General features: G+C 67.2%; 37 protein-coding genes. 21 read left to right on the top strand and 16 right to left on the bottom strand.

The window, feature by feature from the left end; translation table 11 throughout:
• Positions 1 to 19: 19 nt before the first annotated feature.
• The 4 genes from FFS27_RS00815 to FFS27_RS00830 are packed head-to-tail and all read right to left on the bottom strand — an operon-like array spanning position 20 to position 2,442.
• Positions 20 to 316, bottom strand: coding sequence for a DUF167 domain-containing protein (locus FFS27_RS00815; RefSeq protein ID WP_031628111.1), 297 nt, complete (start codon positions 314 to 316; stop codon positions 20 to 22).
• Positions 313 to 906 carry a YggT family protein gene (locus FFS27_RS00820; RefSeq protein WP_003084544.1) on the bottom strand — a complete coding sequence of 198 codons (594 nt, stop codon included), beginning with the start codon at positions 904 to 906 and terminating at the stop codon, positions 313 to 315. Before FFS27_RS00820 ends, FFS27_RS00815 begins: the two co-directional genes overlap by 4 nt.
• A 10-nt stretch (positions 907 to 916) precedes the next feature.
• Positions 917 to 1,738 (bottom strand): pyrroline-5-carboxylate reductase, encoded by an 822-nt coding sequence (gene proC / locus FFS27_RS00825; RefSeq protein WP_003084546.1) that lies wholly within the window; start codon positions 1,736 to 1,738, stop codon positions 917 to 919.
• 11 nt (positions 1,739 to 1,749) lie between these two features.
• The gene (locus tag FFS27_RS00830; RefSeq protein ID WP_003084549.1) at positions 1,750 to 2,442 is read right to left on the bottom strand and encodes a YggS family pyridoxal phosphate-dependent enzyme; all 693 of its coding nucleotides are present in this window, start codon (positions 2,440 to 2,442) and stop codon (positions 1,750 to 1,752) included.
• Between the two features lie 214 nt (positions 2,443 to 2,656).
• Here FFS27_RS00830 and pilT point away from each other — a divergent pair, with 214 nt between their 5' ends.
• The gene (gene pilT, locus FFS27_RS00835) at positions 2,657 to 3,691 is read left to right on the top strand and encodes a type IV pilus twitching motility protein PilT (RefSeq protein WP_003084552.1); all 1,035 of its coding nucleotides are present in this window, start codon (positions 2,657 to 2,659) and stop codon (positions 3,689 to 3,691) included.
• Between the two features lie 177 nt (positions 3,692 to 3,868).
• Positions 3,869 to 5,017, top strand: a complete 1,149-nt coding sequence (gene pilU / locus FFS27_RS00840) for a type IV pilus ATPase PilU (protein ID WP_003110016.1) — start codon at positions 3,869 to 3,871, stop codon at positions 5,015 to 5,017.
• Between the two features lie 7 nt (positions 5,018 to 5,024).
• On the opposite strand, the gene czcD is transcribed toward pilU, so the two are convergent.
• Positions 5,025 to 5,924: a CDF family zinc transporter CzcD gene (gene czcD, locus FFS27_RS00845; RefSeq protein ID WP_003100957.1), complete on the bottom strand. Its 900-nt coding sequence runs from the start codon at positions 5,922 to 5,924 to the stop codon at positions 5,025 to 5,027.
• A gap of 154 nt (positions 5,925 to 6,078) precedes the next feature.
• On the opposite strand from czcD, the gene FFS27_RS00850 reads away from it, so the two are divergent.
• The 3 genes from FFS27_RS00850 (at position 6,079) to FFS27_RS00860 (ending at position 9,280) form a co-directional block, all read left to right on the top strand.
• On the top strand, positions 6,079 to 6,483 hold the full coding sequence (locus FFS27_RS00850) for an NINE protein (protein ID WP_003084560.1): 405 nt from the start codon (positions 6,079 to 6,081) through the stop codon (positions 6,481 to 6,483).
• 242 nt (positions 6,484 to 6,725) lie between these two features.
• Positions 6,726 to 8,099 (top strand): pyridoxal-phosphate dependent enzyme, encoded by a 1,374-nt coding sequence (locus tag FFS27_RS00855; RefSeq protein ID WP_004365040.1) that lies wholly within the window; start codon positions 6,726 to 6,728, stop codon positions 8,097 to 8,099.
• Positions 8,096 to 9,280 carry a cystathionine gamma-synthase gene (locus FFS27_RS00860; protein ID WP_003100953.1) on the top strand — a complete coding sequence of 395 codons (1,185 nt, stop codon included), beginning with the start codon at positions 8,096 to 8,098 and terminating at the stop codon, positions 9,278 to 9,280. The genes FFS27_RS00855 and FFS27_RS00860 overlap by 4 nt, the downstream gene beginning before the upstream one ends.
• 226 nt (positions 9,281 to 9,506) lie before the next feature.
• Here FFS27_RS00860 and FFS27_RS00865 read toward each other — a convergent pair whose 3' ends face one another.
• From FFS27_RS00865 to gshB, 7 genes are all read right to left on the bottom strand, one after another.
• Positions 9,507 to 10,778 carry a dihydroorotase gene (locus tag FFS27_RS00865; protein ID WP_003128956.1) on the bottom strand — a complete coding sequence of 424 codons (1,272 nt, stop codon included), beginning with the start codon at positions 10,776 to 10,778 and terminating at the stop codon, positions 9,507 to 9,509.
• Positions 10,775 to 11,779, bottom strand: coding sequence for an aspartate carbamoyltransferase catalytic subunit (locus FFS27_RS00870; protein ID WP_003084569.1), 1,005 nt, complete (start codon positions 11,777 to 11,779; stop codon positions 10,775 to 10,777). Before FFS27_RS00870 ends, FFS27_RS00865 begins: the two co-directional genes overlap by 4 nt.
• A gap of 23 nt (positions 11,780 to 11,802) precedes the next feature.
• Positions 11,803 to 12,315, bottom strand: coding sequence for a bifunctional pyr operon transcriptional regulator/uracil phosphoribosyltransferase PyrR (gene pyrR / locus FFS27_RS00875; RefSeq protein ID WP_003084574.1), 513 nt, complete (start codon positions 12,313 to 12,315; stop codon positions 11,803 to 11,805).
• Between the two features lie 111 nt (positions 12,316 to 12,426).
• Positions 12,427 to 12,861, bottom strand: a complete 435-nt coding sequence (gene ruvX / locus FFS27_RS00880) for a Holliday junction resolvase RuvX (RefSeq protein WP_003084575.1) — start codon at positions 12,859 to 12,861, stop codon at positions 12,427 to 12,429.
• Positions 12,861 to 13,430: a YqgE/AlgH family protein gene (locus FFS27_RS00885; RefSeq protein ID WP_003084577.1), complete on the bottom strand. Its 570-nt coding sequence runs from the start codon at positions 13,428 to 13,430 to the stop codon at positions 12,861 to 12,863. The genes ruvX and FFS27_RS00885 overlap by 1 nt, the downstream gene beginning before the upstream one ends.
• A 48-nt stretch (positions 13,431 to 13,478) precedes the next feature.
• Complete coding sequence (locus tag FFS27_RS00890; protein WP_009315060.1) at positions 13,479 to 14,372, bottom strand: energy transducer TonB; 894 nt, start codon at positions 14,370 to 14,372, stop codon at positions 13,479 to 13,481.
• Positions 14,373 to 14,518: 146 nt separating this feature from the next.
• Positions 14,519 to 15,472, bottom strand: coding sequence for a glutathione synthase (gshB, locus tag FFS27_RS00895; RefSeq protein ID WP_003100943.1), 954 nt, complete (start codon positions 15,470 to 15,472; stop codon positions 14,519 to 14,521).
• Positions 15,473 to 15,726: 254 nt separating this feature from the next.
• Here gshB and pilG point away from each other — a divergent pair, with 254 nt between their 5' ends.
• The 10 genes from pilG (at position 15,727) to FFS27_RS00945 (ending at position 30,661) form a co-directional block, all read left to right on the top strand.
• Entirely contained in the window at positions 15,727 to 16,134 is a 408-nt protein-coding gene (gene pilG, locus FFS27_RS00900; RefSeq protein ID WP_003084583.1) for a twitching motility response regulator PilG, read from the top strand.
• A 46-nt stretch (positions 16,135 to 16,180) separates the two neighbouring features.
• Positions 16,181 to 16,546, top strand: a complete 366-nt coding sequence (pilH, locus tag FFS27_RS00905) for a twitching motility response regulator PilH (protein WP_003084587.1) — start codon at positions 16,181 to 16,183, stop codon at positions 16,544 to 16,546.
• Between the two features lie 50 nt (positions 16,547 to 16,596).
• Positions 16,597 to 17,133 (top strand): chemotaxis protein CheW, encoded by a 537-nt coding sequence (locus tag FFS27_RS00910; protein WP_003084590.1) that lies wholly within the window; start codon positions 16,597 to 16,599, stop codon positions 17,131 to 17,133.
• An 84-nt stretch (positions 17,134 to 17,217) separates the two neighbouring features.
• Entirely contained in the window at positions 17,218 to 19,266 is a 2,049-nt protein-coding gene (pilJ, locus tag FFS27_RS00915; RefSeq protein ID WP_003084592.1) for a chemotaxis chemoreceptor PilJ, read from the top strand.
• 60 nt (positions 19,267 to 19,326) lie between these two features.
• Positions 19,327 to 20,202: a type 4 fimbrial methyltransferase PilK gene (pilK, locus tag FFS27_RS00920; protein ID WP_003084594.1), complete on the top strand. Its 876-nt coding sequence runs from the start codon at positions 19,327 to 19,329 to the stop codon at positions 20,200 to 20,202.
• Between the two features lie 11 nt (positions 20,203 to 20,213).
• A complete protein-coding gene (gene chpA / locus FFS27_RS00925) occupies positions 20,214 to 27,644 on the top strand; it encodes a chemotaxis signal transduction system protein ChpA (RefSeq protein WP_023100750.1) in 7,431 nt (2,476 codons plus the stop codon).
• Complete coding sequence (locus tag FFS27_RS00930) at positions 27,637 to 28,668, top strand: chemotaxis protein CheB (RefSeq protein ID WP_003084598.1); 1,032 nt, start codon at positions 27,637 to 27,639, stop codon at positions 28,666 to 28,668. Before chpA ends, FFS27_RS00930 begins: the two co-directional genes overlap by 8 nt.
• Positions 28,665 to 29,171 carry a chemotaxis protein CheW gene (locus tag FFS27_RS00935; protein ID WP_003084602.1) on the top strand — a complete coding sequence of 169 codons (507 nt, stop codon included), beginning with the start codon at positions 28,665 to 28,667 and terminating at the stop codon, positions 29,169 to 29,171. Before FFS27_RS00930 ends, FFS27_RS00935 begins: the two co-directional genes overlap by 4 nt.
• A gap of 7 nt (positions 29,172 to 29,178) precedes the next feature.
• The gene (locus FFS27_RS00940) at positions 29,179 to 29,973 is read left to right on the top strand and encodes an AraC family transcriptional regulator (RefSeq protein WP_003111539.1); all 795 of its coding nucleotides are present in this window, start codon (positions 29,179 to 29,181) and stop codon (positions 29,971 to 29,973) included.
• 76 nt (positions 29,974 to 30,049) lie between these two features.
• Complete coding sequence (locus FFS27_RS00945) at positions 30,050 to 30,661, top strand: LysE family translocator (protein WP_003111540.1); 612 nt, start codon at positions 30,050 to 30,052, stop codon at positions 30,659 to 30,661.
• 7 nt (positions 30,662 to 30,668) lie between these two features.
• On the opposite strand, the gene FFS27_RS00950 is transcribed toward FFS27_RS00945, so the two are convergent.
• The 3 genes from FFS27_RS00950 to FFS27_RS00960 all read right to left on the bottom strand — a co-directional run bounded on the left by FFS27_RS00950 (position 30,669) and on the right by FFS27_RS00960 (position 34,337).
• The gene (locus FFS27_RS00950) at positions 30,669 to 32,084 is read right to left on the bottom strand and encodes a hypothetical protein (RefSeq protein ID WP_137951910.1); all 1,416 of its coding nucleotides are present in this window, start codon (positions 32,082 to 32,084) and stop codon (positions 30,669 to 30,671) included.
• A 34-nt stretch (positions 32,085 to 32,118) separates the two neighbouring features.
• Positions 32,119 to 32,841 (bottom strand): 16S rRNA (uracil(1498)-N(3))-methyltransferase, encoded by a 723-nt coding sequence (locus FFS27_RS00955; protein WP_019484394.1) that lies wholly within the window; start codon positions 32,839 to 32,841, stop codon positions 32,119 to 32,121.
• Between the two features lie 92 nt (positions 32,842 to 32,933).
• The gene (locus tag FFS27_RS00960; protein WP_023100752.1) at positions 32,934 to 34,337 is read right to left on the bottom strand and encodes an adenosylmethionine--8-amino-7-oxononanoate transaminase; all 1,404 of its coding nucleotides are present in this window, start codon (positions 34,335 to 34,337) and stop codon (positions 32,934 to 32,936) included.
• A gap of 173 nt (positions 34,338 to 34,510) precedes the next feature.
• Between FFS27_RS00960 and FFS27_RS00970 the strand changes: the two genes are divergently transcribed.
• The 3 genes from FFS27_RS00970 (at position 34,511) to FFS27_RS00980 (ending at position 37,338) form a co-directional block, all read left to right on the top strand.
• On the top strand, positions 34,511 to 36,001 hold the full coding sequence (locus FFS27_RS00970) for a flavin monoamine oxidase family protein (protein ID WP_021263112.1): 1,491 nt from the start codon (positions 34,511 to 34,513) through the stop codon (positions 35,999 to 36,001).
• A gap of 180 nt (positions 36,002 to 36,181) precedes the next feature.
• Positions 36,182 to 36,751, top strand: a complete 570-nt coding sequence (locus FFS27_RS00975; RefSeq protein WP_021263111.1) for a cytochrome b — start codon at positions 36,182 to 36,184, stop codon at positions 36,749 to 36,751.
• An 11-nt stretch (positions 36,752 to 36,762) separates the two neighbouring features.
• Complete coding sequence (locus FFS27_RS00980) at positions 36,763 to 37,338, top strand: YceI family protein (protein WP_003084626.1); 576 nt, start codon at positions 36,763 to 36,765, stop codon at positions 37,336 to 37,338.
• 68 nt (positions 37,339 to 37,406) lie between these two features.
• Here the strand turns inward: FFS27_RS00980 and mexR are convergent, their stop codons facing one another.
• Positions 37,407 to 37,850, bottom strand: coding sequence for a MarR family transcriptional repressor MexR (gene mexR, locus FFS27_RS00985; RefSeq protein WP_004365054.1), 444 nt, complete (start codon positions 37,848 to 37,850; stop codon positions 37,407 to 37,409).
• Between the two features lie 274 nt (positions 37,851 to 38,124).
• Here mexR and mexA point away from each other — a divergent pair, with 274 nt between their 5' ends.
• Genes mexA through oprM form a run of 3 tightly spaced genes read left to right on the top strand, consistent with a single transcriptional unit; the run spans position 38,125 to position 43,891 of the window.
• Positions 38,125 to 39,276: a multidrug efflux RND transporter periplasmic adaptor subunit MexA gene (gene mexA / locus FFS27_RS00990; RefSeq protein ID WP_003118819.1), complete on the top strand. Its 1,152-nt coding sequence runs from the start codon at positions 38,125 to 38,127 to the stop codon at positions 39,274 to 39,276.
• A 15-nt stretch (positions 39,277 to 39,291) separates the two neighbouring features.
• Positions 39,292 to 42,432 carry a multidrug efflux RND transporter permease subunit MexB gene (mexB, locus tag FFS27_RS00995; protein WP_003109724.1) on the top strand — a complete coding sequence of 1,047 codons (3,141 nt, stop codon included), beginning with the start codon at positions 39,292 to 39,294 and terminating at the stop codon, positions 42,430 to 42,432.
• Position 42,433: 1 nt separating this feature from the next.
• Positions 42,434 to 43,891 (top strand): multidrug efflux RND transporter outer membrane channel subunit OprM, encoded by a 1,458-nt coding sequence (gene oprM / locus FFS27_RS01000; RefSeq protein WP_003084633.1) that lies wholly within the window; start codon positions 42,434 to 42,436, stop codon positions 43,889 to 43,891.
• Positions 43,892 to 44,016: the final 125 nt, after the last annotated feature.

Below are 44,016 nucleotides of genomic sequence, written 5' to 3' on the forward strand. Positions count from 1 at the left end.
TTCCTGCACGTAAGGTCGGTCAAGCGGGTCGAGCGGCGATCCCCAGTTCCTCCGGCAATCGGGTCGGACGGCGGATGCGCACCCGTTTCTGCCGGTTCAGCTCGCCGCTTTCGAGACTCACCAGGCTCTTGGCCACGCCGAAGGCCTTGCCGAGGAAGGCCAGCAGATGGGCGTTGGCCTTGCCCTCCACCGGCGGTGCGGTGAGGCGGATCTTCAGGCGTTCGCCGTGCAGCCCGGCGAACTCGTCGCGGCTCGCCTTGGGCTGCAGGTGGCAATCGAGGAGCAGGTCCTCGCCGTCCCAGCGGTAGAAGCTCAGAGGAAGATGCTCAACTGCTGGGGCATGCCGGTCATGGCCGCCAGGTTGTTGATCACCAGCATGTCGATCAGCTTCAGCGCGAGGAACGCGAAGATCGGCGAGAGATCCAGTCCGCCGAGGTTCGGCAGGAGCTTGCGGAACGGCATCAGCAGCGGTTCGCAGATCTGGTTCACCAGTTGCGCGCCGGGGTTGTAGCTGCCCGGGGCGACCCAGGAAAGGATCACGCTGATGATCAGGGCGAAGAAGAACACCTTCAGGAACAGCGAGGTGACGGCGATGATCGACCAGATCAGCAGTTGCATGATGAAGCCGCCGACGCCGTAGCCCATCAGCATCAGGATCAGGATCATCAGCACCAGCTGGATCAGGATCGCCAGCACCAGCGAGGCCAGGTCGATCCCGCCGAAGCCGGGGATGATCCGCCGCAGCGGGTTCAGCAGCGGCTTGGTGGCGCGCACGATGAACTGGCTGAGGGGGTTGTAGAAGTCCGCGCGGACCAGTTGCAGGATGAAGCGCAGCAGCACGATCAGCAGGTAGAGGCTGCCGAGGGTCTGGAGGATATAGATAGCAGCGGTGTTGAGGCCGATCATCGACTACTCCTTATTGGCCAAGCTGTTCGGCCAGCTCGGCGGAGCGCTGGCTGGCGGCGTTCAGGGCCTGCTCCACCAGTGCTTCGAAGCCGTTGGCCTGGAAGGATTTGATCGCCGCCTCGGTGGTGCCGTTGGGCGAAGTCACCCGGCGCCGCAGTTCGGCCGGCTCGACCTCGCTGGACAGCGCCATCTGCGCCGCGCCGAGGGCGGTCTGCAGGGTCAGGCGCGAGGCTGTCTCGCGGGACAGGCCGAGCTTCTCGCCGGCGTCGGTCATGGCCTGCATCAGCAGGAAGAAATACGCCGGGCCGCTGCCCGACACCGCGGTCACCGCGTCGATCTGCGCTTCGTCGTCCAGCCACAGGGCGATGCCTACCGCAGACAGCAGCTGCCCGGCCTGCTCGCGTTGCGCGGCGCTGACCTGCGCGTTGGCGTACAGCCCGCTGGCGCCCTGGCGCAGCAGCGCCGGGGTGTTGGGCATGCAGCGGACCACCGGGCGCGGCTGGCCGAGCCAGGCTTCGAGGCTGGCGCAGGGGATGCCGGCGGCGATGGAGACGATCAGTTGCTCCGGCTTCAGCGCCGGCGCCAAGGCCTGGCACACGGCTTTCATGGCCTGCGGCTTGACCGACAGGACCACGACGTCGGCGTCGGCCACGGCCTCGGCGTTGGACTCGACCACGTCGATGGCGAACTCGCCGGCGATCTTCGCGCGTTGCTCGGCGCCCGGGTCGCTGGCGCGGATCTGCGCCGCCGGCACGCCTTGGGCGCGCAGGCCGCCGATCAGGCTGGCGGCCATGTTGCCGGCGCCGATGAACGCTATGCGGGGTGTGCTCATAGGGGATTCCTTCAAGAAGCCGGCGCGCCGTAGTCGCGGGCGCCGAACAGGGCGGTACCGATGCGGACCCAGGTCGCACCTTCGCCGATGGCTGCCTCGAGGTCGTCGCTCATGCCCATGGACAGGGTGTCCAGGCCAAGGTTCAGGTCTAGCAGCAGTTCGCGCAGGCGGGCGAACGCGGCGTGTTGCGCGGCGCGTTCGGCGGTGGGTTCGGGGATGGCCATCAGGCCACGCAATCGGAGGTTGGGCAGTTGCTTCACGGCCTCGGCCAGGGCCGGCAGGTCCTCGGGGGCGCAGCCGGACTTGCTGGCTTCGCCGCTGACGTTGACCTGCAGGCAGACATTCAGGGGCGGCAGCCCGGCCGGGCGTTGCTCCGACAGGCGCTGCGCGATCTTCAACCGGTCCACCGAGTGCACCCACTGGAAATGCTCGGCGATGGGCCGCGTCTTGTTCGACTGGATGGGGCCGATGAAGTGCCAGTTCAAGGGTAGGTCGGCCAGTTCGGCCTGCTTGCCGAGGGCCTCCTGCAGGTAGTTTTCGCCGAAGTCGCGAAGGCCGGCGGCGTGCGCCTCGCGCACCGCGGCGGCGGGCTTGGTCTTGCTCACGGCGAGCAGGCCGACCGTGGCCGGATCGCGCCCCGCAGCTTGCGCTGCCTCACGGATGCGTGCGGCAACCTTTGCAATATTCTCTGCTATCGTGGACATTACCTGCGCCCTATGGAAGTGCGGTCGGCGTCGGCTAGACGCCCTCGAAACCGCCGGCCTCGATGGCCATCTTCCTGTTCCAGTGTCGAGGTTCCGCGTCTGGCGCAGGACACCACGCGTGTCCTGGAAGCACCCTGGTTCATCCGGTGTTTTCCTTGTCCGAGACGGCGGCTTTGGCGGCATTCTACCTGCTTGCTTGTAATTGGGGAGTCCCATGGATATTACCGAGCTGCTCGCCTTCAGTGCCAAACAGGGCGCTTCGGACCTGCACCTCTCCGCCGGCCTGCCGCCCATGATCCGGGTGGATGGCGATGTACGCCGGATCAACCTGCCACCGCTGGAACACAAGCAGGTGCATGCGCTGATCTACGACATCATGAACGACAAGCAGCGCAAGGACTTCGAGGAATTCCTCGAGACCGACTTCTCCTTCGAGGTGCCGGGCGTCGCGCGTTTCCGGGTCAACGCCTTCAACCAGAACCGTGGCGCCGGCGCGGTATTCCGGACCATTCCCTCCAAGGTACTGACCATGGAGGAGCTTGGCATGGGAGAAGTGTTCAAACGTGTTTCAGACGTCCCGCGCGGGCTGGTACTGGTCACCGGGCCGACCGGTTCGGGCAAGTCCACCACCCTGGCGGCGATGCTCGACTACCTGAACAACACCAAGTACCACCACATCCTCACCATCGAGGACCCGATCGAATTCGTCCACGAATCGAAGAAGTGCCTGGTCAACCAGCGCGAGGTGCATCGCGACACCCTCGGCTTCAGCGAAGCGTTGCGCTCGGCGCTGCGGGAGGACCCGGACATCATCCTGGTCGGCGAGATGCGCGACCTGGAGACCATCCGCCTGGCCCTGACCGCGGCGGAGACCGGCCACCTGGTATTCGGCACCCTGCACACCACCTCGGCGGCCAAGACCATCGACCGGGTGGTCGACGTGTTCCCGGCCGAGGAAAAGGCCATGGTTCGCTCGATGCTCTCCGAGTCGCTGCAATCGGTGATCTCGCAGACCCTGATCAAGAAGATCGGCGGCGGCCGGGTGGCGGCCCACGAGATCATGATCGGCACCCCGGCGATCCGCAACCTGATCCGCGAGGACAAGGTCGCGCAGATGTATTCGGCGATCCAGACCGGCGGCTCGCTGGGCATGCAGACCCTCGACATGTGCCTCAAGGGCCTGGTCGCCAAGGGCCTGATCAGCCGCGAGAACGCCCGCGAGAAGGCGAAGATCCCGGAAAACTTCTGATCCTGGCGCCGATCCGCCGCGCTTCGCCCGAATCCCGGAACTGCGTCTAGGATTCAAGAGCGGGAGAGCGGTACCGTAGGCGCATTCCTACCTATCCTTGCCGGCGAGCGCGTCCAGCGCCCGCTCGCCCGCATCCGGCTCGCCGTCGCGGCGCGCCCCTGAGTGAGCGAGAACATCATGGAATTCGAAAAGCTGCTGCGCCTGATGGTGGAAAAGGGCGGCTCCGACCTGTTCATCACCGCCGGCGTACCGCCGTCGATGAAGGTCAACGGCCGGGTGATGCCGGTGACCAAGACGCCGCTGTCGCCGGAGCAGACCCGCGAGACCGTGCTAGGCGTGATGAACGAGCAGCAGCGCCGCGATTTCGCCGAGAACCATGAGTGCAACTTCGCCATCAGCGCCCGCGGCATCGGCCGCTTCCGGGTCAGTGCCTTCTACCAGCGCAACCTGGTGGGCATGGTATTGCGCCGGATCGAGACCAACATCCCGACCCTGGAAGAGCTGAAGCTCCCGGAAATCCTCAAGAAGCTGGCGCTGACCAAGCGCGGCCTGGTGATCTTCGTCGGCGCCACCGGCACCGGCAAGTCCACCTCGCTGGCGGCGATGATCGGCTACCGCAACAAGAACTCCACCGGGCACATCATCTCCATCGAGGACCCGATCGAGTACATCCACCAGCACCAGGGCTGCATCGTCACCCAGCGCGAGGTGGGGCTGGACACCGACTCCTTCGAGGTGGCGCTGAAGAACACCCTGCGCCAGGCGCCGGACGTGATCATGATCGGCGAGGTGCGCTCGCGGGAGACCATGGACCACGCCGTGGCCTTCGCCGAGACCGGCCACCTGTGCCTGGCGACCCTGCACGCGAACAACGCCAACCAGGCGCTGGAGCGGATCATCCACTTCTTCCCGGCTGATCGTCATGGCCAGGTGTGGATGGACCTGTCGCTGAACCTCAAGGCCATCGTCGCCCAGCAACTGGTGCCGACCCCCGACGGCAAGGGGCGGCGGGCGGTGATCGAGGTGCTGCTGAACACCCCGCTGGCCGCCGACCTGATCCGCAAGGGCGAGGTGCACGAGCTGAAGCCGCTGATGAAGCGCTCCACCGAGCAGGGCATGCAGACCTTCGACCAGGCGCTGTACCAGCTCTACACCCAGGGCGAGATCACCTACGAGGACGCCCTGGCCCACGCCGACTCGGCCAACGACCTGCGCCTGATGATCAAGCTCGGTTCGGAAAGCGACGCCGACCACCTGTCGAACCTGACCCAGGGCCTGAGCCTGGAAATCACCGACGACGACCCTGCCGGCCGGCGCTTCCGCTGAACCGCCTTCAGTAGGCCAGCGGCTCCTCGGCCTGGGCGCAGGCCGAGGTTTCCAGTTGCAGGGTGCTGTGTTCGATCTCGTAGCGGTCGTGCAGCAGCGCCTTCACCGTGCCCAGCAGCGCCTCGGCGTCGACCAGGGCCGGGTCGTAGACCAGATGGCTGGTCAGGCTGATCTTGCCGCTGGTGATCGACCACACATGCAGGTCGTGCAGCCCGGTCACGCCGGGAATCCCCAGCAGCGCTTCGCGCAGCTCGGCCAACTGGATTTCCTTCGGCACCCCTTCGAGCAACACATGCAGGCTCTCGCGCAGCAGGATCCAGGTGCGCGGCAGGACCCAGAAACCGATCAGCACCGCCACCAGCGAGTCGACCCAGGCCCAGCCGGTGAAACGGATCACGATAGCGGCGACGATCACCCCCAGCGAGCCGAGCATGTCGCTCCAGACCTCCAGGTAGGCGCCCTTGACGTTCAGGCTGTTGCCCTGGGCCGGCGCCAGCAGGCGCATGCTGGCCAGGTTCACCAGCAGACCGAGCACGGCGATCACCAGCATGCCCACGGACTGGATCTCCGCCGGCTGGTTGAGCCGCTCGTAGGCCGCGTAGAGGATATAGAAGGCCACGCCGAACAGCAGGAAGGCGTTGAACGCCGCGGCGAGGATCTCGAAGCGGTGGTAGCCGTAGGTCAGGCGATCGTTGGTCGGGCGCCTGGCGATGTTGATCGCGGCCAGGGCGATGGCCAGGGCCACGGCGTCGGTGAGCATGTGCGCGGCATCGGAGATCAGCGCCAGGCTGCCGGTGAGGATGCCGCCGACGACCTCCGCGACGAGGAAGCTTCCGGTCAGCAGCAACGCCCATTTCAGGCGGGTCGAGTTGGTCTGGGCGAAGCTGTGCTCGTGTCCGGCGCTCATGGCGGCTCCTGTGGGGCGGTGGCGGCAGCACCAGCCTACAGGATAGGCAATTGCAAAACTGTCATGCGCCGGGCCGCTCTGGCGCGGCGTCCGCCGCTCCGCTAACCTGCGGCTCAGGCGCGGCCGCAGCCGCGCACGGAACGAGGGGGGACGCATGACTCAACAGCACGACACCCATAGCAAGGCCATCGGCTACCTGCTGTGGATCTTCGGTTTCACCGGTTCGCACCGCTTCTATTACGGCAAGCCGATCACCGGGACGATCTGGTTCTTCACCTTCGGCCTGTTCTTCATCGGCTGGATCATCGACCTGTTCCTCATCCCGTCGATGGACCGCGAGGCCGACCGGCGCTTCCAGGGCGGCAATCTGGACTACAACGTGGCCTGGATCCTGCTGACCTTCCTCGGCGTGCTCGGCGTGCACAGGATGTACATGGGCAAGTGGATCACCGGGATCATCTACCTGTTCACCGGCGGCCTGTTCTTCCTCGGCGTGCTCTACGACTTCTGGACCCTCAACGGACAGGTGTCCGAGCGCAACGGGCCGCAGCGCATCTGAGGCTCGTCGCCAGACGCGAGAAGCCCGCCATCCGGCGGGCTTTTTCATGGGTGTCGCCGCGGTCGGCAGGGAATTCCTCCGGCGGGACTTAAGGAACCAAAGGTTCTAACGTTCTACCTGTAGGTTATTGGCGCCCGCGCGCGCCAGCCCCTATGGTCTGCAAGCCCCAGAACGGATAGGTGCAATGGCTCACGAGGCCGCGCACCGTATCGCTCCGTGCGGAAACACCGAAAGGAGAAAAGATGACTTCCGACTCACGCCCCGCCGTGCTCGACCTGATCGGCAACACCCCGCTGGTTCGCGTGACGCGCTTCGATACCGGCCCCTGCACCCTGTTCCTCAAGCTCGAATCGCAGAACCCCGGCGGCTCCATCAAGGATCGCATCGGTGTCGCCATGATCGAGGCCGCCGAGCGTGACGGCCGCCTGCGGCCCGGTGGCACCATCGTCGAGGCCACCGCCGGCAACACCGGTCTCGGCCTGGCCCTGGTCGGCCGCGCCAAGGGCTACCGGGTGGTGCTGGTGGTGCCGGACAAGATGTCCACCGAGAAGGTCCTGCACCTGCGCGCCATGGGCGCCGAGGTGCACATCACCCGCTCGGACGTCGGCAAGGGCCATCCGGAGTACTACCAGGACGTTGCCGCGCGCCTGGCGCAGGACATTCCCGGCGCCTTCTTCGCCGACCAGTTCAACAACCCGGCCAACCCGCTGGCCCACGAGTGCGGCACCGGCCCGGAGCTCTGGGCGCAGACCGGCCACGATCTCGACGCCATCGTCGTCGGCGTCGGCTCCTCCGGTACCCTGACCGGCCTTACCCGGTTCTTCCAGAAGGTCCAGCCGGAGCTGGAGATGGTTCTTGCCGACCCCGAGGGCTCGATCATGGCCGAATACTCCCGCTCCGGCACCCTGGGTACGCCGGGGTCCTGGGCGGTGGAGGGCATCGGCGAGGATTTCGTGCCCGCCATCGCCGACCTCTCCAGCGTGCGCCATGCCTATTCCATCAGCGACGAGGAAAGCTTCGCCATGGCCCGCGAGCTGTTGCGCGTCGAGGGCATTCCCGGCGGCTCCTCCACCGGCACCCTGCTGGCCGCGGCGCTGCGCTTCTGCCGCGAGCAGAAGGAGCCGAAGCGGGTGGTCAGCTTCGTCTGCGACACCGGCACCCGCTACCTGTCGAAGATCTACAACGACCAGTGGATGACCGACCAGGGCCTGCTGCAACGCAAGCACTACGGCGACCTGCGCGACATCATCGCGCGGCGCTTCGAGGAGGGCCGGGTGATCAGCGTCGGTCCGGACGACACCCTGCTCACCGCCTTCCAGCGCATGCGCCTGGCCGACGTTTCGCAATTGCCGGTGCTGGACGATGGAAAACTGGTCGGTGTGATCGACGAGTCGGATATCCTGCTCGGCGTCCACGCAGACGCGCCACGCTTCCGCGATGCGGTAAGCAGCGCGATGAACGCCGCGCCGGAGACCCTCGCGCCCGGCGCCAGCCTGGCCCAGTTGCAGGCGGTCCTGGACCGCGGCCTGGTGGCGATCGTTGCCGATGCCAGCGGCTTCCACGGCCTGATCACCCGTTTCGACCTGTTGAACCATTTGCGGAGAAAGCTCACATGAGCCAGCACGACCAGCATCCCGACGCCCCGGCCCAGGCCTTCGCGACCCGGGTCATCCACGCCGGGCAGGCCCCCGATCCCTCGACCGGCGCGATCATGCCGCCGATCTATGCCAACTCCACCTACATCCAGGAAAGCCCCGGGGTACACAAGGGGCTCGACTACGGCCGCTCGCACAACCCGACCCGCTGGGCCCTGGAGCGCTGCGTGGCCGACCTCGAGGGCGGCACCCAGGCCTTCGCCTTCGCCTCCGGCCTGGCGGCGATCTCTTCGGTGCTGGAATTGCTCGACGCCGGTTCCCACATCGTTTCCGGCAATGACCTCTACGGCGGTACCTTCCGCCTGTTCGAACGGGTCCGCCGGCGCAGCGCCGGGCATCGCTTCAGCTTCGTCGACCCGACCGACCTGCAGGCCTTCGAGGCCGCGCTGACCCCGGAAACCCGCATGGTCTGGGTGGAAACCCCGAGCAACCCGCTGCTGCGCCTCACCGACCTGCGCGCCATCGCCCAGCTCTGCCGCGCCCGCGGCATCATCAGCGTGGCCGACAACACCTTCGCCAGCCCCTACATCCAGCGCCCCCTGGAACTGGGCTTCGACGTGGTGGTGCACTCCACCACCAAGTACCTGAACGGCCATTCCGACGTGATCGGCGGCATCGCCATCGTCGGCGACAACCCGGACCTGCGCGAGCGCCTGGGCTTCCTGCAGAACTCGGTGGGCGCCATCTCCGGGCCGTTCGACGCCTTCCTCACCCTGCGCGGGGTGAAGACCCTGGCGCTGCGCATGGAGCGCCATTGCAGCAACGCCCTGGCCCTGGCCCAGTGGCTGGAGCGCCAGCCGCAGGTGGCGCGGGTCTACTACCCCGGCCTGGCTTCGCACCCGCAGCATGAGCTGGCGAAACGGCAGATGCGTGGCTTCGGCGGGATGATCTCCCTCGACCTGCGCTGCGACCTGGCCGGCGCCCGGCGCTTCCTGGAGAACGTGCGGATCTTCTCCCTGGCGGAGAGCCTGGGCGGGGTGGAAAGCCTGATCGAGCATCCGGCGATCATGACCCACGCCAGCATCCCGGCGGAAACCCGCGCCGATCTGGGCATCGGTGACTCGCTGATCCGCCTGTCGGTGGGCGTCGAGGCGCTGGAGGATCTGCAGGCCGACCTGGCGCAGGCGCTGGCGAAGATCTGAGGCTCCGCAGGGAGCGGCGCCGACCGGCGCGGCTGCTGGCCATCGGGTGTTCCCGGCGAGCATGCCTCGGCGGATAACGCTCCGCGTTATTCGCCCTGCCGTTGAGGCGGGTTGGTGGCAGAGGCTGGGATAGGGCGCCCGCCCCGGCAACGGATACGCCCCCGGAATCGCGAACGCGAAGATGAAAAAGCCCGCCGGATGGCGGGCTCTTTCATGGTGGCAGGGATCAACCCTCGTGGGTCAGGTGTCCGTCCACCAGGGTGTAGCGCACTCGTCCCGGCAGGCAGTGACCGACGAACGGGCTGTTCTGCCCCTTCGAGTACCAGCTCTCACCGGCCAGGGTCGAACCCTGCGGGTCGAACAGCACCAGGTCGGCGGCCTGGCCCACCGCCAGGCGCCCGGCAGGCAGGCGCAGGGCCTGGGCCGGGCCGTGGGAGAGGCGGGCGAGCAGGGTCGGCAGGTCGAGCAGGCCGTCCTGCACCAGCGTCATCGCCAGCGGCAGCAGCAGCTCGGCGCCGCTGATGCCCGGCTCGGTGGCGGCGAACGGCGCGTTCTTGGCGTCCGCCTCGTGGGGTTGGTGGTGGCTGGCGATGGCTTGTACCACGCCGTTCTTCACCGCCTCGCGCAGGGCTTCGCGGTCGGCCCTGGTGCGCAGCGGCGGTTGCACGTGGTAGAGGCTGGAGAAGCCCACCAGCGCTTCGTCGGTGAGGATCAACTGGTACAGCGCCACGTCGCAGGTCACCGGCAGGCCACGGGCCTGGGCCTGGGCGACAAGTTCGATGCCGCGGGCGCTGGTCAACTGGCTGAAGTGCGCGCGCACGCCGCTCTGTTCCACCAGCAGCAGGTTGCGGGCCAGGGCCACGGTCTCGGCGGTTTCCGGGATCCCCGCGAGGCCGAGGAAGCTGGCGGTCGGGCCTTCGTGGGCGAGGCCGCCTTCGGCGAGATCGGTGTCCTGCGAGGTGAAGATCACCGTCAGGTCGAAGGTCGCCGCGTACTCCAGGGCGCGCCGCAGGATGCGGTTGCTGGCGAAGCCATGCAGGCCATTGGTGAAGGCCACGCAACCGGTGTCGCGCAGGGCCACCAGTTCCGACAGTTGCTCGCCGCCGAAGCCGCGGGTCAGCGCGCCGATGGGGTAGACCTTGGCGTTGCCGGCCTCACGGGCGCGGTCGAGGATCAGCTCGGCCACCGCCGGGGTGTCCAGCACCGGCCGGGTGTAGGGCGGGCAGCACAGGCTGGTGGTGCCGCCGGCCGCGGCGGCGCGGGTCTCGCTTTCGACGTTGCCCTTGCGTCCGTAGCCCGGCTCGCGCAGGGCGACGCTGAGGTCGACCAGTCCCGGCGCGGCCACCAGGCCGGCGCCGTCGAGGGTCTTCTGGGCGCTGAAGCCGGCCGGCGCGGCGCCGATGGCGACGATCTTGCCGGCCTCGATGTGGAGGTCGCCGACCTGGTCCAGGCCGCTGGCCGGGTCGATGACGCGGGCGCCTCGGATACTGATGGTCATTCGGCGTCCTCCTGTTCCAGCTGGCGTTGGGTGTTCTGGCCGCTCATGGCCATGGACAGCACCGCCATGCGGATGGCGATGCCGTAGGTGACCTGGTTGAGGATCACCGACTGGGCACCGTCGGCCACCGCCGACTCGATCTCCACGCCACGGTTGATCGGGCCAGGGTGCATGACGATGGCATCCGGCTTGGCCAGCTTCAGGCGCTTCTCGGTCAGGCCGTAGAGCTTGAAGAACTCGCCCTCGCTGGGTAGCAGGCCACCCTGCATGCGCTCGCGTTGCAGGCGCAGCATGATCACCACGTCGACGTCCTTCAGGCCTTCGTCGGCGTTGGTGAACACGCGCACGCCGTACTGCTCTTCCAGTCCGATCGGCAACAGGGTGCGCGGGGCGATCACGCGGATGTCCGGGCAACCCAGGGTCTTGAGCGCCAGCATGTTCGAACGGGCTACTCGCGAATGCAGGATATCGCCGACGATCGCCACCGATAGCTGCTCGAAGTTCCCTTTGTGCCGGCGGATGGTCAGCATGTCGAGCATCCCCTGGGTGGGGTGCGCGTGGCGGCCGTCGCCGCCGTTGATCACCGCCACGTTGGGGCTGACGTGCTCGGCGATGAAGTGCGCCGCGCCCGAGTCGCTGTGGCGCACCACGAACATGTCGGCGGCCATCGCCTCCAGGTTGCGCAGGGTGTCGGTGAGCGTCTCGCCCTTGCTGGTGGAAGAGGTGGATACGTTCAGGCTGATCACGTCGGCCGACAGCCGCTGGGCGGCCAGCTCGAAGGTGGTGCGGGTGCGCGTGGAGTTCTCGAAGAACACGTTGCAGACGGTCTTGCCGCGCAGCAGCGGGACCTTTTTCACCGCGCGGGCGCCGACTTCCAGGAAGGAGTCGGCGGTATCGAGGATTTCGGTGAGCAGCTCGCGGGGCAATCCGTCGAGCGAGATGAAGTGGCGCAGCTGGCCCTGGTCGTTGAGCTGCAGCGGGCGCTTGGCGTCTGTCGGCATGGGGCAGGCCCTAGTGAAGAGGATCAGGAAGCGGAGGAAAGGACCTTGCGCTCGAGGGCGAGCGGTGCGGGACCGACCAATTTTACCCGTTCATCGCGACCCAGGGACAGGGTCTGGCCGACCACGTCGGGGCGGATAGGCAACTCCCGGGCGTTCAGGTCGAGCAGGCAGACCAGGGTCACGCTGGCCGGACGGCCGTAGTCGAACAGTTCGTTGAGCGCGGCGCGGATGGTGCGGCCGCTCATCAGCACGTCGTCCACCAGCACCAGGTGCTGGCCGTCGATCTCGAACGGCAGCGCCGACGGGCGGACCTGCGGATGCAGGCCGTTCTGGGTGAAGTCGTCGCGGTAGAAGGAGACGTCGAGGGTGCCCAGCGGCTCTTGGTTGCCCAGTTCCCTCAGCAGCGCCTCGGCGACCCAGATGCCGCCAGTGTGGATGCCGACGAAGCGCGGCCGCTCGATGCCTCGCTCGGCGAGATGGGCGCGCAGGTCGCTGGCCATGCGCGGCAGGAGTTCGGCGGGATTGGGTAGGCTCATGGTGGCTCCTCGCTGACATCGATGGGATGGCCGCCGGGAGAGCCCGCTGTAGGGAGGCGCCCGCGGTGGCGAAAGCATAATGGCAACCGGCGGCGTGCCGGCTGCCATGGGTCAATCCGGGTGTTCGGCCAGCCAGCCTTCCAGCAGCAGGGCGGCGGCCAGGGCGTCCACCGGTCGCTCGCGGTAGCCGTCGCGCTGGCCCTGGGCCAGGCGCTCGCCCTTGGCGGCATAGGTCGTGAGGCGTTCGTCGTGGGTAAAGACCGGCAGGTTGAAACGGCCGTTGAGGCGGCGGCCGAACTTTTCCGCGCGCTCGCTCATCTCGCTTGGGCTGCCGTCCATGTTCAGCGGCAGGCCGACGACGATGGCGTCCGGCTGCCATTCCTTGATCAGCGCTTCCACCCGGTTCCAGTCCGGCACGCCGTTCTGCGCCTTCAATACGCACAGCTCGCGGGCCTGGCCGGTCACCGCCTGGCCGACGGCGACGCCGATCTGCCGGGTGCCGTAGTCGAAGCCCAGCAGCAGGCGCAGCGGCTTGTCGCTGGCCATCAGGCGTGACCGGCCTGGGCGGTGAGCAGGCTGAGGTTGACGCCCAGGCGTGCGGCGGCGGCGCTGAGGCGCTCCTCGGCCGGCAGGTCGAAGAGGATCGCCGGGTCCGCCGGGCAGGTCAGCCAGGCGTTGTCGCTCAGCTCGGCCTCCAGCTGGCCGGCTTCCCAGCCGGCATAGCCGAGGCTGATCAGGCTCTTTTCCGGGCCGGTGCCGGCGGCGATGGCGAACAGCACGTCCTGCGAGGTGGACATCGCCAGCTCGCCCAGTTCCAGGGTCGACTGGTAGCTCAGGCCGCTGGGATGGAGGACGAAGCCGCGGTCGGTCTGCACCGGGCCGCCGTTGTAGATGTCGATGTGCTGGCAGCGCGCCGGCGGCAGGGCGTCCGGCTTGAGCTGTTCGAGGACTTCCGCCAGGTTGAGGCCGCTGGGACGGTTGATCACCAGGCCCATGGCGCCCTGCTCGTTGTGTTCGACCAGGTAGGTCACGGTCTGGGCGAAATTGGGGTCGGCCATGTGCGGCATGGCGATCAGGAAATGATGCTTGAGGTAGGTTGGGCTGCTCTGTTTCATGGCCGCTAGTGTCCTGCTTCGGACGCGAGAAAGCCAGCCTTGCCGGCGTTACTTGCTGGACAGCCGGTCGCCGCGTTCGAAGCGCCAGGTACGGATGATCTCCAGCCGGTCGATGTCGGCCAGGTCGCCGCTGAACGGCGCATAGGGCGCGGCCAGGCGGACGATGCGCTGGGCGGCCTGGTCGAGGATCGGCTCGCCGGAAGACTCCAGCACCTGCACCTCGTAGATGGTGCCGTCGCGGTTGATCGACACCAGCAGCCGCAGGCTGCCGTAGAGCTTCTGCCGGCGGGCCTCGTCGGGGTAGTTGAGGTTGCCGATGCGTTCGATCTTCTTGCGCCAGTCTTCCTTGTACCAGGCGCCCTTGTCGCGCATGGTCGAGGCGGCGCTCAGGCGGTGGATGCGCGGGCGCTTGGCGTAGGCCTGCTGCTCCTTGGCCAGGTCGGCCTCGAGGCTGGCGATTTCCGCCGACAGCTGGGTTGAGTCGAAATGCGGCGCCGGCTTGGCGACCTGCTCGGCCTTCTGTGCCTGGGTCTTGCTCGGTGCCTTCTGCTGGCGCTGGCGGGTGGTGGTCACCGCGGCCTTGGGCGCCTCTTCGCTCCTGGCCTGCTTCGGCGTAGCCGGCGGCGCGACTTTCTTCACCTGGTTGTCCTGGAACGGCGCGACCTCGGTGGTCTTCGGCGCGGCCTTGTGCTCCAGGGTACCGCTGCCCTGCTGGTTCATCTGCGCGAGGTAGTCGGCCTTCTCCGGCGTCTTGTCGCTCTTGAAGGTGGCCAGGGTGATTTCCAGGGTCTTGCTGATCTGGCTCGGCGCGGGCATGGAGAAGCCCACCCCGAGGATGAAGGCGACGTGCAGGATGGCTGCGATGAACAGGGTGAAGCCCAAACGGTCCGCCGGGCGGACGCCGGCAGCGGCGGAGGGGGACTTGAGGACGGCGGCGTTCATTGCGGATCGTGGTGGCTGGCGTGGGGCGAAGTCTGCCGATGGGGGGCGGAAAAGTCTATGACGCACTCCGCGCCTTGGACACGCGGTCGCTCGCCGTGGCGCATCGGCCGGGCCGAGACGGGCGGACCGAGGCCCGCCCGCGCGATTCAGCGGGCAGCCAGCTGGGCGGCGATGGCGTCCATCAGCTTGTCGCCGATTCGGGTGTCGAAGGCCTGGTCGATCTCGCGGATGCAGGTCGGGCTGGTGACGTTGATTTCCGTCAGATAATCGCCGATCACGTCGAGGCCGACGAACAGCAGGCCGCGCTCGCGCAGGTGCGGGCCGACCTCGGCGGCGATCCAGCGGTCGCGCTCGCTCAGCGGCTGGGCCACGCCGCGGCCGCCGGCGGCGAGGTTACCGCGGGTCTCGCCCTGGGCGGGGATGCGCGCCAGGCAGTAGGGCACCGGTTCGCCGTCGATCATCAGGATGCGCTTGTCGCCGTCCTTGATTTCCGGCAGATAGCGCTGCGCCATGATCTGCTGGCTGCCATGCTGGGTGAGGGTCTCGAGGATCACCGAGAGGTTCGGGTCGCCTTCGCGGTGACGAAATATCGACGAACCGCCCATTCCGTCCAGGGGTTTGAGAATGATGTCACGATGCTCGGCGGCAAACTCGCGCAGAATATCGGATCGCCGGCTGACCATCGTCGGCGGAGTGCACTGGGTGAACTGCGTGGCGAAGAACTTCTCGTTGCAGTCGCGCAGGCTCTGCGGCCGGTTCACCACCAGGGCGCCGGCACGCTCGGCCTGTTCCAGCAGGTAGGTCGAATAGACGAATTCGTTATCGAAGGGCGGGTCCTTGCGCATCAGGATCACGTCCAGTTCGTGCAGCGGTTGGTCGCTTTCCGCTTCCAGTTCGAACCAGCGGGAGGCATCGTTGAAGACCTTCAGCGGGCGCATGCGTCCACGCGCGACGCCGGCCTTCTGGTAGAGGTCCTGCTGTTCCATGTAGAACAGCGACCAGCCGCGGGCCTGGGCAGCCAGCAGCATGGCGAGCGAGCTGTCCTTCTTGAAGTTGATGCGCGCGATGGGGTCCATGACGATCCCGAGGCGTACGCTCATGGGAATTCCTCCGAAAGGGGGTGGGTTGTCCGGTCGCGGCGGGGAGGCCGCGTGGCAAGCGGGTTTGACGCTCAGGTTGGCGCCCCGTTTGCGCTTGGTCAAGGAAAAAGCCGGCCTGTTCCGGGCATTATGGATAGAGTTGCGTCGAGTGTGCTAAAAAGGCCCGCGATTGGGTCGCAGCCCGTCGGTGACAGGGCGTTAGCGCACTGAAGAAAACACAGAAGAATGATTCACCGAGTCGATATAGGGCGAACATGGAACAGCAATCCGACGGTTTGAAAGTGATGGTGATCGACGATTCGAAAACGATTCGTCGCACCGCCGAAACACTGCTGAAAAAGGTCGGTTGCGACGTGATCACGGCAATCGACGGCTTCGATGCCCTGGCGAAGATCGCCGATACCCATCCGAACATCATTTTCGTCGACATCATGATGCCGCGCCTGGATGGCTATCAGACCTGCGCCCTGATCAAGAACAACAGCGCGTTCAAGTCCACCCCGGTGATCATGCTGTCCTCCAAGGACGGCCTGTTCGACAAGGCCAAGGGGCGCATCGTCGGCTCCGACCAGTACCTCACCAAGCCGTTCAGCAAGGAAGAGCTGCTGGGCGCGATCAAGGCACACGTACCCAGCTTCACCCCGGTGGACGCCGTTTCCTGATATCCGGCCGCATGGCCGTTGATGCTTATTTCGTGATGGGGATCCCATGGCTCGTATTTTGATTGTTGATGACTCTCCGACCGAGATGTACAAGCTGACCGCCATGCTGGAAAAGCATGGTCACCAGGTACTCAAGGCCGAGAACGGCGGCGACGGCGTCGCCCTGGCCCGCCAGGAAAAGCCCGACGTGGTCCTGATGGACATCGTCATGCCCGGCCTCAACGGCTTCCAGGCGACCCGTCAATTGACCAAGGACGCCGAGACCAGCGCCATCCCGGTGATCATCGTCACCACCAAGGACCAGGAGACCGACAAGGTCTGGGGCAAGCGCCAGGGCGCTCGCGACTACCTGACCAAGCCGGTGGACGAAGAGACCCTGCTGAAAACCATCAATGCGGTGCTGGCGGGCTGAGCCCGTCGCAGCGCATCGCTCACCCTGACCCCGGAAAGACCAGGCCCCGCATGTCGGACGTTCAGACCCCCTTCCAGCTCCTCGTCGACATCGATCAGCGCTGCCGACGCCTGGCCGCCGGCCTGCCGGCCCAGCAGGAGGCGGTGCAGAGCTGGAGCGGGATCGGCTTCCGCATGGGCGGGCGGTTCTTCGTCGCCCCCATGGGGGAGGTCGGCGAAGTCCTGCACGAACCGCGCTACACCCAGCTGCCGGGCGTGAAGACCTGGGTCAAGGGGGTGGCCAACGTACGTGGCCGCCTGCTGCCGATCATGGACCTCTGCGGTTTCCTCGGCACCGAACTGTCGCCCTTGCGCAAGCAGCGGCGGGTGCTGGTGGTGGAGCACCTGGACGTGTTCGCCGGCCTCATCGTCGATGAGGTGTTCGGCATGCAGCACTTCCCGGTGGACACCTTCAGCGAACAGCTGCCGCCACTAGAAGCGGCACTGCAACCCTTCATTCATGGCGTCTTCCATCGAGAGCAGCCGTGGCTGGTGTTCAGCCCGCATGCGCTGGCGCAACACCAGGGCTTCCTCGACGTCGCCGTATAAACAGCTTCACCGGTTGGGCCGGTCTGCCGGCCCGTGTCGTGACATGGAAATCGTAATCGTGGTCGGTCCGGGCGGGGGCCAAATATGAAGAAAATCAACGCAGGCAATCTTTTCGCGGGCATGCGCAGCAGCTCGGTGATCGCGGGGCTGTTCATCGTCCTCATCGTCTCGATCGTGTTGCTGTTCGCCAACTTTGCCTACCTCAACACCCAGTCGAACCATGACAAGCAGTACATCGGCCATGCCGGCGAACTGCGCGTCCTGTCGCAGCGGATCGCGAAGAACGCCACCGAAGCGGCGGCGGGCAAGGGCGAGGCGTTCAAGCTCCTGAAGGATGCGCGCAACGACTTCGAGAAACGCTGGAACATCCTGGTCAACGGCGACGAGAGCACATCCCTGCCGCCCAGCCCCGAAGCGGTGAAGCCGCAGATGGACGTGGTGCAGCAGGACTGGGACGGCCTGCGCAAGAACGCCGACTCCATCCTCGCCAGCGAACAGACCGTACTGTCCCTGCACCAGGTGGCCTCGACCCTCGCCGAAACCATCCCGCAGCTGCAGGTGGAATACGAAGAGGTGGTCGACATCCTGCTGGAGAACGGTGCCCCAGCCGACCAGGTCGCGGTCGCCCAGCGCCAGTCGCTGCTCGCCGAACGTATCCTCGGCTCGGTGAACAAGGTGCTGGCCGGCGACGAGAACTCGGTGCAGGCCGCCGACAGCTTCGGCCGCGACGCCAGCCTGTTCGGCCGCGTACTGAAGGGCATGCAGGAAGGCAACGCGGCGATGAGCATCTCCAAGGTGACCAACGCCGAGGCGGTGGATCGCCTGAACGAGATCGCCGAACTCTTCGAGTTCGTCTCCGGCTCGGTGGACGAGATCCTCGAGACCTCGCCCGACCTGTTCCAGGTCCGGGAAGCGGCGAACAACATCTTCAGCGTTTCGCAGACCCTGCTGGACAAGGCCTCGCAACTGGCCGACGGCTTCGAGAACCTGGCCGGCGGGCGTAGCATCAACCTGTTCGCCGGTTACGTCCTCGGCGCCCTGGCCCTGGCCTCGATCATCCTGATCGGCCTGGTGATGGTGCGCGAGACCAACCGCCGGCTGGCCGAGACCGCCGAGAAGAACGACCGCAACCAGGCCGCGATCCTGCGTCTGCTCGACGAGATCGCCGACCTCGCGGACGGCGACCTGACCGTGGCCGCGACCGTGACCGAGGACTTCACCGGCGCCATCGCCGACTCGATCAACTACTCCATCGACCAGCTCCGCGAACTGGTGGAGACCATCAACCAGACCGCCGTGCAGGTGGCCGCAGCGGCCCAGGAAACCCAGTCCACCGCGATGCACCTGGCCGAAGCCTCCGAGCACCAGGCGCAGGAAATCGCCGGCGCCTCGGCGGCGATCAACGAAATGGCGGTGTCGATCGACCAGGTATCGGCGAACGCCTCGGAATCCTCGGCGGTAGCGGAACGTTCGGTAGCCATTGCCAACAAGGGCAACGAGGTGGTGCACAACACCATCACCGGCATGGACAACATTCGCGAGCAGATCCAGGACACCTCGAAGCGAATCAAGCGCCTCGGCGAGTCGTCCCAGGAGATCGGCGACATCGTCAGCCTGATCAACGACATCGCCGACCAGACCAACATCCTCGCCCTGAACGCCGCGATCCAGGCGTCGATGGCCGGGGACGCGGGCCGCGGCTTCGCCGTGGTAGCGGACGAGGTACAGCGACTGGCGGAACGTTCCTCGGCGGCGACCAAGCAGATCGAGGCGCTGGTGAAGACCATCCAGACCGACACTAACGAAGCGGTGATCTCGATGGAGCAGACCACCTCCGAGGTGGTCCGCGGCGCGCGCCTGGCCCAGGACGCCGGTGTGGCCCTGGAGGAGATCGAGAAGGTATCCAAGACCCTCGCGGCACTGATCCAGAACATCTCCAACGCCGCCCGTCAGCAGGCATCGTCGGCCGGCCACATTTCCAACACCATGAACGTCATTCAGGAGATCACCTCGCAGACCTCCGCCGGTACCACCGCCACCGCGCGGAGCATCGGCAACCTGGCGAAGATGGCGAGCGAGATGCGCAACTCGGTATCCGGCTTCAAACTGCCGGAGGGCGTGGAGCAGGCCTGAGCATAGGCGCGGCGGCCGCCTGGCGGGCGCCGCGTCGACACCTTGGACGAGGGGCACGGCATGCAGGCGAACGGCGTCTGGTCACTGCAGCCGCTGGCCGATATGTCGGCAGCGGAGTTCCGCGACTGGCAGGTCCTGTTGGAGAACCGCACCGGCGTGGTGCTTAACGAGCAGCGCCGGACGTTCCTGCAGGCCAGCCTGACCGCGCGCATGCGTGAACTGGGCATCGGCGACTACCACAGCTACTACCGCCAAGTGACCGACGGTCCGCGTGGCGCAGTGGAGTGGGCGACCCTGCTGGACCGCCTGACCGTCCAGGAAACCCGTTTTTTCCGTCATCCCCCGTCTTTCGAGCTGCTCGAGCGCTACCTGGGCGAGCGCCTGCGCCGCGAAGGCATGCCGCGGCCCTGGGCCCTGTGGAGCGTCGGCTGCTCCAGCGGCGAGGAACCCTACTCGCTGGCGATGTGCGCCGCGCAGGCGTTGCGCGGGCAGGAACGGGAAGATTTTTTCGGCGTCACCGGGACGGATATCAGCCTTCACGCCCTGCAGCGGGCGCGGCAGGCGAACTATCCGGCCCGCAAGCTGGAGCAACTGGAGGCCGGACTGGTCGAACGCTATTGCGAACGCCAGGCCGACGGCAGCTTCAGCGTGAAAACGATACTGACCGAGCGCGTCTGCTGCGCCCGGCTGAATGTGCTGGACCTGGCGAAGGCGCCCTGGTCCGGCATGGACGTGATTTTTTGTCAGAACCTGCTGATCTACTTCCGTCGCTGGCGACGGCGCGAGATCCTCAACCGGTTGGCCGAACGGCTGGCGCCGGGAGGCTTGCTGGTGATCGGGGTCGGCGAAGTGGTCGACTGGAGCCATCCGGAGCTCGAGCCGGTCGCCGACGAGCGGGTCCTGGCCTTTACCCGTAAGGGGTACTCAGGCACATGAATGGAGTGGCTATGGGTGACCGGCACGACTACGTCGCTCTGGAATGGGTGAAAGGCGAGATCGCCGAAACCCTGAAACAGGCGCGCCAGGCGCTGGAAGCGTTCGTCGAGAACCCGCAGGACCCGACCCGCATGCGGTTCTGCCTGACCTACGTGCACCAGGTGCAGGGCACCCTGCAGATGGTCGAGTTCTACGGCGCGGCCCTGCTCGCCGAGGAAATGGAGCAGTTGGTCCAGGCCTTGCTGGACGGTCGCGTGCCGAACCAGAGCGAGGCCCTGGAAGTGCTGATGCAGGCGATCCTGCAACTGCCGGTCTACCTCGACCGGATCCAGACCGCCCGGCGCGACCTGCCGATGGTGGTCCTGCCGCTGCTCAACGACCTGCGCGCCGCGCGCGGCGAGAAGCTGCTCTCGGAAACCAGCCTGTTCGCGCCCGACCTGTCGCAGCGCCAGCCGCAACTGGACGGCGAGGCCATCGCGCAACTGCGCACCGACGAACTCGGCGGCTTGCTGCGCAAGCTGCGCCAGACCCAGCAGATGGCCCTGGTCGGCCTGCTGCGCAACCAGGACGTGGCCACCAGCCTCGGCTACCTGGCGCGTGTCTATGCGCGCCTGGAGGGCCTGTGCCGCGAGGCACCGCTGGGGCCGCTGTGGAGCATCGCTTCCGGCCTGGTCGAGGGCCTGGCCAACGGTAGCGTGGTCAACAGCGCCTCGGTGCGCACCCTGCTGCGCCAGCTCGACCGCGAACTCAAGCGCCTGGTCGAGCAGGGCGCCGACGGCCTGAACCAGGCCGCGCCGGACGAGCTGGTGAAGAACCTGCTGTTCTACGTGGCCAAGGCGCCTTCGCAGTCGCCGCGAATCCGCGCACTGAAGGAACAGTACCGCCTCGACGAGGCGCTGCCCGACCACGAGACGGTGGATGCCGAGCGCGCCCGCCTCGCCGGACCCGACCGCGACGCGATGCGTTCGGTGGTCGGTGCGTTGTGCGAGGAACTGGTGCGGATCAAGGACAGCCTCGACCTGTTCGTGCGCAGCGACCGTGGCCACCCCTCGGAACTGGACGCCCTCCTGGCGCCGCTCAAGCAGATCGCCGATACCCTGGCGGTACTCGGCTTCGGCCAACCGCGCAAGGTCATCCTCGACCAGTTGGACGTCATCCACGCCCTGGCCCAGGGCCGCCGCGAGCCGAGCGACGCGATCCTGATGGACGTCGCCGGCGCGTTGCTCTACGTCGAGGCCACCCTGGCCGGCATGGCCGGTCCCGGCGACGAGCGCAACAGCGAGGAAAGCCGCCTGCCCACCACCGATGTGGCGCAAATCCACCAGTTGGTGATCAAGGAAGCGCGCAACGGTCTGGAGCAGGCCAAGGACGCGATCATCGAGTTCATCGCCTCGCAGTGGAACCACGAGCACCTGGCCCGCGTGCCGGAGCTGCTGACCCAAGTCCGCGGCGGCCTGGCGATGATCCCGCTGGAGCGCGCCGCGACCCTGCTGGAAACCTGCAACCGCTATATCCAGGAACAGCTGCTGGCGCGCAAGGCGGTGCCGGACTGGCAGAGCCTGGATACCCTGGCCGATGCCATCACCAGCGTCGAGTATTACCTGGAGCGCCTGAGCGAGGACCATGCCAGCCAGAGCGACCTGATCCTCGACGTCGCCGAGGACAGCCTGGCGAACCTCGGCTATACGCTGAAACCGAATTCGTCGGCCCCGGCCGAGCCCGGCCTGTCCGGGCCCGCTGCCATCGAGTCCCCGGCTGCCGAGCCGGAGAGGCCGGAGGCGGTCGTCGAGGTCGCCGAGACAGCGGAGCAACCGCCCGCCGACACGGCTCCTGCCGAGGCGGCGAGGGAAGATGCCCCGCTGCTGGCCAGCGACGACAACTGGACCCTTGGCGAAGTCGCGCCCGACGCCGGCGAGCCGTCCCTCGACCTGGCCCTGGACCTGCCGCTGGACGATTCCGCCGAAGTGCCGCCGGCGTTGCCGGAGGTGGTCGAGGAGAGCGGCCAGCCGCAGTCGACCCCGGCGCCTGCCCGCAGCCTGGACGATTTCAGCCTCGACGAGATCGATCTCTCCGGCCTCGACCTGCCCGCCGATGCGGCCCCGGCCTCCGGGCCGGCGGCCCTGGCGGACTGGTCGCTGCCGGAGCAGTGGGGGCTCGGCGATGACCTGGCGCAGCCGGCGCAGGCCGACGAGACGTTGGATCTGAGCCTGGAGGAGCCGGCGCTGTCCTTCGACGCGCCGCTGGAAAGCCTCGAGCCGTTGCCGGCGCTGGAGCCTTTCGACGGCTCCGCTGAACAGGAGCTGGTTCTCGATGCGCTCGATCCGCTGCCGCTGGATGTAGCCTTGCCGGAGGCGGAGGGCGAGGTGTCCGCCTGGGAGGGCTCTAGCCTGGAGGAACTGGATCTTTCCGACCTCGATCTCCCCGAGGTGCAATTGCCCGAGGCCGAGGCGCCGCCTGCCGCCGAGGCGCTCGCCAGCGCAGCGCCGGCCCTGTCTCTGGCCGAGGTGATGGCTGCGCCGGTGCAGCCGATCAACCCGCCGGCGCAGAACGTTCCGGTCAGCCTGCTGCCGCCGCCGGCCGACGAGGAACCGGTGGACGAGGAACTGCGCGAGGTCTTCATCGAGGAGGCCGGCGAGGTCCTGGAGACCCTCGGCCGCTATCTGCCGGCCTGGAAAGCCGACCACGACGACCGCGAAGCGCTGACCGAGGTACGCCGTGCCTTCCATACCCTCAAGGGCAGCGGACGGATGGTCCGTGCCCTGGTGATCGGCGAACTGGCCTGGTCGATAGAGAACCTGTTCAACCGCGTGCTCGATCGCAGCATCGCCGCCAGCGAGCCGGTTCAGCGAGTGGTGGACCAGGTCGTGGCCCTGTTGCCTGAGCTGGTCGAGGAGTTCGCCGCCAATGCCCAGCGCCAGCGCGACGATGTCGACCTGCTGGCGGCCACCGCACATGCCCTGGCCAAGGGCGAGCCGCTGCCGGAACCGCCGGCGCCGGACGACGGCGGAGTACCGCCGGAAGCCGGGGCGGAGCAGCCGTCGAGCCTGGACAACGGCTTCCAGGCGCCGCCATTGGCCGACGCGCCGCAGGCCGCTGCCGAGGCGCAGAGCGACGTCGAACTGCTCGATCCGCAACTGCTGGAGATCTTCACCAACGAGGCGGAGACCCATCTCGAGGCCCTGGTCGGCTTCCTCGCCGACTGCGCCCGCGAACTGCCGCAGCCGGTCACCGATGCCTTGCAGCGTGCCCTGCATACCCTCAAGGGCAGCGCGCACATGGCCGGCATCCTGCCGATCGCGGAGATCGCCACGCCGCTGGAAAAACTGGTCAAGGAATACAAGTCCAACCTGCTCGCCTTCGACCTGCGCGAAGCCGAGTTGCTGCACGACGCCGAGCAACTGTTCCGCATCGGCCTGGAACAGGTCGGTGCGCACCGGCCGTTGAACCCGATCCCCGGCAGCGACGCGTTGCTGGAGCGTATCGAGGCACTGCACCAGGAGCGCATCGCCTCGCTCGAGGCCGAGCGCTACAGCGATGCCGGCGAGCGCCGCGATCCGTTGCTGATCGAGGCGTTCCTCGTCGAAGGCATGGACATCCTGCTGGACGCCGAGGACCTGCTCGAGCGCTGGCACGAGCATCCGCAGGAGCGCCAGGAGCTGAGCGCGCTGCGCGAGGAACTCAGCGCTCTGGACCAGGGCGCCCGGCATGCCGAGCTGCCACAGGTGGAAGAACTCTGCCAGGCCTTGCTGGCACTCTACGATGCCGTCGAGGAAGGCCGCCTGGCGGTCAGCCCGGCGTTCTTCGAGGAAGCCCGCCAGGCCCATGAGGCGCTGATCGGGATGATGGACCAGGTCGCCGCCGGCCTGCAGGTCACGCCGCGTCCGGAGCGGGTCGCGGCCCTGCAGGAACTGTTGGAAGCGCCCGCCGCCGAGGCCGTTCCGTTCATCGACCCGGAGAGCCTCGGCGCCGACGATTTCCCCCCGGAAGACGAAGAGCTGGCCCTCCCCGAGGCGGTCTTCGAAGAGGCCGGGACGCCTGCCGAGGAGACCGTACCGGCAGCGCCTGCACCGGCTCCCGGCCGCGAGCTGGACGAGGAAATGGTGTCGATCTTCCTCGAAGAGGCGGTGGACATCCTCGAAAGCGCCGGCCAGGCACTGGCCCAATGGCAGGCCGAGCCGGGCGCGCTGTCTTCGCTCAGCGCCCTGCAGCGCGACCTGCACACCCTCAAGGGCGGCGCACGGATGGCCGAGATCGCCGAGATCGGCGACCTGGCCCACGAGCTGGAGGCCCTCTACGAAGGACTGGTCGACCGCCGTTACCAGCACTCCCCGCAACTGGCCGGATTGCTGCAAGCCTGTCACGATCGCCTGGCCGAACAGCTCGACCAGTTGAGCGCCGGCCAGCCCCTGGCCGACCCGCACGACCTGATCCAGTCGATCCGCCGGTTCCGCCAGGGCCCGCTGGCCGAGGCCGCGACACCGGGCGAGGCGGAAAGCCCCGTCGAGGAACTCGTTGCACCGGCCGTCGAGGAGCCCGCCGCGCCTGCCGCGACGCAGCCGCCCGCTGCGGAGGCGTTCGAAGAGCGCGATCCCGAACTGGTGGAGATCTTCCTCGAGGAAGGCTTCGATATCCTCGACAGCGCTGCCGCCGCGTTGCAGCGCTGGATCGACGACGTCGACAACACCATCGAACTGGAAGCCTTGCAGCGCGACCTGCATACCCTCAAGGGCGGTGCGCGGATGGCCGAGATCGGCGAGATCGGCGACCTCGCCCATGAGCTTGAATTCCTCTACGAAGGCCTCTGCGGCGGACGCCTGCGCGCCAGCCCGGCCTTGTTCGGCCTGCTGCAGCGCTGCCACGACGAGCTGGCCGAGATGCTCGAGGCGGTGCGTGGCCATCGCACGCTGCCTGACGGGCAGGCGCTGATCGCGGAGATCAGGCGCCTGCGCAGCGATCCCGACGAGCAACTGAGCGTACCCACCAGCGTCAGCCTCAAGCCGCTGGCGGCGAAGGGTGCGGCGGCCGACGAGAGCGAGATCCTCGACATCTTCCTCGAGGAAGCCGACGACCTGCTGGAGAACCTCGAACTGGCGCTCGGCCGCTGGGACGGCGGCAACGGCGACGCCCAGCCGCTGGACGACCTGCTGCGGATCCTGCACACCCTCAAGGGCGGCGCGCGCCTGGCCGGGCAGACCGAGCTGGGCAACCTGGCCCACGACCTCGAGCAGCATCTCACCGATGCGCAGCAACAGGGCGCGCCGTGGCCGGACAGCCTGCTGCTGGATGCGCAGTCGGGGCTGGAAGGCCTGCAGCGGCAGGTCGACCTGTTGCGCGAGCGGCTGGCCGAGGACGACGAGGCCGGTGAACGGCCCGAGCCCGCCCAGGCGTTGGTCCAGGCCGACGATACCGACCGCGCGGTGGCCTCCGCGCTGGCCGAGCTGACCCGCCTGGCCCCGGCGGCCGGCGCGATCATGGCGGCCGAGGCGGCGCCTCCGGCCGCCCCGGCCACCACCCTGCCGTTCGTGCGCAAGGCCCAGGAGGCGGCCCAGGAGGCCGCTTCCCGGCGTGCCCCGCAGGAACTGGTGAAGGTGCCGGCGGAACTGCTGGAGAACCTGGTCAACCTGGCGGGCGAGACCTCGATCTTCCGCGGCCGGGTCGAGCAGCAGGTGAGCGACGTCGGCTTCACCCTCGGCGAGATGGAGTCCACCATCGAGCGGGTGCGCGACCAGTTGCGCCGCCTCGACACCGAGACCCAGGCGCAGATCCTCTCGCGTCACCAGGCCGATGCCGAACGCGCCGGCTACGAAGAATTCGACCCGCTGGAAATGGACCGCTATTCGCAGTTGCAGCAGCTCTCGCGCGCACTCTTCGAATCGGCCTCCGACCTTCTCGACCTGAAGGAAACCCTGGCGGCGAAGAACCGCGACGCGGAGACCCTGCTGCTGCAACAGGCGCGGGTCAACACCGAACTCCAGGAAGGCCTGATGCGCACCCGCATGGTGCCGTTCGATCGGCTGGTACCGCGTTTGCGGCGGATCGTCCGGCAGGTGGCCGGCGAACTCGGCAAGCAGGTCGAGTTCGTGGTCGGCAACGCCGACGGCGAGATGGATCGTACCGTTCTCGAACGTATCGTCGCGCCGCTGGAGCACATGCTGCGCAACGCCGTGGACCACGGCATCGAGTCCGGCGAGACGCGCCGCGCGGCGGGCAAGCCGGAGCACGGTACGATCCGCCTGAACATCGGCCGCGAGGGCGGCGACATCCTCCTCACCCTCTCCGACGACGGCGCCGGCATCCGCCTCGACGCGGTACGGCGCAAGGCCATCGAGCGTGGCCTGATGAGCGCCGACAGCGACCTCAGCGATCATGAAGTGCTGCAGTTCGTGCTCGAGTCCGGTTTCTCCACCGCCGAAAAGGTCACCCAGATCTCCGGGCGCGGCGTCGGCCTCGACGTGGCCAACTCCGAGGTCAAGCAGCTCGGCGGCTCGGTGAGCATCCAGACCGAGCCGGGCCAGGGCACCCGCTTCAACGTGCGGCTGCCGTTCACCGTGTCGGTGAACCGGGCGCTGATGGTGCTATCCGGCGAGGATCTCTACGCGGTGCCGCTGAACACCATCGAGGGCATCGTGCGGGTTTCGCCCTACGAACTGGAGGCGCTCTACGACCAGCGCGGCGAGGCGGGGCTGGATACGCCCAGCTTCGAATACGCCGGGCAGTCCTACGAACTGAAGTACCTCGGCGAGCTGCTGAACAACGGCCAGGAACCCAAGCTGGTCGGCCAGTCGCTGCCCTTGCCGGTGATCCTGGTGCGCTCCTCGGAGCATGCGGTGGCGGTGCAGGTCGACTCGCTGGCCGGTTCCCGCGAGATCGTGGTGAAGAGCCTCGGACCGCAGTTCGCCGGGGTCGCCGGGATTTCCGGGGCGACCCTGCTCGGCGATGGCCGGGTGGTGGTGATCCTCGACCTGCTGGCGACCATCCGCTCCCGGCACGCGCTGCTCGGCCAGGAAAACCGTCGCGAACGCCTGGCGCTGCGCCAGGAAATGGCGGCGAGCGAAAGCGAGCAGCAGCGGCCGCCGCTGGTCATGGTGGTGGACGACTCGGTCACCGTGCGCAAGGTCACCACCCGCCTGCTGGAGCGCAACGGCATGAACGTGCTGACCGCGAAGGACGGCGTGGACGCCATCGCCCAGCTCCAGGAGCACCGTCCGGACATCCTCCTGCTGGACATCGAGATGCCGCGCATGGACGGTTTCGAGGTCGCCACCCTGGTGCGCCACGACGAGCGCCTGGGCAACCTGCCGATCATCATGATCACCTCGCGGACCGGCGAGAAACACCGCGAGCGCGCGCTGGGCATCGGCGTCAACCAGTACCTCGGCAAGCCTTACCAGGAAACCGAGCTGCTCGAAGCCATCCAGTCCCTGGTCGGCCAGCATGAGTGAGCGCGCCACGCCACGGGTCGCGGTGATCGCCGACACTTCGTTGCAGCGCCACGTGTTGCAACAGGCGCTGCTCGGCCATGGCTACGAGGTGGTGCTCAACGCCGACCCAGCCAGGGTCGACGACGCCGCGCTGGAGTGCGCGCCCGACCTGTGGCTGGTGGACCTGACCCAGCAGGACGACTCGCCGCTGCTGGACAGCCTGCTGGAGCAGGACCGTGCGCCGGTGCTGTTCGGCGAGGGCCACGCGCCGGAGCGGCATACCGAACATTACCCGCGCTGGGAGCGGCGGCTGATCGGCAAGCTGAAGCGCTTGATCGGCGACCCCAGCGATGGCGTTGGCGACAGCCTCGGCGCATTGCTCGACGAGGAGCGTCCGCCGCGCCTGGAGATTCCCGGCGACCTCGCGGCGATGCCGCTGCAGGCCGGCGAAGCGGCCCGCGAGGTGTGGCTGCTGGCGGCCTCGCTCGGCGGCCCGGCGGCGGTGAAGGCATTTCTCGACGCCTTGCCCGGCGGCCTGCCGATCGGCTTCCTCTATGCCCAGCACATCGACGCCAGCTTCGAGCAGAACCTGCCGCAGGCAGTCGGCCGGCACAGCCAGTGGCATGTGAAGAACGTCCGCGACGGCGAAGCGCTGCGTTGCGGCGAGGTCATGGTGGTGCCGGTGCTGCACGAACTCGGTTTCCACCACGACGGGCGGCTGAAATGCAGCCAGCGTCCCTGGCCGGAACCCTACACCCCGTCCATCGACCAGATGATGCTCAACCTGGCCCAGCAGTTCGGGCCCGACTGCGGGGTGATCGTCTTCAGCGGCATGGGTAGCGACGGCAGCGCCGCTGCCGCCTACGTGCGGCGCCAGGGTGGCGAGGTATGGACCCAGCGCGCCGACAGTTGCGTCTGTTCGAGCATGCCGGACAGCTTGCGCGAAGCCGGTTACAGCAGTTTCAATGCCAGCCCCCGCGAACTGGCCGAGGCATTGGTCAAGCATCTGGCCGCACGCTGCGCGCCGACAGGAGTCGAAACATGAACCAGGCCGTGATCGAGCAGGATGGCATGAGCCGGAACACCCCAGCCAACCCGACCCCGGACAGCCTCACCGGGCTGCTCCTGCCGCTGAGCGACCGCACCCTGCTGTTGCCCAACGTCGCCGTGGCCGAACTGATCGCCTATCGCAACCCGCAGGTCGCCGCCGGCGTGCCGCAGTGGTACCTGGGCCAGGTGGCCTGGCGCGACCTGCGCCTGCCGCTGCTGTCCTTCGAGGCGGCCTCCAGCGGCGAACAGCAGCCGGTACTCGGCAGCAGCGCGCGGGTGGTGGTCATCAACGCCCTCGGCGGACGACCCCATGTGAAATTCCTCGCCCTGCTGGTGCAGGGCATTCCGCGCTCGGTGCGGCTGGACGCCAATCTCGCGAGCACCGCCGCGCCGCTGGCAGCGCTGGAACTGGCGGCGGTGGACATCGGCGGCGAAACCGCGCGGATTCCGGACCTGGCCGGGCTCGAAGAGAAGCTCGCCGACGCCGGCCTGATCTAAGCCGTCCATGGCCGGCCTGCAACACGCGCGGATCGGCGCCTCCCTCGAGGTCGCCAGCGCCAGCCTGGCCGGGCACCGCTTCGAGAAGCACAGCCACGACGAGTTCGTCATCAGCGCCAACCTCTGCGGATTGGAAGATGTCTGGCTGGATGGCCGTACCTTCCAGGCCGACAGCGGCGACCTGACCCTCTACAACCCGGGGCAGATCCAGGGCGGCGGCGTCCGCGACGGCCAGCCCTGGCGCTTCGCCAGCCTCTATCTGCCTGCCGCCGAACTGGCGAGCAGCCTGGATCTTTCCTCCGTCGAGTTCGACCGCCCGCTGCTGCGCAGTCCGGCGCTGGGCCGCGAGTTGGCCGCTAGCATCGAAGCCTTGCTGGCCAGCGACCGCTTCGCCCGCGAACGGGGCGAGGAGCGCCTGCTGGAGTTCCTTGGCCGCCTGCTGGCGGCGAGCGGCACCCGCCTGCCGCAGAGGGCCGATCCTGGGCGCCCGGCTGTCGCCCGCCTGCAGGCGCTGCTCGCCGAGCGCCTGGCCGAGCCGCCGGACCTGGATGGGATGGCGGAGCAGGTGGGCCTGTCGAAATACCACCTGCTGCGGGCGTTCAAGAAGGCCACCGGGCTCAGCCCGCGCCAGTGGAGCATGCAACTGCGCACCCGCCGCGCCCTCGGCCTGTTGCGCCGTGGCCTGGCGGTGGGCGAGGTGGCCCACGCCCTGGGCTTCGCCGACCAGAGCCACCTGACCCGTTACTTCACCAGCGCCTACGGCATTTCGCCGGGCCGCTACCAGCGCGCTGTGCGCGGCTGAACTGCGCAATCCGGTTCAAGTCCGCTTCGCTGCCGGCCGGGATAATCCGACGACCCACCCACGGAGTCGTCGTCCCATGCTCGCCATCTTCCTCGCCGCCTTGCTGTTCGGTTTCGCCTTCAATGTTTCTCCTGGCGCGGTGTTCAGCGAAACGCTGCGCCGTGGTTTGACCGGCGGCTTCCGCCCGGCGTTGCTGGTGCAACTGGGGTCGCTGATCGGCGATGCCGTCTGGGCCCTGCTCGGGCTCACCGGGCTGGCACTGCTGCTGGGCTACGAACAGGTGCGGATTCCCCTGACCCTGGCCTGTGCCGCCTACCTGGCCTGGCTCGGCGTACAAGGCTTGCGCGACGCCTGGCGTCCGCCGCTGGCGGCGGAGGATGCCGGCGAGCAGGGGCGCAACGCCTTCGGCGCCGGCGCGGCGATCTCCCTGTCCAACCCGAAGAACGTGGTCTATTGGGGCGCCCTCGGCAGCGCCCTGGCGGGGATCGTCGACGGCACGCCGAACCAGGCGCAGTCGCTGGTGTTCTTCGCCGGTTTCATGCTCTCGTCGCTGATCTGGTGCTTTTGCTGCGCGGCGCTGGTGGACTGGCTGCGGCGCAACACCTCGCTGTTCTGGCACCGCGTCAGCTACGCCGGTTGCGGCGTGCTCCTGCTCGGCCTGGCAGGACTGGCGCTGCGCGGGCTGTAGCCGCGCCTCAGGCCGGCGCCAGGCGCCGCCGCAGCAGGCGTTGGCGCAGGCTTTCGAACCTGCCGAGGTCGACATGCCGGGCATGGTCGCCGATGACGATCCGGCCGTCGGGCAGCTCCGCCCAGTGCTGTAGTCCGCCCTCCAGGTCCAGTTCGCCGTAGCGGATGCGCAGCGCCCGGCCGGATTCGAGGTGCCAGAGCTGGGCGAGGTCCCGCGAGCGATGCGGTTCCAGCCACGGTGCTAGGAGCAGCCAGCCTCCGTCCAGGGCCTGGAGCTTCAGGTAGGGACCTTCGGCCAGGCCGTCCAGCGAGTGGCTGCGGATCTCGCCGCTGTCGAGCCGGGCTTCGCAGAGCGTTTCACGCTCCAGCCAGACGATGGTCCCGGGCGCCGCCGAGGTCGGTTGCGCCGGATCGGCGGGCAGATCCTTGCCGACGGGGAACGGCAGGGGCTGGATGCGTGCCTCGCGCCATTCGAAGAACTGCCCGCGGGAGAGCAGGCAGACGCGCTGGTCCGGAGTGGTGAAGACCGCCGGCGGATTCTCGATGGAGCGCCGCGCTTGCGGCACCTCGAAGAGCAACCGCGGTTCATCGTTGCCCTGGGCGAAGCCCGGATAGAGGAAGAACAGGCCGCGGTCGGCCAGGAGCAGGTCGTCCCCGGCCAGGCCGATGGCAAGTTCCGGGGTGCGGCGTTGGCGCAACGACTGCGCCGGCGGCAGCGGCAAGGGCGGTAGTTCGGGCGTCAACGAGGCGAGGTCGCGGGAGCGATGCAGCCAGGCGTAGGGGCTTCCCGAACGGGTCATCCTGACCCAGGCGTGCAGGCCGTCCGCCGAACTGGCCCGGCAGAGCAACGCGCCCTGGGTTTCCTCCGCGCCATCGGGCAGGCGTTGCAGCCTGGGCCATTGGCGCAGGTCCAGCAGGTTGCGGCTGTCCTCGCCCGGCAGGCGGGCGATGGCCAGGCCGGGCGCCAGGTGCTCGGCGTGTTCGAGGCAGATGTAGGCCGAAGCCGGCGCCAGGCCGGCCGGCGCGGCGGCGGGGAGGGCCGCCCGGGCGCCCTCGGGGACGTCTTCCTGGCGCAGCGTGCGGGCGTTGTGGCCCTGCGCTGCGAGCGCATCGAAGAGGCGCCGGCTGTGGGTGGCGCCGACCACATACAGGTTCAGGCTGTCGTCTTCGTCCAGGCGTTCCACCAACGCCAGTCCCAGGGATTCCAGCTCCTGGCCGAGGGCTGGCAGGAAATCCTCGGGAAGGTCGTCGCGCAGGCGCTCCAGCAGCGTCTCCAGTGCGGCGGAGGCCAACTGCGGGAAGCGTCCGGCATAGTCTCGGCGGAGTACGCCGAGCACGTCGGGCAGGCGGATCTTCCAATCGAAGGTAACGGGCGTGTCCATGCGTGCGATCCGTTGCGAAGTGGGTTGCGCAACGGTATTCACTGGCTGTCGCCGTTGTAAAGCGGCGGGAGAAATATCAGGCGAAGTCGCCCCAGAGTTGCTGGGCCACCGCCAACGCTACCACCGGCGCGGTCTCGGTGCGCAGCACTCGCGGGCCGAGGCGCGCGGCGTGGAAACCGGCCGCCTGCGCCTGCTCCACCTCGGCATCGCTCAGGCCGCCTTCGGGACCCACCAGGAAGGCCAGGCGCGACGGCGGCGCATGGCTGGCCAGGGGGGCGGCTACTGGGTGCAGGACCAGCCTGAGGTCATCGTCCCGCCCGCGCAGCCAGTCCTCCAGGGCCAGCGGCGAATGGATCAGCGGCAGGCTCGAACGGCCGCACTGCTCGCAGGCGCTGATCGCCACCTGGCGCCAGTGTTGCAGGCGCTTGTCGGCGCGCTCGTCCTTTAGGCGCACTTCGCAACGCTCGCTGACGATCGGGGTGATTTCCGCCACCCCCAGCTCGGTGGCCTTCTGGATCGCCCAGTCCATCCGCTCGCCGCGCGACAGGCCTTGCCCCAGGTGGATACGCAGGGGCGAGTCGGGCTGGCCGGCGAACTGCTCGCGGAGTTCGACGCGGACATTCTTCTTGCCGACCTCGACCAGCTCGCCGAGGTATTCCCGGCCGCTGCCGTCGAACAGTTGCACGGCGTCGCCCGTGGCGTGCCGCAGCACGCGGCCGATGTAGTGGGCCTGGGTCTCGGGCAGGTCGTGCTGGCCGAGGGCGAGAGGCTGGTCGACGAAGAAGCGGGACAGGCGCATGGCGATTCGAGGGTAGTGGCGACAGGCGCGCAGTTTACTGCCTGCCGCGGGGCGCTGGAACCGGCCCCCTCGGGACGAAGGGGCGGCGACGTTCAGCCCGGATCGCGGTGGTCCGGGTGGAAGTCGCTGACCGCCACGCTGACCGCGTCGCGGGTGGCGATGTCGATGCCTTCGCTGGCCACCTCGGCGAGGAAGTCGATCTGCTCCGGGGTAATCACGTAGGGCGGCAGGAAATACACCACGCTGCCCAGCGGGCGCAGCAGCGCGCCGCGCTCCAGGCCATGCTGGAAGACCTTCAGGCCGCGGCGCTCCTGCCAGGGGTAGGGCGTCCTGGACGCCTTGTCCTGGACCATTTCGATGGCCAGGACCATCCCGGTCTGGCGCACCTCGGCGACATGCGGGTGGTCGGCCAGGTGCGCGGTGGCCCTGGCCATGTGGGTGGACAGCGCGCGGTTGGCCTCGATCACCTTGTCTTCCTCGAAGATCTCCAGGGTCGCCAGGGCGGCGGCGCAGGCCAGCGGGTTGCCGGTATAGGTGTGCGAGTGGAGGAAGGCGCGCAGGGTCTGGTAGTCGTCGTAGAAGCCCCGGTAGATGGTCTCGCTAGTCAGCACCGCGGACATCGGCAGGTAGCCGCCGGTGAGGGCCTTGGACAGGCAGAGGAAATCCGGGGCGATGCCGGCCTGCTCGCAGGCGAACATCGTCCCGGTGCGGCCGAAGCCCACCGCGATCTCGTCGTGGATCAGGTGCACGCCATAGCGGTCGCAGGCTTCGCGCAGCAGCTTGAGGTAGACCGGATGGTACATGCGCATGCCGCCGGCGCCCTGGATCAGCGGTTCGACGATGACCGCGGCGATCTCGTCGTGCCCTTCGGCCAGGGTGCGCTCCATGTGGGCGAACATGTTCCGCGAATGTTCTTCCCAGCACATGCCGTCCGGACGCAGGAAGCAGTCCGGGCTGGGCACCTTGATGGTGTCCAGCAGCAGCGACTTGTAGGTTTCGGTGAACAGCGCCACGTCGCCCACCGACATCGCCGCGATGGTTTCGCCGTGGTAGCTGTTGGTCAGGGTGACGAAGCGCTTCTTGCGCGGCCTGCCGCTATTGAGCCAGAAGTGGTAGCTCATCTTCAGCGCGACCTCGATGCCCGCCGAGCCGCTGTCGGCGTAGAACACCCGGTCGAGCCCCGGCGGGGTGATCTTCACCAGTCGCTCCGACAGCTCGATCACCGGCTGGTGGCTGAATCCGGCGAGGATCACGTGCTCCAACTGGTCGACCTGGTCCTTGATGCGCTGGTTGATGCGCGGGTTGGCGTGGCCGAACACATTGACCCACCAGGAACTGACCGCGTCGATGTAGCGCTTGCCTTCGAAATCCTCCAGCCAGACGCCTTCGCCGCGGCGGATCGGGATCACCGGCAGGCGTTCGTGGTCTTTCATCTGGGTACAGGGATGCCAGAGTACGTTCAGGTCGCGCTGCATCCAGTCGGCGTTAAGGCCCATGGGCTGTCTCCTCGGATCGATCGGCAAAGCCTATGCAATGGGGGTGAGATGAACAACCCGGTGGGTTGGGACACATCCGACAGCAGCCGCCGACGGACTCCTATGGTGGCCCAAACGGCTCTGGCGTATGCTGCGCGCCGTTGCGTCTTTGCTTTTTTCCTGGGGAGTCCGGTATGTCGTTAAGGTGGCTGCGCGCCGCGGCGTTTCTCATGTTGGGGGTGTTCAGCGCGGTGGCGCTGGGCAAGGATAAACAGCCTACGGCGATCGTCGTCGGCGCGGGCCTGGCAGGCCTGAGCGCGGCCTACGAATTGCAGAAGAACGGCTGGCAGGTCACGGTGCTCGAGGCGCGGCCGCAGGTGGGCGGGCGTTCCGGCCTGGCCACCAGCGAATGGGTCGGCAACCAGAAGGTCCAGCCCACGCTCAATGCCTACCTGGACACCTTCAAGCTGAAGCCGGTGCCGGCGCCGGACTTCGTCCGCACCCCCAGCTACCTGATCGACGGCCTGTACTACAGCAGCAGCGATCTCGCGCTCAAGCAGCCGAACGTCGCCGCCGACCTCAAGCGCTTCGAGTCGACCCTGGACGATCTCTCGGCATCGATCTCCGATCCGCTCAACCCCGCCTCGAGCAATACCCTGTTCGCCCTCGACCAGATGAACGCCGCGCGCTGGCTGGACAAGCTGAACCTGTCGCCGACCGCGCGCCTGCTGGTCAACCAGCGTATCCGCTCGCGCTACGACGAACCGTCGCGCCTGTCGCTGCTCTACCTCGCCCAGCAGGGCCGCGCCTACCGTGGCGTCGATGACCGCGACCTGCGCGCGGCGCGCCTGCCCGGCGGCAGCCAGGTGCTGGCGGAAGCCTTCGTCAAGCAGATCAAGACGATCAAGACCAAGTCCAAGGTGTCGAGCATCGTCCAGGCCAAGGACGGCGTCGCCGTCAAGGCCGGCAGCGAGACCTACAAGGCCGACTACGTGGTTCTCGCCGTGCCGCTGAAGGCGCTCGGCCAGATCCAGATGACCCCGTCCCTGAGCGGTACCCAGATGTCCGCGCTGAAGGGCACCAACTATGGCTGGCGCGACCAGATCCTGCTGAAGTTCAAGCGCCCGGTGTGGGACGACAAGTCGCGCCTCTCCGGCGAGATCTTCAGCGACCAGGGCCTGGGCATGATCTGGGTCGAGCCGGCGCTGAAAGGCGGCGCCAACGTGCTGATCAACCTGTCCGGCGACAACGCCCGCGTGCTGCAGGCTTTCGGCGACCGGCAGATGGTCGACCAGGTGCTGATCCGCATGAACAAGTTCTATCCGAAGATGCGCGGTGCCTTCGCCGGCTACGAAATTCGTCGCTACAGCGCCGACCCGGGCACCGGCGGTTCCTACCTGGCCTACGGTCCGGGCCAGGTGACGCGCTTCTGGCGGATCTGGGAACAGCCGCTGTCGCGGGTCGCCTTCGCCGGCGAGCACACCGATGCGCTGTACCCCGGCACCATCGAGGGGGCGCTGCGCAGCGGCAAGCGCGCCGCCAGCCAGGTGCGCGACCTGTACGCCGGCAAGACTCCGGTGATCGAGGGCGCGCCGATGGTGGCGAAGGCCGAGAAGGTAGCCGCACCGACGACCGGCGGCGAGAAGAAGAACCCGTTCGCCTGGTTCACCCGCCTGTTCGATTGATTCCCTTCGCCGGCGCCGGAAGCTCCGGCGCCTTGCGCTTCCCGGTTCGCAGCGCAATCCAGGGTTTTTTCTTAGCCTGCGAACCTATCTTGTGAATCGATGTTTCAAAGCAGAATTTTCTGCTTTAACTCGATGGATTTGCCGCTAGTCTTGAGGCTTCGCTTTTCAAGGAAGTTTTTCATGCAGTGGCGCAATACCTCATCCCGTTACGGCGTATTCAGCCTGTTCCTGCACTGGGGCAGCGCGCTGGTGGTCTTCGGCCTGTTCGGCCTGGGCCTGTGGATGCGCGAACTGAGCTATTACGACCCCTGGTACCACCCCGCGCCGGCGCTGCATAAAAGCATCGGCATCCTGCTGGCCATCGCCCTGCTGGTGCGGATCGTCTGGCGTTTCGTCAGCCCGCCGCCGCCGGCGCCGGTCAACCACGGTCCGCTCACGCGGGTAGCGAGCAAGCTCGGCCACCTCGCGCTGTACGGGCTGCTGCTGGCGGTGATCGTCGCGGGCTACCTGATTTCCACCGCCGACGGCGAACCGATCAGCGTATTCGGCTGGTTCTCCGTGCCGGCGACCCTCAGCGGGCTGCCCGACCAGGTGGACGTCGCGGGTGAAATCCATCTCTACCTGGCCTGGGCGCTGGTGGTCTTCGCCGTCCTCCATGCCCTGGCCGCCCTCAAGCATCACTTCGTCGACCGCGACCCGACCCTAAAGCGCATGCTCGGTCGCTCGTCGAATGATCAACAACCACGTTAAGGAGAATGTCCATGCTGAAGAAGACCCTTGCCGCGCTGGCGCTCGGCTCCGCACTGTTCACCGCCGGCCAGGCAATGGCCGCGGACTACAAGATCGACAAGGAAGGCCAGCACGCCTTCATCGAGTTCCGCATCAAGCACCTGGGCTATAGCTGGCTGTACGGCCGCTTCAACGACTTCGACGGCAGCTTCACCTTCGACGAGAAGAACCCGTCGGCCGACAAGGTCAAGGTGACCATCAACACCAACAGCGTGGACACCAACCATGCCGAGCGTGACAAGCACCTGCGCAGCGGTGATTTCCTCAACGTCAGCAAGAACCCGACCGCTACCTTCGAATCCACCGAAGTGAAGGCCAACGGCGACAGCGCCGACATCACCGGCAACCTGACCCTGAACGGCGTGACCAAGCCGGTCACCATCAAGGCCAAGCTGATCGGCCAGGGCGACGACCCGTGGGGCGGCTACCGTGCCGGCTTCGAAGGCAGCGCCACCCTGAAGCTGAAAGACTTCGGCATCAAGATGGACCTCGGCCCGGCATCCCAGGAAGTCGAGCTGCTGCTCTCCGTCGAAGGCATTCGCCAGTAAGCGGATACCTGAAACGAAAAACGCCGGCGATCGCCGGCGTTTTTCATTGTGCTTCGAAAAGAATGTTCTTAAATATCCTCAAGCGGTTGCGCGGCCAGGCATTGGTCGAGGAGATGCACCAGGGTGGCTTGTTCCTCCGGGGTGAGCGGGGCAAACAACTCGTCATGCACGCGTGACATGATGGCTTCCGCATGCTGGTGGATGGCCAGCCCCTCGTCGGTGAGGAAGAGCTGGAAGCTGCGCTGGTCACTGGGGTTGCGCTCGCGGCGGACCAGGTTTCTTCCCTCCAGCTCGCGGATCTTCCGGGTGATCAGTGCCTTGTCGCGGCACATCTGGCGTCCCAGATCCTGCAGGTTCAGCCCGCGTTGTTCGTCGATAAGCTTCAATACATGGACGTCGGGCGGGGTCAGGTCGAGTCGCTGGCAATCGAGCTCGCTCTGGATGCGCGTCCGCACATGCTGGAAGACCGCCATCAGCGCGGGCATCAGGTCGGGATTCACGGGGTAGTTCATTGGTCTGGCCGAGTAAACCTAATGTAAATGTGGTTGATCCAGTCAACTATTTTGCTTATTTTAGTTGACCTTATCAACCTTGTTTCAGGTTCTGAATATGGGCCATGGCGCCGGGTGGATAACCGGCCATCGAGCTAAAACGTTTCAGGTGTTTTCACGCGAGGCTTTCGGACGTTTACAAACACCTATGAATGTAAGTATTTTGCCTGCCTTCTTCGAGCCGGTGCAGCGCCTTCACGCTGCATCGGCCGCTTTCGCTCATGAGGACAACGCTATGCAACGAACGCCAGCCATGCGTGTACTGGTTCCGGCCCTGCTGGTCGCGATTTCGGCCCTTTCCGGGTGCGGAAAAAGCGAGGCGCCGCCGCCGGCGCAAACGCCGGAGGTCGGAATCGTGACCCTGGAAGCGCAGACGGTGACCCTGAATACCGAGCTGCCGGGCCGGACCAATGCGTTCCGCATCGCCGAGGTGCGTCCCCAGGTGAACGGCATCATCCTCAAGCGCCTGTTCAAGGAAGGCAGCGACGTCAAGGCCGGGCAGCAGCTCTACCAGATCGACCCCGCCACCTACGAGGCCGACTACCAGAGCGCCCAGGCCAACCTGGCCTCGACCCAGGAGCAGGCCCAGCGCTACAAGCTGCTGGTCGCCGACCAGGCCGTGAGCAAGCAGCAGTACGCCGACGCCAATGCCGCCTACCTGCAGTCCAAGGCGGCGGTGGAACAGGCGCGGATCAACCTGCGCTACACCAAGGTGCTGTCGCCGATCTCCGGCCGCATCGGCCGTTCCGCGGTGACCGAAGGCGCCCTGGTGACCAACGGCCAGGCCAACGCGATGGCCACCGTGCAACAGCTCGACCCGATCTACGTCGACGTCACCCAGCCGTCCACCGCCCTGCTGCGCCTGCGCCGCGAACTGGCCAGCGGCCAGTTGGAGCGCGCCGGCGACAACGCTGCGAAGGTCTCCCTGAAGCTGGAGGACGGTAGCCAATACCCGCTGGAAGGCCGCCTCGAATTCTCCGAGGTTTCCGTCGACGAAGGCACCGGCTCGGTCACCATCCGCGCCGTGTTCCCCAACCCGAACAACGAGCTGCTGCCCGGCATGTTCGTTCACGCGCAGTTGCAGGAAGGCGTCAAGCAGAAGGCCATCCTCGCTCCGCAGCAAGGCGTGACCCGCGACCTCAAGGGCCAGGCTACCGCGCTGGTGGTGAACGCGCAGAACAAGGTCGAGCTGCGGGTGATCAAGGCCGACCGGGTGATCGGCGACAAGTGGTTGGTTACCGAAGGCCTGAACGCCGGCGACAAGATCATTACCGAAGGCCTGCAGTTCGTGCAGCCGGGTGTCGAGGTGAAGACCGTGCCGGCGAAGAATGTCGCGTCCGCGCAGAAGGCCGACGCCGCTCCGGCGAAAACCGACAGCAAGGGCTGATCAAGGGGATTCGTAATGTCGAAGTTTTTCATTGATAGGCCCATTTTCGCGTGGGTGATCGCCTTGGTGATCATGCTCGCGGGCGGCCTGTCGATCCTCAGTCTGCCGGTCAACCAGTACCCGGCCATCGCCCCGCCGGCCATCGCCGTGCAGGTGAGCTACCCGGGCGCCTCGGCCGAGACGGTGCAGGACACCGTGGTCCAGGTGATCGAACAGCAGATGAACGGGATCGACAATCTGCGCTACATCTCCTCGGAGAGTAACTCCGACGGCAGCATGACCATCACCGTGACCTTCGAACAGGGCACCGACCCCGACATCGCCCAGGTTCAGGTGCAGAACAAGCTGCAACTGGCCACCCCGCTGCTGCCGCAGGAAGTGCAGCGCCAGGGGATCCGGGTGACCAAGGCGGTGAAGAACTTCCTCATGGTGGTCGGTGTGGTTTCCACCGACGGCAGCATGACCAAGGAAGACCTGTCGAACTACATCGTTTCCAACATCCAGGACCCGCTCTCGCGGACCAAGGGCGTCGGTGACTTCCAGGTGTTCGGCTCGCAGTACTCGATGCGCATCTGGCTCGACCCGGCCAAGCTGAACAGCTACCAGCTGACCCCCGGCGACGTGAGCAGCGCGATCCAGGCGCAGAACGTGCAGATTTCCTCCGGCCAGCTCGGCGGCTTGCCGGCGGTCAAGGGCCAGCAGCTCAACGCCACCATCATCGGCAAGACCCGCCTGCAGACCGCGGAGCAATTCGAGAACATCCTGCTCAAGGTCAATCCCGACGGTTCCCAGGTGCGCCTGAAGGACGTCGCCGATGTCGGCCTGGGCGGCCAGGACTACAGCATCAACGCGCAGTTCAACGGCAGCCCGGCGTCCGGTATCGCGATCAAGCTGGCCACCGGCGCCAACGCGCTGGATACCGCCAAGGCGATCCGCCAGACCATCGCCAACCTGGAACCGTTCATGCCGCAGGGCATGAAGGTGGTCTACCCGTACGACACCACCCCGGTGGTCTCGGCCTCGATCCATGAGGTAGTGAAGACCCTCGGCGAGGCGATCCTCCTCGTGTTCCTGGTGATGTACCTGTTCCTGCAGAACTTCCGCGCCACGCTGATCCCGACCATCGCCGTACCGGTGGTGCTGCTGGGGACCTTCGGCGTGCTCGCCGCGTTCGGCTTCTCGATCAACACCCTGACCATGTTCGGCATGGTGCTGGCCATCGGCTTGCTGGTGGACGACGCCATCGTGGTGGTGGAGAACGTCGAGCGGGTGATGGCCGAGGAAGGCCTGTCGCCAAGGGAGGCGGCGCGCAAGTCCATGGGCCAGATCCAGGGCGCGCTGGTCGGTATCGCCATGGTGCTCTCGGCGGTATTCCTGCCGATGGCGTTCTTCGGCGGCTCCACCGGGGTGATCTACCGGCAGTTCTCCATCACCATCGTGTCGGCCATGGCCCTCTCGGTGATCGTGGCGCTGATCCTCACCCCGGCGCTCTGCGCGACCATGCTCAAGCCGATCGAGAAAGGCGACCATGGCGAGCACAAGGGCGGCTTCTTCGGCTGGTTCAACCGGATGTTCCTTTCCACCACCCACGGCTACGAGCGTGGCGTGGCGTCGATCCTCAAGCATCGCGCGCCGTACCTGCTGATCTACGTGGTGATCGTGGCCGGGATGATCTGGATGTTCACCCGCATTCCCACCGCGTTCCTCCCCGACGAGGACCAGGGCGTACTGTTCGCCCAGGTACAGACCCCGCCGGGCTCCAGCGCCGAGCGTACCCAGGTGGTGGTGGACTCGATGCGCGAATACCTGCTGGAGAAGGAAAGCTCTTCGGTCAGCTCGGTGTTCACCGTGACCGGCTTCAACTTCGCCGGCCGCGGCCAGAGTTCGGGCATGGCGTTCATCATGCTCAAGCCCTGGGAAGAGCGTCCCGGTGGTGAGAACAGCGTGTTCGAGCTGGCCAAGCGCGCGCAGATGCACTTCTTCAGCTTCAAGGACGCGATGGTGTTCGCCTTCGCGCCGCCGTCGGTACTGGAACTGGGTAACGCCACCGGCTTCGACCTGTTCCTCCAGGACCAGGCGGGCGTCGGCCACGAGGTCCTGCTCCAGGCGCGCAACAAGTTCCTCATGCTCGCCGCGCAGAACCCGGCGCTGCAACGCGTGCGCCCCAACGGCATGAGCGACGAACCGCAGTACAAGCTGGAGATCGACGACGAGAAGGCCAGCGCCCTCGGCGTGTCCCTCGCCGACATCAACAGCACCGTGTCCATCGCCTGGGGTTCCAGCTACGTCAACGACTTCATCGACCGTGGCCGGGTCAAGCGGGTCTACCTGCAGGGCAGGCCGGACGCGCGGATGAACCCGGACGACCTGAGCAAGTGGTACGTGCGCAACGACAAGGGCGAGATGGTGCCGTTCAACGCCTTCGCCACCGGCAAGTGGGAATACGGTTCGCCGAAGCTGGAGCGCTACAATGGCGTGCCGGCGATGGAGATCCTCGGCGAGCCGGCGCCCGGCCTGAGTTCCGGTGACGCCATGGCGGCGGTCGAGGAGATCGTCAAGCAATTGCCGAAAGGCGTTGGCTACTCCTGGACCGGCCTGTCCTACGAGGAGCGCTTGTCCGGCTCGCAGGCGCCGGCGCTGTATGCGCTGTCGCTGCTGGTGGTGTTCCTCTGCCTGGCGGCCCTGTACGAAAGCTGGTCGATTCCGTTCTCGGTGATGCTGGTGGTGCCGTTGGGCGTGATCGGCGCGCTGCTGGCGACGTCCATGCGCGGCCTGTCCAACGACGTGTTCTTCCAGGTGGGCCTGTTGACGACCATCGGCCTGTCGGCGAAGAACGCCATCCTCATCGTGGAGTTCGCCAAGGAGCTGCACGAGCAGGGCAAGGGCATCGTCGAGGCGGCCATCGAGGCCTGCCGCATGCGTCTGCGGCCGATCGTGATGACCTCCCTGGCGTTCATCCTCGGCGTGGTTCCGCTGGCGATCTCCACCGGCGCCGGCTCGGGCAGCCAGCATGCGATCGGTACCGGCGTGATCGGCGGCATGGTCACTGCGACCGTCCTGGCGATCTTCTGGGTACCGCTGTTCTACGTGGCGGTCAGCACGCTGTTCAAGGACGAGGCGTCCAAGCAGCAGGCTGAGGCCGAAAAGGGGCAATGATATGAAAAGGTCCTTCCTTTCCCTGGCGGTAGCCGCTGTCGTTCTGTCCGGCTGCTCGCTGATTCCCGACTACCAGCGCCCCGAGGCGCCGGTAGCCGCGGCCTACCCGCAAGGGCAGGCCTACGGGCAGAACACCGGCGCGGCGGCCGTTCCGGCCGCCGACATCGGCTGGCGCGAGTTCTTCCGCGACCCGCAGTTGCAGCAACTGATCGGCGTGGCGCTGGAAAACAACCGCGACCTGCGGGTCGCCGCGTTGAACGTCGAGGCCTTCCGGGCGCAGTACCGCATCCAGCGGGCCGACCTGTTCCCGCGGATCGGCGTGGACGGTAGCGGCACCCGCCAGCGTTTGCCGGGCGACCTGTCGACCACCGGCAGTCCGGCGATTTCCAGCCAGTACGGGGTGACCCTGGGCACTACCGCCTGGGAACTCGATCTCTTCGGCCGCCTGCGCAGCCTGCGCGACCAGGCCCTAGAGCAGTACCTGGCGACCGAACAGGCGCAGCGCAGCGCGCAGACCACCCTGGTGGCCAGCGTGGCGACCGCCTACCTGACGCTGAAGGCCGACCAGGCGCAGTTGCAACTGACCAAGGACACCCTGGGCACCTACCAGAAGAGTTTCGACCTGACCCAGCGCAGCTACGACGTCGGCGTCGCCTCCGCGCTCGACCTGCGCCAGGCGCAGACCGCCGTGGAAGGCGCCCGCGCGACCCTGGCGCAGTACACCCGCCTGGTAGCCCAGGACCAGAATGCACTGGTCCTGCTGCTGGGTTCCGGGATCCCGGCGAACCTGCCGCAAGGCCTGGGCCTGGACCAGACCCTGCTGACCGAAGTGCCGGCGGGCCTGCCGTCGGACCTGCTGCAACGGCGCCCGGACATCCTCGAGGCCGAGCACCAGCTCATGGCCGCCAACGCCAGCATCGGCGCCGCGCGCGCGGCGTTCTTCCCGAGCATCAGCCTGACCGCCAACGCCGGCACCATGAGCCGCCAACTGTCCGGCCTGTTCGACGCCGGTTCGGGTTCCTGGTTGTTCCAGCCGTCGATCAACCTGCCGATCTTCACCGCCGGCAGCCTGCGTGCCAGCCTGGACTACGCGAAGATCCAGAAGGACATCAACGTCGCGCAGTACGAGAAGGCGATCCAGACCGCCTTCCAGGAAGTCGCCGACGGCCTGGCCGCGCGCGGTACCTTCACCGAGCAGTTGCAGGCACAGCGCGATCTGGTCAAGGCCAGCGACGAGTACTACCAGCTCGCCGACAAGCGCTACCGCACGGGGGTGGACAACTACCTGACCCTGCTCGACGCGCAACGCTCGCTGTTCACCGCGCAGCAGCAACTGATCACCGACCGCCTCAACCAGCTGACCAGCGAGGTCAACCTGTACAAGGCCCTCGGCGGCGGCTGGAACCAGCAGACCGTGACCCAGCAGCAGACCGCGAAGAAGGAAGATCCGCAGGCCTGATCGCCTTCCGCGCCATGCAAGAACGCCGACCCTAGGGTCGGCGTTTTTTTATCCTCGCGGAAGTCGGCGGGTCCGCGTCACGGACCCGCTCGGCCTTAGCGGTTGCGGGTCAGCAGTGCGGGGCG

The sequence above is a fragment of the Pseudomonas sp. 2VD genome, from assembly GCF_005503585.1.
GTDB lineage: Bacteria > Pseudomonadota > Gammaproteobacteria > Pseudomonadales > Pseudomonadaceae > Pseudomonas > Pseudomonas aeruginosa.

What these genes read in the sequence shown, in the direction of transcription:
- FFS27_RS00820 (WP_003084544.1), bottom strand. Translation starts at nt 906, where the DNA reads ATGATCGGCCTCAACACCGCTGCTATCTATATCCTCCAGACCCTCGGC.
- proC (WP_003084546.1), bottom strand. Translation starts at nt 1,738, where the DNA reads ATGAGCACACCCCGCATAGCGTTCATCGGCGCCGGCAACATGGCCGCC.
- FFS27_RS00830 (WP_003084549.1), bottom strand. Translation starts at nt 2,442, where the DNA reads ATGTCCACGATAGCAGAGAATATTGCAAAGGTTGCCGCACGCATCCGT.
- pilT (WP_003084552.1), top strand. Translation starts at nt 2,657, where the DNA reads ATGGATATTACCGAGCTGCTCGCCTTCAGTGCCAAACAGGGCGCTTCG.
- pilU (WP_003110016.1), top strand. Translation starts at nt 3,869, where the DNA reads ATGGAATTCGAAAAGCTGCTGCGCCTGATGGTGGAAAAGGGCGGCTCC.
- czcD (WP_003100957.1), bottom strand. Translation starts at nt 5,924, where the DNA reads ATGAGCGCCGGACACGAGCACAGCTTCGCCCAGACCAACTCGACCCGC.
- FFS27_RS00850 (WP_003084560.1), top strand. Translation starts at nt 6,079, where the DNA reads ATGACTCAACAGCACGACACCCATAGCAAGGCCATCGGCTACCTGCTG.
- FFS27_RS00855 (WP_004365040.1), top strand. Translation starts at nt 6,726, where the DNA reads ATGACTTCCGACTCACGCCCCGCCGTGCTCGACCTGATCGGCAACACC.
- FFS27_RS00860 (WP_003100953.1), top strand. Translation starts at nt 8,096, where the DNA reads ATGAGCCAGCACGACCAGCATCCCGACGCCCCGGCCCAGGCCTTCGCG.
- FFS27_RS00865 (WP_003128956.1), bottom strand. Translation starts at nt 10,778, where the DNA reads ATGACCATCAGTATCCGAGGCGCCCGCGTCATCGACCCGGCCAGCGGC.
- FFS27_RS00870 (WP_003084569.1), bottom strand. Translation starts at nt 11,779, where the DNA reads ATGCCGACAGACGCCAAGCGCCCGCTGCAGCTCAACGACCAGGGCCAG.
- pyrR (WP_003084574.1), bottom strand. Translation starts at nt 12,315, where the DNA reads ATGAGCCTACCCAATCCCGCCGAACTCCTGCCGCGCATGGCCAGCGAC.
- ruvX (WP_003084575.1), bottom strand. Translation starts at nt 12,861, where the DNA reads ATGGCCAGCGACAAGCCGCTGCGCCTGCTGCTGGGCTTCGACTACGGC.
- FFS27_RS00885 (WP_003084577.1), bottom strand. Translation starts at nt 13,430, where the DNA reads ATGAAACAGAGCAGCCCAACCTACCTCAAGCATCATTTCCTGATCGCC.
- FFS27_RS00890 (WP_009315060.1), bottom strand. Translation starts at nt 14,372, where the DNA reads ATGAACGCCGCCGTCCTCAAGTCCCCCTCCGCCGCTGCCGGCGTCCGC.
- gshB (WP_003100943.1), bottom strand. Translation starts at nt 15,472, where the DNA reads ATGAGCGTACGCCTCGGGATCGTCATGGACCCCATCGCGCGCATCAAC.
- pilG (WP_003084583.1), top strand. Translation starts at nt 15,727, where the DNA reads ATGGAACAGCAATCCGACGGTTTGAAAGTGATGGTGATCGACGATTCG.
- pilH (WP_003084587.1), top strand. Translation starts at nt 16,181, where the DNA reads ATGGCTCGTATTTTGATTGTTGATGACTCTCCGACCGAGATGTACAAG.
- FFS27_RS00910 (WP_003084590.1), top strand. Translation starts at nt 16,597, where the DNA reads ATGTCGGACGTTCAGACCCCCTTCCAGCTCCTCGTCGACATCGATCAG.
- pilJ (WP_003084592.1), top strand. Translation starts at nt 17,218, where the DNA reads ATGAAGAAAATCAACGCAGGCAATCTTTTCGCGGGCATGCGCAGCAGC.
- pilK (WP_003084594.1), top strand. Translation starts at nt 19,327, where the DNA reads ATGCAGGCGAACGGCGTCTGGTCACTGCAGCCGCTGGCCGATATGTCG.
- chpA (WP_023100750.1), top strand. Translation starts at nt 20,214, where the DNA reads ATGGGTGACCGGCACGACTACGTCGCTCTGGAATGGGTGAAAGGCGAG.
- FFS27_RS00930 (WP_003084598.1), top strand. Translation starts at nt 27,637, where the DNA reads ATGAGTGAGCGCGCCACGCCACGGGTCGCGGTGATCGCCGACACTTCG.
- FFS27_RS00935 (WP_003084602.1), top strand. Translation starts at nt 28,665, where the DNA reads ATGAACCAGGCCGTGATCGAGCAGGATGGCATGAGCCGGAACACCCCA.
- FFS27_RS00940 (WP_003111539.1), top strand. Translation starts at nt 29,179, where the DNA reads ATGGCCGGCCTGCAACACGCGCGGATCGGCGCCTCCCTCGAGGTCGCC.
- FFS27_RS00945 (WP_003111540.1), top strand. Translation starts at nt 30,050, where the DNA reads ATGCTCGCCATCTTCCTCGCCGCCTTGCTGTTCGGTTTCGCCTTCAAT.
- FFS27_RS00955 (WP_019484394.1), bottom strand. Translation starts at nt 32,841, where the DNA reads ATGCGCCTGTCCCGCTTCTTCGTCGACCAGCCTCTCGCCCTCGGCCAG.
- FFS27_RS00960 (WP_023100752.1), bottom strand. Translation starts at nt 34,337, where the DNA reads ATGGGCCTTAACGCCGACTGGATGCAGCGCGACCTGAACGTACTCTGG.
- FFS27_RS00970 (WP_021263112.1), top strand. Translation starts at nt 34,511, where the DNA reads ATGTCGTTAAGGTGGCTGCGCGCCGCGGCGTTTCTCATGTTGGGGGTG.
- FFS27_RS00975 (WP_021263111.1), top strand. Translation starts at nt 36,182, where the DNA reads ATGCAGTGGCGCAATACCTCATCCCGTTACGGCGTATTCAGCCTGTTC.
- FFS27_RS00980 (WP_003084626.1), top strand. Translation starts at nt 36,763, where the DNA reads ATGCTGAAGAAGACCCTTGCCGCGCTGGCGCTCGGCTCCGCACTGTTC.
- mexR (WP_004365054.1), bottom strand. Translation starts at nt 37,850, where the DNA reads ATGAACTACCCCGTGAATCCCGACCTGATGCCCGCGCTGATGGCGGTC.
- mexA (WP_003118819.1), top strand. Translation starts at nt 38,125, where the DNA reads ATGCAACGAACGCCAGCCATGCGTGTACTGGTTCCGGCCCTGCTGGTC.
- mexB (WP_003109724.1), top strand. Translation starts at nt 39,292, where the DNA reads ATGTCGAAGTTTTTCATTGATAGGCCCATTTTCGCGTGGGTGATCGCC.
- oprM (WP_003084633.1), top strand. Translation starts at nt 42,434, where the DNA reads ATGAAAAGGTCCTTCCTTTCCCTGGCGGTAGCCGCTGTCGTTCTGTCC.